Source organism: Nocardioides sp. NPDC051685 (assembly GCF_044453405.1).
In the GTDB taxonomy this organism is placed as follows: Bacteria; Actinomycetota; Actinomycetes; order Propionibacteriales; family Nocardioidaceae; genus Nocardioides.
Window position 1 is genome coordinate 86,089 of the sequence record NZ_JBITCR010000010.1, and the last position, 56,142, is coordinate 142,230.

52 protein-coding genes and 1 tRNA gene (1 of these 53 only partly in view) are annotated in these 56,142 nt (G+C 69.6%); 22 read left to right on the forward strand and 31 right to left on the reverse strand.

Annotation, left to right across the window (positions count from 1 at the left end):
* Nucleotides 1-100 precede the first annotated feature (100 nt).
* Together ACIA03_RS23925 and ACIA03_RS23930 are read right to left on the reverse strand one after the other, a co-directional pair.
* The gene (locus tag ACIA03_RS23925; RefSeq protein WP_045549525.1) at nt 101-403 is read right to left on the reverse strand and encodes a co-chaperone GroES; all 303 of its coding nucleotides are present in this window, start codon (nt 401-403) and stop codon (nt 101-103) included.
* 55 nt (nt 404-458) lie between these two features.
* A complete protein-coding gene (locus tag ACIA03_RS23930; protein ID WP_396987185.1) occupies nt 459-716 on the reverse strand; it encodes a DUF3618 domain-containing protein in 258 nt (85 codons plus the stop codon).
* Nucleotides 717-798: 82 nt separating this feature from the next.
* Here ACIA03_RS23930 and bcp point away from each other — a divergent pair, with 82 nt between their 5' ends.
* A complete protein-coding gene (gene bcp / locus ACIA03_RS23935; protein WP_396987187.1) occupies nt 799-1,269 on the forward strand; it encodes a thioredoxin-dependent thiol peroxidase in 471 nt (156 codons plus the stop codon).
* A gap of 3 nt (nt 1,270-1,272) precedes the next feature.
* Here the strand turns inward: bcp and ACIA03_RS23940 are convergent, their stop codons facing one another.
* The 3 genes from ACIA03_RS23940 to ACIA03_RS23950 form a co-directional block, all read right to left on the reverse strand.
* Entirely contained in the window at nt 1,273-1,680 is a 408-nt protein-coding gene (locus tag ACIA03_RS23940; RefSeq protein ID WP_396987189.1) for a hypothetical protein, read from the reverse strand.
* Nucleotides 1,681-1,789: 109 nt separating this feature from the next.
* Nucleotides 1,790-1,871, reverse strand: a tRNA-Leu gene (locus ACIA03_RS23945).
* A 50-nt stretch (nt 1,872-1,921) separates the two neighbouring features.
* Nucleotides 1,922-2,305 carry a DUF805 domain-containing protein gene (locus ACIA03_RS23950; protein WP_396987190.1) on the reverse strand — a complete coding sequence of 128 codons (384 nt, stop codon included), beginning with the start codon at nt 2,303-2,305 and terminating at the stop codon, nt 1,922-1,924.
* Nucleotides 2,306-2,452: 147 nt separating this feature from the next.
* On the opposite strand from ACIA03_RS23950, the gene ACIA03_RS23955 reads away from it, so the two are divergent.
* Nucleotides 2,453-3,052, forward strand: a complete 600-nt coding sequence (locus tag ACIA03_RS23955; protein ID WP_396987193.1) for a Maf family protein — start codon at nt 2,453-2,455, stop codon at nt 3,050-3,052.
* On the opposite strand, the gene ACIA03_RS23960 is transcribed toward ACIA03_RS23955, so the two are convergent.
* The 6 genes from ACIA03_RS23960 to ACIA03_RS23985 all read right to left on the reverse strand — a co-directional run bounded on the left by ACIA03_RS23960 (nt 3,009) and on the right by ACIA03_RS23985 (nt 9,158).
* Nucleotides 3,009-3,611 (reverse strand): GtrA family protein, encoded by a 603-nt coding sequence (locus ACIA03_RS23960; protein ID WP_396987195.1) that lies wholly within the window; start codon nt 3,609-3,611, stop codon nt 3,009-3,011. The genes ACIA03_RS23955 and ACIA03_RS23960 overlap by 44 nt on opposite strands.
* Before the next feature lie 80 nt (nt 3,612-3,691).
* Nucleotides 3,692-4,870 (reverse strand): acyl-CoA dehydrogenase family protein, encoded by a 1,179-nt coding sequence (locus ACIA03_RS23965; protein WP_396987197.1) that lies wholly within the window; start codon nt 4,868-4,870, stop codon nt 3,692-3,694.
* Between the two features lie 146 nt (nt 4,871-5,016).
* Nucleotides 5,017-5,904 (reverse strand): carbohydrate ABC transporter permease, encoded by an 888-nt coding sequence (locus ACIA03_RS23970; RefSeq protein WP_396987199.1) that lies wholly within the window; start codon nt 5,902-5,904, stop codon nt 5,017-5,019.
* A complete protein-coding gene (locus tag ACIA03_RS23975) occupies nt 5,901-6,926 on the reverse strand; it encodes a carbohydrate ABC transporter permease (protein WP_396987201.1) in 1,026 nt (341 codons plus the stop codon). The genes ACIA03_RS23970 and ACIA03_RS23975 overlap by 4 nt, the downstream gene beginning before the upstream one ends.
* A gap of 4 nt (nt 6,927-6,930) precedes the next feature.
* Nucleotides 6,931-8,340, reverse strand: coding sequence for an N-acetylglucosamine/diacetylchitobiose ABC transporter substrate-binding protein (ngcE, locus tag ACIA03_RS23980; protein ID WP_396987203.1), 1,410 nt, complete (start codon nt 8,338-8,340; stop codon nt 6,931-6,933).
* Between the two features lie 47 nt (nt 8,341-8,387).
* Nucleotides 8,388-9,158, reverse strand: coding sequence for a sugar isomerase domain-containing protein (locus ACIA03_RS23985; protein WP_396987205.1), 771 nt, complete (start codon nt 9,156-9,158; stop codon nt 8,388-8,390).
* A 112-nt stretch (nt 9,159-9,270) separates the two neighbouring features.
* Between ACIA03_RS23985 and ACIA03_RS23990 the strand changes: the two genes are divergently transcribed.
* Complete coding sequence (locus ACIA03_RS23990) at nt 9,271-10,233, forward strand: N-acetylglucosamine kinase (protein ID WP_396987207.1); 963 nt, start codon at nt 9,271-9,273, stop codon at nt 10,231-10,233.
* 93 nt (nt 10,234-10,326) lie between these two features.
* Nucleotides 10,327-12,081, forward strand: a complete 1,755-nt coding sequence (locus ACIA03_RS23995; RefSeq protein ID WP_396987369.1) for an acetyl/propionyl/methylcrotonyl-CoA carboxylase subunit alpha — start codon at nt 10,327-10,329, stop codon at nt 12,079-12,081.
* A gap of 105 nt (nt 12,082-12,186) precedes the next feature.
* Here ACIA03_RS23995 and ACIA03_RS24000 read toward each other — a convergent pair whose 3' ends face one another.
* Entirely contained in the window at nt 12,187-12,897 is a 711-nt protein-coding gene (locus tag ACIA03_RS24000; protein WP_396987209.1) for a TetR/AcrR family transcriptional regulator, read from the reverse strand.
* Nucleotides 12,898-13,023: 126 nt separating this feature from the next.
* Here ACIA03_RS24000 and ACIA03_RS24005 point away from each other — a divergent pair, with 126 nt between their 5' ends.
* Complete coding sequence (locus tag ACIA03_RS24005) at nt 13,024-13,953, forward strand: NAD-dependent epimerase/dehydratase family protein (RefSeq protein WP_396987211.1); 930 nt, start codon at nt 13,024-13,026, stop codon at nt 13,951-13,953.
* A 17-nt stretch (nt 13,954-13,970) separates the two neighbouring features.
* Here ACIA03_RS24005 and ACIA03_RS24010 read toward each other — a convergent pair whose 3' ends face one another.
* The gene (locus ACIA03_RS24010) at nt 13,971-14,759 is read right to left on the reverse strand and encodes a 3-hydroxybutyrate dehydrogenase (protein WP_396987213.1); all 789 of its coding nucleotides are present in this window, start codon (nt 14,757-14,759) and stop codon (nt 13,971-13,973) included.
* On the reverse strand, nt 14,756-16,138 hold the full coding sequence (locus ACIA03_RS24015; protein ID WP_396987215.1) for an MFS transporter: 1,383 nt from the start codon (nt 16,136-16,138) through the stop codon (nt 14,756-14,758). Before ACIA03_RS24015 ends, ACIA03_RS24010 begins: the two co-directional genes overlap by 4 nt.
* A gap of 94 nt (nt 16,139-16,232) precedes the next feature.
* Here ACIA03_RS24015 and ACIA03_RS24020 point away from each other — a divergent pair, with 94 nt between their 5' ends.
* Nucleotides 16,233-17,141 carry a LysR family transcriptional regulator gene (locus ACIA03_RS24020; RefSeq protein ID WP_396987217.1) on the forward strand — a complete coding sequence of 303 codons (909 nt, stop codon included), beginning with the start codon at nt 16,233-16,235 and terminating at the stop codon, nt 17,139-17,141.
* Between the two features lie 133 nt (nt 17,142-17,274).
* Nucleotides 17,275-20,652 carry a pyruvate carboxylase gene (locus ACIA03_RS24025; RefSeq protein ID WP_396987219.1) on the forward strand — a complete coding sequence of 1,126 codons (3,378 nt, stop codon included), beginning with the start codon at nt 17,275-17,277 and terminating at the stop codon, nt 20,650-20,652.
* A gap of 123 nt (nt 20,653-20,775) precedes the next feature.
* Here ACIA03_RS24025 and erm read toward each other — a convergent pair whose 3' ends face one another.
* From erm to ACIA03_RS24040, 3 genes are all read right to left on the reverse strand, one after another.
* On the reverse strand, nt 20,776-21,546 hold the full coding sequence (erm, locus tag ACIA03_RS24030; RefSeq protein WP_396987221.1) for a 23S ribosomal RNA methyltransferase Erm: 771 nt from the start codon (nt 21,544-21,546) through the stop codon (nt 20,776-20,778).
* Nucleotides 21,547-21,867: 321 nt separating this feature from the next.
* Nucleotides 21,868-23,268: an NAD(P)H-quinone dehydrogenase gene (locus ACIA03_RS24035; RefSeq protein WP_396987223.1), complete on the reverse strand. Its 1,401-nt coding sequence runs from the start codon at nt 23,266-23,268 to the stop codon at nt 21,868-21,870.
* 35 nt (nt 23,269-23,303) lie between these two features.
* The gene (locus tag ACIA03_RS24040; protein WP_396987225.1) at nt 23,304-23,837 is read right to left on the reverse strand and encodes a DinB family protein; all 534 of its coding nucleotides are present in this window, start codon (nt 23,835-23,837) and stop codon (nt 23,304-23,306) included.
* A gap of 121 nt (nt 23,838-23,958) precedes the next feature.
* Between ACIA03_RS24040 and ACIA03_RS24045 the strand changes: the two genes are divergently transcribed.
* Nucleotides 23,959-24,489, forward strand: a complete 531-nt coding sequence (locus tag ACIA03_RS24045; RefSeq protein WP_396987227.1) for a TetR family transcriptional regulator — start codon at nt 23,959-23,961, stop codon at nt 24,487-24,489.
* A 79-nt stretch (nt 24,490-24,568) separates the two neighbouring features.
* Here the strand turns inward: ACIA03_RS24045 and lpdA are convergent, their stop codons facing one another.
* Nucleotides 24,569-25,969, reverse strand: a complete 1,401-nt coding sequence (gene lpdA / locus ACIA03_RS24050) for a dihydrolipoyl dehydrogenase (protein WP_396987228.1) — start codon at nt 25,967-25,969, stop codon at nt 24,569-24,571.
* Nucleotides 25,970-26,041: 72 nt separating this feature from the next.
* On the opposite strand from lpdA, the gene ACIA03_RS24055 reads away from it, so the two are divergent.
* Genes ACIA03_RS24055 through ACIA03_RS24065 form a run of 3 tightly spaced genes read left to right on the forward strand, consistent with a single transcriptional unit; the run spans nt 26,042 to nt 29,007 of the window.
* Nucleotides 26,042-26,494: a gamma-glutamylcyclotransferase family protein gene (locus ACIA03_RS24055; protein WP_396987230.1), complete on the forward strand. Its 453-nt coding sequence runs from the start codon at nt 26,042-26,044 to the stop codon at nt 26,492-26,494.
* Between the two features lie 31 nt (nt 26,495-26,525).
* The gene (locus ACIA03_RS24060) at nt 26,526-27,323 is read left to right on the forward strand and encodes a purine-nucleoside phosphorylase (RefSeq protein WP_396987232.1); all 798 of its coding nucleotides are present in this window, start codon (nt 26,526-26,528) and stop codon (nt 27,321-27,323) included.
* Nucleotides 27,324-27,357: 34 nt separating this feature from the next.
* The gene (locus ACIA03_RS24065; protein WP_396987234.1) at nt 27,358-29,007 is read left to right on the forward strand and encodes a phospho-sugar mutase; all 1,650 of its coding nucleotides are present in this window, start codon (nt 27,358-27,360) and stop codon (nt 29,005-29,007) included.
* 29 nt (nt 29,008-29,036) lie between these two features.
* On the opposite strand, the gene ACIA03_RS24070 is transcribed toward ACIA03_RS24065, so the two are convergent.
* Nucleotides 29,037-29,606: a hypothetical protein gene (locus ACIA03_RS24070; protein WP_396987236.1), complete on the reverse strand. Its 570-nt coding sequence runs from the start codon at nt 29,604-29,606 to the stop codon at nt 29,037-29,039.
* 45 nt (nt 29,607-29,651) lie between these two features.
* Here ACIA03_RS24070 and deoC point away from each other — a divergent pair, with 45 nt between their 5' ends.
* Nucleotides 29,652-30,329, forward strand: a complete 678-nt coding sequence (gene deoC, locus ACIA03_RS24075) for a deoxyribose-phosphate aldolase (RefSeq protein ID WP_396987238.1) — start codon at nt 29,652-29,654, stop codon at nt 30,327-30,329.
* 30 nt (nt 30,330-30,359) lie between these two features.
* On the forward strand, nt 30,360-30,971 hold the full coding sequence (locus tag ACIA03_RS24080; RefSeq protein WP_396987240.1) for an ATP-binding protein: 612 nt from the start codon (nt 30,360-30,362) through the stop codon (nt 30,969-30,971).
* Here the strand turns inward: ACIA03_RS24080 and ACIA03_RS24085 are convergent.
* Nucleotides 30,946-32,025 (reverse strand): adenosine deaminase, encoded by a 1,080-nt coding sequence (locus tag ACIA03_RS24085; RefSeq protein WP_396987242.1) that lies wholly within the window; start codon nt 32,023-32,025, stop codon nt 30,946-30,948. The two genes, ACIA03_RS24080 and ACIA03_RS24085, sit on opposite strands and share 26 nt — an antisense overlap.
* 35 nt (nt 32,026-32,060) lie before the next feature.
* Between ACIA03_RS24085 and ACIA03_RS24090 the strand changes: the two genes are divergently transcribed.
* Nucleotides 32,061-32,516 carry a MaoC family dehydratase gene (locus ACIA03_RS24090; protein WP_396987244.1) on the forward strand — a complete coding sequence of 152 codons (456 nt, stop codon included), beginning with the start codon at nt 32,061-32,063 and terminating at the stop codon, nt 32,514-32,516.
* 160 nt (nt 32,517-32,676) lie between these two features.
* Here the strand turns inward: ACIA03_RS24090 and ACIA03_RS24095 are convergent, their stop codons facing one another.
* The 3 genes from ACIA03_RS24095 to ACIA03_RS24105 all read right to left on the reverse strand — a co-directional run bounded on the left by ACIA03_RS24095 (nt 32,677) and on the right by ACIA03_RS24105 (nt 35,619).
* Entirely contained in the window at nt 32,677-33,720 is a 1,044-nt protein-coding gene (locus ACIA03_RS24095; RefSeq protein WP_396987246.1) for a S66 peptidase family protein, read from the reverse strand.
* A 184-nt stretch (nt 33,721-33,904) separates the two neighbouring features.
* The gene (locus ACIA03_RS24100; protein ID WP_396987248.1) at nt 33,905-35,188 is read right to left on the reverse strand and encodes a thymidine phosphorylase; all 1,284 of its coding nucleotides are present in this window, start codon (nt 35,186-35,188) and stop codon (nt 33,905-33,907) included.
* A gap of 17 nt (nt 35,189-35,205) precedes the next feature.
* Nucleotides 35,206-35,619 (reverse strand): cytidine deaminase, encoded by a 414-nt coding sequence (locus ACIA03_RS24105; protein ID WP_396987250.1) that lies wholly within the window; start codon nt 35,617-35,619, stop codon nt 35,206-35,208.
* Nucleotides 35,620-35,799: 180 nt separating this feature from the next.
* Between ACIA03_RS24105 and ACIA03_RS24110 the strand changes: the two genes are divergently transcribed.
* The 4 genes from ACIA03_RS24110 to ACIA03_RS24125 all read left to right on the forward strand — a co-directional run bounded on the left by ACIA03_RS24110 (nt 35,800) and on the right by ACIA03_RS24125 (nt 41,138).
* Entirely contained in the window at nt 35,800-36,888 is a 1,089-nt protein-coding gene (locus ACIA03_RS24110; protein WP_396987252.1) for a BMP family protein, read from the forward strand.
* A gap of 95 nt (nt 36,889-36,983) precedes the next feature.
* The gene (locus tag ACIA03_RS24115) at nt 36,984-38,498 is read left to right on the forward strand and encodes an ABC transporter ATP-binding protein (protein WP_396987254.1); all 1,515 of its coding nucleotides are present in this window, start codon (nt 36,984-36,986) and stop codon (nt 38,496-38,498) included.
* Nucleotides 38,499-38,577: 79 nt separating this feature from the next.
* A complete protein-coding gene (locus ACIA03_RS24120; RefSeq protein ID WP_396987256.1) occupies nt 38,578-39,849 on the forward strand; it encodes an ABC transporter permease in 1,272 nt (423 codons plus the stop codon).
* A gap of 5 nt (nt 39,850-39,854) precedes the next feature.
* Nucleotides 39,855-41,138, forward strand: coding sequence for an ABC transporter permease (locus ACIA03_RS24125; RefSeq protein WP_396987258.1), 1,284 nt, complete (start codon nt 39,855-39,857; stop codon nt 41,136-41,138).
* 7 nt (nt 41,139-41,145) lie between these two features.
* Here ACIA03_RS24125 and ACIA03_RS24130 read toward each other — a convergent pair whose 3' ends face one another.
* Genes ACIA03_RS24130 through ACIA03_RS24150 form a run of 5 tightly spaced genes read right to left on the reverse strand, consistent with a single transcriptional unit; the run spans nt 41,146 to nt 49,030 of the window.
* Nucleotides 41,146-42,318: an amidohydrolase gene (locus ACIA03_RS24130; RefSeq protein ID WP_396987260.1), complete on the reverse strand. Its 1,173-nt coding sequence runs from the start codon at nt 42,316-42,318 to the stop codon at nt 41,146-41,148.
* Between the two features lie 12 nt (nt 42,319-42,330).
* The gene (gene meaB, locus ACIA03_RS24135; protein ID WP_396987262.1) at nt 42,331-43,329 is read right to left on the reverse strand and encodes a methylmalonyl Co-A mutase-associated GTPase MeaB; all 999 of its coding nucleotides are present in this window, start codon (nt 43,327-43,329) and stop codon (nt 42,331-42,333) included.
* A gap of 13 nt (nt 43,330-43,342) precedes the next feature.
* Nucleotides 43,343-45,010, reverse strand: a complete 1,668-nt coding sequence (locus ACIA03_RS24140) for a protein kinase (protein ID WP_396987264.1) — start codon at nt 45,008-45,010, stop codon at nt 43,343-43,345.
* 52 nt (nt 45,011-45,062) lie between these two features.
* The gene (gene scpA, locus ACIA03_RS24145) at nt 45,063-47,258 is read right to left on the reverse strand and encodes a methylmalonyl-CoA mutase (protein WP_396987266.1); all 2,196 of its coding nucleotides are present in this window, start codon (nt 47,256-47,258) and stop codon (nt 45,063-45,065) included.
* Nucleotides 47,255-49,030: a methylmalonyl-CoA mutase family protein gene (locus tag ACIA03_RS24150; protein WP_396987268.1), complete on the reverse strand. Its 1,776-nt coding sequence runs from the start codon at nt 49,028-49,030 to the stop codon at nt 47,255-47,257. The genes scpA and ACIA03_RS24150 overlap by 4 nt, the downstream gene beginning before the upstream one ends.
* A gap of 89 nt (nt 49,031-49,119) precedes the next feature.
* Here ACIA03_RS24150 and ACIA03_RS24155 point away from each other — a divergent pair, with 89 nt between their 5' ends.
* Nucleotides 49,120-49,551, forward strand: a complete 432-nt coding sequence (locus ACIA03_RS24155; RefSeq protein WP_396987270.1) for a hypothetical protein — start codon at nt 49,120-49,122, stop codon at nt 49,549-49,551.
* A gap of 25 nt (nt 49,552-49,576) precedes the next feature.
* On the opposite strand, the gene ACIA03_RS24160 is transcribed toward ACIA03_RS24155, so the two are convergent.
* From ACIA03_RS24160 to ACIA03_RS24170, 3 genes are read right to left on the reverse strand one after another with little or no spacing between them, the layout of a single operon-like run.
* Nucleotides 49,577-49,930 (reverse strand): DUF1707 domain-containing protein, encoded by a 354-nt coding sequence (locus tag ACIA03_RS24160; protein ID WP_396987272.1) that lies wholly within the window; start codon nt 49,928-49,930, stop codon nt 49,577-49,579.
* Nucleotides 49,927-51,471, reverse strand: coding sequence for a sulfatase-like hydrolase/transferase (locus tag ACIA03_RS24165; protein WP_396987274.1), 1,545 nt, complete (start codon nt 51,469-51,471; stop codon nt 49,927-49,929). The genes ACIA03_RS24160 and ACIA03_RS24165 overlap by 4 nt, the downstream gene beginning before the upstream one ends.
* A 48-nt stretch (nt 51,472-51,519) precedes the next feature.
* A complete protein-coding gene (locus ACIA03_RS24170; RefSeq protein WP_396987276.1) occupies nt 51,520-53,097 on the reverse strand; it encodes a sulfatase-like hydrolase/transferase in 1,578 nt (525 codons plus the stop codon).
* Between the two features lie 101 nt (nt 53,098-53,198).
* Here ACIA03_RS24170 and ACIA03_RS24175 point away from each other — a divergent pair, with 101 nt between their 5' ends.
* The 3 genes from ACIA03_RS24175 to ACIA03_RS24185 form a co-directional block, all read left to right on the forward strand.
* Nucleotides 53,199-54,380 carry a glycosyltransferase gene (locus ACIA03_RS24175; RefSeq protein ID WP_396987278.1) on the forward strand — a complete coding sequence of 394 codons (1,182 nt, stop codon included), beginning with the start codon at nt 53,199-53,201 and terminating at the stop codon, nt 54,378-54,380.
* 108 nt (nt 54,381-54,488) lie between these two features.
* A complete protein-coding gene (locus tag ACIA03_RS24180; RefSeq protein WP_396987280.1) occupies nt 54,489-55,208 on the forward strand; it encodes a succinate dehydrogenase cytochrome b subunit in 720 nt (239 codons plus the stop codon).
* A gap of 13 nt (nt 55,209-55,221) precedes the next feature.
* Nucleotides 55,222-56,142: the start of a fumarate reductase/succinate dehydrogenase flavoprotein subunit gene (locus ACIA03_RS24185; protein ID WP_396987282.1), read on the forward strand. The gene runs 1,134 nt beyond the window's last position; the window shows 921 of its 2,055 coding nt (coding positions 1-921); it begins with the start codon at nt 55,222-55,224; the stop codon falls past the right edge of the window.

A 56,142-nucleotide genomic window follows, 5' to 3' on the forward strand; every position in this document is an offset into this window, starting at 1 on the left:
CGCATCCGCCCCCCTGGTGGGCCCGTGGGGGCGCATCTGACCCCGTGTCTGGCGAAGCGAAGCGAGCCAGAGGGGTCGGATGCGCCGACTCGGCAGTAAATCAGAGGTACAACCCAGTGGACTCGTCAGCGATCCGCTCCGCGGCAACAGCGTGCACGTCACGCTCGCGCATCAGGATGTAGACCTCGCCGGCGACCTCGACCTCCGGCTTGTCGTCGGCGTCGAAGAGCACCCGGTCGCCGATCTCGACGGCGCGCGCGTGCGGGCCGACCGCGACCACACGCGACCAGGTGAGCCGTCGGGCCGCGCCCATGGCAGCCGTTGCCGGGATGACGATGCCGCCCGAGGAGCGGCGCTCACCGGCGTCTGAACCCACCTCGACCAGCACCCGGTCGTGGAGCATCTTGATGGGGGTCTTGTCGGTCACGTTCCGTCTTGCCTTGCCGGTGGGGGGATGGTCAGTTGACCTTCGTGATCTTACGCAGTGTCGCCATGAGCAGGACGGTGCCCACGACTCCGCCGACGGTCTTGGCGATGTTGCCCATCTTCGGCTCGCCGGAGACAGGGTCGACGTAGACCGCCTTGAGGGCCGCGACCTGGCGCTGAACGATCGTCTTCGGGCTGCCCCGGTAGATCAGCTCGTCGATGGTGCCTGCGAGCCGCTCGCGGATCTCTTCGATCTCGGACTCGAGCGAGGAAGTCTGGTCCTTGGACATGCGCAGACCTTAGCAACCGGCGTACGTCCACTGCGTGCTCCACCGCTGCGGTTCGCCTGGGAATGTTCGCTAGGTTGGCTCCATGACGCGTCTCGAGCCGGGCGATGTTGCCCCCGACTTCACTCTTCCCGACGACACCGGAGCGGAGGTCTCGCTGAGCAGTTTCCGTGGCCGCAAGGTGATCGTCTACTTCTACCCCGCCGCGATGACCCCCGGCTGCACCAAGCAGGCCTGCGACTTCACCGACTCGATCGACTCGCTGAAGGCCGCCGGCTACGAGGTCATCGGCGTCTCCAAGGACAAGCCCGCCAAGCTCGCGAAGTTCCGCGAGCGCGACGGACTCACCATCACCCTGGCCTCCGACGAGGACCTCTCGGTGCACCAGGCCTACGGCGCCTACGGCGAGAAGAAGCTCTACGGCAAGGTCGTCGAGGGCGTGATCCGCTCGACGTTCGTGGTCGACGAGGAGGGCAAGATCGAGGTCGCGCAGTACAACGTCAAGGCGACCGGTCACGTCGCCAAGCTCCGCCGCGACCTCGGTCTGGCTTCGTAGTCCTTACTGCTGGTCGTCGGGCTTCTTGAAGTCCGGCGGAGGAGGTACGTCCCCCGGGATCTCCTTGGGCGGCTCGACGACCACCGGGCCGGTGCCGGCACTCCACTTGGCACCGGTCTCCTTCAGCCACTCGCCCGCGTGGGCGGCGACCTCGGTGGCGGCGGCGCCGACCTGGAGCAGGCCGGAGAGCGCCTGGTTGCGCGGTGAGGCGGCGTCGGGAGCCGACGCCATCTCGGCCCGCTTGGCCTCGATCTGCGCCTTGAACTCGCCGGCCTTCTCGATGGTCTTCTCGCCGCCGGTGACAAGGTGAGGCGCCGACTTCACCTTGGCGTCCTCGACAGCGGGCTTGGCGCCTTCGACGCCCTTCTGGACGCCATCGCGCCAGTTGGACGCGTTGTCCTTGAACGACATGAGTTCATCCCTTCTGGATGGGGTGTTGTTCTTCCATCCTTGGGGGTCAGGGGCCCGATGTCCATGGGGATCGCCCCTGGTCCGCCCCGGGTCGAACCCGGACTCTGGGTGCCGAAGGCGGGATTTGAACCCGCACGTCCTAAGACACAGGAACCTAAATCCTGCGCGTCTGCCTATTCCGCCACTTCGGCCGAGCGACGATCAGTCTAGGGACTGATCGGCGCTCGTGGTTAGCCGCCGGTCAGGCGACGTTGTACTTGTCGCCCTCGGGCTTCTCCGGCAGCGCCCAGAAGACGATCAGCACGATCCAGCCGATGCACGGGAGGAGCCAGAGCAGCTGCCACCAGCCGGAGCGGCCGGTGTCGTGCAGGCGGCGGGCACCGACGGCGAGGGACGGGACCAGGATGGCGAGCGAGAAGAGCCCGCCGACGATCGAGCCGGCCGTCGAGTCGTTCCCGAGGAGCAGGTTGATGGCCATGTTGACGACCACGGCGGCGCCCCAGGGCCACCAGAACTCGGACCGGCTGGCGCGGCCCTCGAAGGAGGCGTACTTCTTGAAGAAGCGCACGATGGCGTCGCGCGGCGCCGCGCCGCGGAGCGGCTGGCTCAGGGGAACTTCACCCACGGGGCCAGCACCATACGGCTGCTGCGGGGGCGGGGGCGGCGGGTAATCCGTCACGTCGGATCTCTCCTCGTTGAGATGGGTTGGATGTGCGAAACCTAGTCGGGCCGGGCACTGAGGTAAAGGACCGCTACCCCCTAGGGTTGAGCCATGACCACGCTGGTCCTTGCCTCCCAGTCCCCCGCCCGGCTGCAGACGCTGCGCAGCGCAGGTGTCGAGCCTGTGGTGATCGTCTCCGGTGTCGACGAGAGCGTCCTCGACGGCCTCGCGCCGACGGAGCTCGCGCTGGGGCTCGCCGAGCTCAAGCGCGACGCGGTCGCCGGTCGCCCGGACGTCCCCGAGGGGGCGCTCGTGCTCGGCTGTGACAGTGTTCTCGAGCTCGACGGGAAGGCGCTCGGCAAGCCGCACGACCCCGAGGAGGCGATCCAGCGCTGGCGGGAGATGCGGGGGCGCAGCGGCGTACTCGTCTCCGGGCATGCGCTGACCGACACCGCGACGGGTCGGCAGGTGTCGCAGACGGCGGCCACGACGGTGCACTTCGCCGACGTGAGCGACGAGGAGATCGCGGCGTACGTCGCGACCGAGGAGCCGCTGCACGTCGCCGGCGCGTTCACGATCGACGGGCTCGGCGGAGCCTTCATCACCGGGATCGAGGGCGACCACCACAACGTGGTCGGGCTGAGCCTGCCGCTGCTACGCGACCTGCTCAGCCGGCTCGGCCATGCGTGGCCCGATCTGTGGAACCGCTGAGCTGTTCGCGAGGCTCGGGGGCGACCAGGAGCGGCCCGTCGGCGCGGCCGAGAGCTGCCGCCTCCTCCTCCACGCTGCCGTAGACCTGCGTGTAGCGGATCGGGCGGCCGAAGACGAACCTCCGGAACAGGAAGAACCGGGCGATCTGACCCAGCAGCACGCCGATCACGTTGGCCGAGACGTTGTCGGCGATCGCGCTGTCCCAGCCGAACACGCTGCGGGTGAGATACAGGCAGGCGATCGGCAGCAGCATGGTGACCGCGTTGATCACGACATAGGCCGTGAAGCCGCCGTCGGGGTGGTCGGACACGCGGTGACGGAAGGTCCAACGACGGCTCAGGTCGTAGCTGATCAGCATGCCGACCGTGTTGGCGATGACGTAGGCCGGGATCGGCTGGCTGTTCATCGGACCCGCACCCAGGAAGAAGCCGTGGACGAGTCCGTTGAACAGCACGAAGGCGACTGCAGTCGCGATTCCGCCGACCATCATGAAGCGGACCACCTCTCCGAAGAGGCGGGTGCGACGCAGCCGTCCCAGCAGCTGTCCCCCGAACACCATGGGGCCACAGTAAACGGTCAGTGGTGAGATGGCTCCTGATTACTTCCCGCGGTTTGTTCAGTACGCGGTAGGATCCGCGCTCACTCGACGGGCAGACCGAGGCCTCTGGCGATCAGCATGCGCTGCACCTCGGAGGTGCCTTCGCCGATCTCCAGGATCTTCGCGTCGCGGTAGAAACGGGCCACCGGATACTCCTCCATGAAGCCGTAGCCGCCGAAGATCTGGGTGGCGATCCGGGTCGCGGTGACGGCCGACTCGGTGGCGTACAGCTTCGCGGCGGCGGCCGCCTGCTTGAACTCCTTCATCGTGACGGCGCCCGAGTCCAGCCCGGACTTCATCGCGGCGGCCTCGTACGTCAGCAGGCGCGAGGCCCGCAGCATGACCTCGAGGTCGGCGATCTGGAAGGCGACGCCCTGCTTGCGGCCGATGGGGCCGCCGAAGGTCTGCCGCTCCCCGGCGTACTCGAGCGCCATGTCGAGGCAGGCCTGGATGCAGCCGACCGCGAGCGCGGCGATCGCGACGCGGCCGTCGTCGAGGGTGGCGAGGAACTGCGCGTAACCGCGGCCCCGCTCACCGAGGAGGTGGTCGGCCGGCACCCGAGCGCCATCGAAGGAGAGCGGGTGGGTGTCGGAGGCGTGCCAGCCGAGCTTGTCGTACGCCTTCTCCGCGGTGAACCCGGGCGTGCCCGAGGGGATCATGATGGTGCTGATCTCGGGCTTACCGTTCTCCCGGGTCCCGGTGCGCGCGGTGACGGTGACGACCGAGGTGATCGAGGAGCCGGAGTTGGTGATGAACTGCTTCGCGCCGTCGACGACCCACTCGTCACCGTCGAGCACCGCCTTCGTGGCGGTCGCACCGGCGTCCGAGCCGGCACCCGGCTCCGTCAGCCCGAACCCGGCCAGGGCCTTGCCCGCGACGAGGTCGGGGAGCCAGCGCTCCTTCTGCTCGTCGGTGCCGTAGGTGAGGATCGGGTTGATGCCGAGGCCGACCGCGGCCTCGAGCGTGATCCCGATCGACTGGTCGACGCGGCCGAGCTCCTCGATCGCGACACAAAGCGCGACGAGGTCACCCTCACCCCCGCCGTACGCCTCGGGGGCGGTCAGGCCGAACAGGCCCAGTTCACCCATCTTGTGGACCACATCGACCGGGAAGTGGTGGTCGCGGTCCCACTGCGAGGCATGGGGCGCGATCTCCTTCTGGGCGAAGTCACGGACGACAGCACGCAACTCTTCGTGCTCGGGCTGGAGAAATGCGGTCATGCCGCCACCTCCGTAGGGCGATACAAAGAGTACGGAAGTGGCGGCCTGACGCCTGTGGTCACTCGCTGTCGCTCGCTCATGGGTCCCAGGTTAGCGCTTATTAACCTGGGACGCGAGATCCGCGTCACATCTGGTTCAGATCAAGATCAGCGGAACGTTCCGGTCGAGACCGTCCCGGCGATCCGCCGCTGGAAGATCAGGTATACGACCAGCACCGGAAGCACGGTCAGCACCACTCCGGCGAAGAGCGCACCGAAGTCGACGTTGTAGCCCGCCTGGGACGAGAACGACGCCATCCCCTGGGTGAGCACGTAGTTGTCCCGGTCGGTGTTGAGCGCCACCGGGAGCAGGAACTGGTTCCACAGCCCGAGGAAGTTGAAGATCGCGACCCCGGCCATCCCCGGTGCGGCCATCGGCAGCATGATCTGGAAGAACGTGCGCCACTCTCCCGCACCATCCATCATCGCGGCCTCGTAGACGTCGTCGGGCAGCGTCTTGAAGAAGGCGTAGAGGAAGAAGACGGTGAACGGCAGCGCGTAGGCCACGTACGTCAGGATCAGCCCGGGCAGCGTGTTGAGCAGCCCGATGCCCTGGAGCACGAAGAACAGCGGCACGATGACCAGGAAGACGGGGAAGGTCAGACCTCCGAGCATCGTGTAGTAGATGGCGTTGCGCCCGAAGAACTCGAACCGCGCCAGCACGTAGGCGCACATCGCCCCCAGCAGCATCACCAGCACCAGTGCGGTGCCGACGACGATGACGGTGTTGAAGAAGTACGTCCCGATGCCGGCCTTGGTCCAGGCGCTGGTGTAGTTCTCGAAGCTCCACTCCGCGGGCAGGGAGAACGGCGAGGAGAGGATCTCCTTCGACGTCTTGAACGAGGAGAGCACCACCCAGCAGAACGGCACGATGACGATCACCGACCAGATGATCAGCATCGTGTGCGAGGTGCCCGCGACCAGCGCGTCGCCGGGCGTACGCCGCTGGCCGTGGGAACGGGCAGCGACAGGCTTGTCGAGCGTGACAGTACTCATCGGCGTACGTCTCCCTTCTTGTCCCGTCCGCCAGCGAAGTGGAAGACGACGAAGACCAGAGCGGCGAAGAGCAGCGTGACCAGGGCGAGCACGACGCCCATCGAGGTGGCGTAGCCGAACTGGCCCTTCTTGAAGGCGGTGTTCAACAGGTACTGGCTCATCGTCAGGGTCGAGTTGGCGGGTCCACCGCCCGGGTTGAGGGCTGCCATGAAGACAAAGGCATCGAGGGTGAGGATCCCCAGATAGATGTACGCCGTCTGAACGTTGTCACGGATCGAGGGCAGCGTGATCGAGATGGCGGTGCGGAAGCGGCCGGCACCGTCGATGCGGGCCGCCTCGTAGATCTCCGCCGGCACGCCCTTGATGGCGGCCACGAAGAGCACCGTGTAGAAGCCGATGTTGGCCCAGATCATCACGAACATCGAGGCAGGCATCGCCGCACGCACCTCCCCGAGCCAGGCGTAGTCCTTGAAACCGTCGAGGCCGATGCCGGTGAGCATTCCGTTGAGCAGGCCGGCGGCCGGGTCGTACATCTGTGCCCAGAGCAGACCGATGACGACGGCCGGGACGGCGTAGGGGAAGAACGAGACGACCCGGTAGAAGCCGGAGCCGTTCAGACCACGGACCTGCCCGGTGCTGGGACCTGCCGTGGTCACGACCACCGCGATCGCCAGCGCCGCGACGAGAGTCACCAGCGGCACGACGATCGTGAGAAGTACGTTGTTCCGCAGCGCCTTGAGGAAGGTCTCGTCGTCGAGCAGCTTGGCGTAGTTGTCCAGGCCGATCACGTTCAGCTCCGGGGAGAAGCCGGTCCAGTCGGTCAGCGAGTAGAAGAGGGCCTGCCCGATCGGGACCACGACGAAGATGATGAAGATCGCGACCGGAAGGCCGAGGAAGACCGTCATGAACAACGCCCGGTCGAGGGTGAGCTTGCGGCGGCGGCGGCCGGGGGCGGCCCCCCAAGGATTCTCCTCGGAGGGGCCGCCGGCCGTCCAGGCCATCGTGGTGGATGGGTCCGGCATGGTGTCAGGAAACCTTGAGCTTCTCGATCGATGAGTCGTCGGCGACCTTGTCGAAGATGCCCTGGACGGCCTTGGTCAGGCCCTTCACGTCCAGGTCACCGGAGAGGAACGAGTTCCACACGACCAGCTCGTCGGCGTTGGTGCCGTAGTAGTCGTAGAACTGGAAGTTGAAGGTGTTCTCACCGGCAGCATCGAGCATCGCGCTCTGCGACTTCAGCGCCGCGGAGCCGAACCCGTCGGCAGGGATGGTGTCCTTGACGATGGTCGGCGCGAGCTTCGTCTTGGCGAAGTTGGTCGCGGCCTCCTTCGACAGCATGGCGCGGAGGATCTCCTTGCCGCCGGCGGGGTTCTTCGCCTTGCTCGGGACGATGAAGGCCTCACCGGCCGCGGCACGAACGGCCTCGTACGGCAGCGCCGAGCTGTCGCTGAGCACGAACTCCGGGATGCCGGTCATCTCGAAGCCGTCCTTGGTGGCGTCCTTCATCTCGTTCTCGATCCAGCCACCGCTCGGGTAGAGGAGCGCCTGCTGGTCGTTGGACCACTTGGCCTGCGCGGCGGTGAACTGGGTGCCGGCGCCGCCCGGGATGAACATGTCCTTGCTGACCATCTCGCCGAGCTTGCCCAGGATGTCCTGGATGACCTTGTGGGACCAGATGCCCTTCTCGAGGTTCTCGAGCCCGAGGCGCACCTCGTCGCCGCCCTCCTTGGCCGCCGAGTCGATCACCAGGGTGCGGTAGTAGGTCGCCGCCTCCTTGCCCCAGGTCCACAGGTACTTCTTCTTGGCCTTGGCCTTGGCGCCGAGGTCGAGCGCCTCGTCCCAGGTCTTCGGCGGGGTCCAGCCGTTCTCCTCGAAGAGTGAGGCGGAGTACCACACGCCGTAGAGGGTCATGACGTAGTTGATCGCCACGAACCGGTCGCTGTAGGTGCCGGGCACCTTCACGTTCGGGTAGAGGGTGTCCTCGATCTTGACGCCTTCATAGCTGTCGGCCTCGAAGACGTCGTCGAGCTCCTCGAGCTGGGCGGCGATCGAGCTGAAGCCGATCAGGTCCGCACCCGAGTTGTCGATCAGGTCCGGGGGCGTGCCGCCGACGAAGCGCGGCTGCAGCTCCGTGGCGATCTTGGTGGTCGCGCTGACCTTGAGGTCGGCGTCCGCGAACTCCTTGCCGACCACACCCGCGGCGAACTCGACGTAGTCGTAGCCGTAGCCACCGTCGAAGATCACCGCGTCGACGGTGCCGTCCTTGGCCATGCCGAACGGGTTGGACGCGGACTTGGTGCCGCCGCCGGACTCGTCGGAGTCGCTACCGGGCGCGCCGCACGCTGCGAGCGCTCCGGAGAACGACACGAGCGCCGCGCCGGCGAGTGTGCCGCGCAGAAGGGTCCGGCGGTCGAGCCGGTGAAGCTGCTGGGACATCGTGCTGCCTTCTTTCGGGTGGGTTCCTCTTTACTGATTACGGGTGTTCAGGCCATGCTTCCGATGCGCTCGCCGTAGCGAGCCTTCAACGCATCGTTGTGCTCATCGCCACCCGGGATATTGGCGGAGAGATAGAGGGGCGGGGTCTCGCCCGCTTCCTGGATCCGGGCGGCGGTGCCGAGGGTCAGGAGCTGGGCGATGTAGGCCGCCGTGATGGAGGAGACGGCACCGGCGAGGACGCCTTCGCCGGCTCCGTCGCCGACCGGGACGGTCGCGTCGCCGAAGGGAGCCAGGTTGTCGATCACCACGTCGGCGATCTCGGCCAGGCGCTTGCCGCTGGGGTGCTTGGGGGTGACCGCATTGGTGTGCTCGAGGCTGGTCACCGCGATCACCGTGTGGCCCTCCTCCTTCGCGCGCAGCGCGATGCCGACGATCGAGCCGTTGACGCCGGAGTTGGACGCGATCAGGAAGACGTCCTCGGGGTGGAACTCGTGGAGCTCCCAGAGCTCGTTCGCGATGTTGGAGTCGCGCTCGAGGAGACCGCCCTTGAGGTCGCTCGCTGGCCGGTCCCCCTTGAGGACCGTGTCGCGCAGCGCGATGGCGTGGGTGGGGATCAGACCGCCGGCCCGTCCGGCGATCTCCATCGCGAACGCCTGGGAGTGGCCGGTGCCGAACGCCTGCAGCACGCCGCCGTTGCGGATGCTGCTCACCATCGCCTCCACCGCCTCGTCGAGACCCCCGGACTGCGCAATCGACTGCAACTCGGACAGGCGTGTGCGAACCTGCTCGTCGAAGGCTCCGAACACGTCTCTGGTCAATTAGTCCACCCACCTAGCAAACTCCGGCCGCGACCGTATGTCGAGGCCTGCGCTCGAAAACTAAGTGGAGAGAGTACGCCTGGCAATGGTTTTCTGTTACGAAAAGGTGTCAATGAATAACAACTACTTGGGCCTCGACGCTGGAGGCACCAGCACTCGCGCCGTCGTCGTCTCCTCCGACGGACGCTGCGGAGGCATCGGGAAGGCCGGCAGCGGCAACCCGACCTCCGCCGGCGTCGACGCCGCCACGGCGGCGATCAAGGACGCGGTCACCCAGGCCGTGACCTCCGCGAAGGCCGGTCCGGTCGCGGGCGCCGCCCTGGCAGTGGCGGGTGCGGCCGACCCCGGACACCGGGCGGCGATCGTGGCCGCCCTCTCCGGGCTGGTCGCGAGCGAGCCGGTCTTCGACTTCGATGTGCTGGCGGCGTACTTCTCGGGGACGGCGGCTCCGGACGGCTATGTGCTGCTCTCCGGCACAGGGGCGTCGGCGGTGCGGGTCGAGGACGGCCGGCTGGCCGGCATCTCGGACGGGCTGGGCTGGCTGCTCGGCGACGTCGGCTCGGGCTTCTGGCTGGGCCGAGAGGTCGTACGCGCCGGAGTTGCGCCGCTCGACGGGCGAGGCGCGACCACGTCGCTGACCGGCCTGCTGCTGGACCGGCTCGGGATCGCCGTCGACGACCGTCGACAGGGCGGCCGGACCGCGACCCTCGTCGCGGCGACGGCGGCGCTGTATGCGATGCCGCCGCTGCGGCTGGCCGACTTCGCCTCCCTCGTCTTCACCGCGGCGGGTGCCGGCGACCGGGTCGCCGCGGGCATCCTCGACGAGGCCGCGGCCGGGTTGGCGGAGACGCTGGCGGCGGTGCGTACGCCTGATGTGGAGGGGCCGCTGGTCGCTGCGGGGAGCGTCCTGGCCCGGCAGCCGGACTTCGCCGCCCGGGTCGCTCCCGGAGCGGTGCTCGCCACTGACGGACTGGCCGGAGCGGCGGTGCTGGCGCTGCGTCACGGGGGTGTGCTCGTCGACGACGCGGTCTACGCACGGGTAACCTCGTCGCTCGCCCAGCTCACCGGGGTGTGACAATCGTTACTACGGATGCCTGGAGCCAGGCCAAAAGGCCTCACCTAGCATGTCGTTGCATTCACGATGGAGGAGTTCTCGTTGAGCAAGCCACTGACCAAGGTGCTGATCGCCAACCGCGGTGAGATCGCGGTTCGAGTGATCCGTGCGTGCAAGGACGCCGGGATCGGCTCGGTCGCGATCTACGCCGAGCCTGACCGTGACGCGCTGTTCGTGCGCCTGGCCGATGAGTCCTACGCGTTGGGTGGAGCCACCCCGGCCGAGTCCTACCTCTCCATCGAGAAGATCATCGACATCGCGGCCCGCTCGGGTGCGGACTCGGTCCACCCCGGCTACGGCTTCCTGGCCGAGAACGCCGACTTCGCCACCGCCGTGATCGAGGCCGGCCTGACCTGGATCGGTCCCTCCCCCGAGGCCATCGACGCCCTCGGCGACAAGGCCAAGGCCAAGCACATCGCGCTCAGCGCTGGTGCGCCGCTGGCCCCGGGCCTCAAGGACCCGGTCAAGGACGCCGACGAGATCGTCGCCTTCGCGAAGGAGTACGGCCTCCCGGTCGCGATCAAGGCGGTCTTCGGTGGCGGCGGTCGCGGCCTGAAGGTCGCCCGCACCCTGGAGGAGATCCCCGACCTGTACGAGTCCGCGGTCCGTGAGGCCGTCGGCGCCTTCGGTCGGGGTGAGTGTCTGGTGGAGAAGTTCCTCGACAAGCCCCGTCACGTCGAGACCCAGTGCCTGGCCGACAAGCACGGCAACGTGGTGGTGGTCTCCACGCGTGACTGCTCCCTGCAGCGTCGCCACCAGAAGCTGGTCGAGGAGGCGCCCGCCCCGTTCCTGAGCGAGGAGCAGAACAAACGCCTCTATGAGTCCTCCAAGGCCATCTTGCGCGAGGCCGGCTACGTCGGCGCCGGGACGTGTGAGTTCCTCGTCGCCGCCGACGGCACCATCTCCTTCCTCGAGGTCAACACCCGCCTCCAGGTCGAACACTGCGTCTCCGAAGAAGTCACCGGCATCGACCTGGTCCGCGAGATGTTCCGCATCGCCGCCGGTGAAGAGCTCGGCTACGACGACCCCGAGATCCGCGGCCACTCCATCGAATACCGCATCAACGCCGAAGACGGCGGCAACAACTTCATGCCGGCGCCGGGCACCCTGACCGAGTGGGCACCCCCGGCCGGGCCCGGGGTACGCCTGGACGGGGGCTATGAGAAGGGCGAGACCATCCCGGGCTCGTTCGACTCCCTCATCGCCAAGCTGATCGTCTCCGGCCGCGACCGCACCCAGGCGCTCGAGCGTTCGCGTCGCGCCCTGGACGAGTTCAAGGTCGACGGGATGCCCACCGTCATCCCGTTCCACCAGGCCGTCACCAACGACCCGGCCTACACCGCCGAGAACGGCTCCTTCGACGTCTACACCACCTGGATCGAGACCGACTTCGACAACCAGATCACCCCCTACGCCGGCACTCACGGTGAGGCCGAGGAGGCCGGCGAGCGCCAGACCATCGTGGTCGAGGTCGGCGGCAAACGCCTCAACGTCTCCCTCCCCGCCGGACTCGGCGGCCTCGCCGGGGCCGGCGCCGGTGCCGGTTCCGTCAAGAAGCCGAAACGCTCGGCGAAGAAGACCGGCGCGGCCGCCTCCGGCGACTCCGTCACCTCCCCCATGCAGGGCACCATCGTCAAGATCGCCGTCGAAGAAGGCCAAGAAGTCACCGAGGGCGACGTCGTCGTAGTCATCGAAGCCATGAAGATGGAACAACCTCTCAAGGCCCACAAGACCGGCACCATCACCGGCCTCAACGCCACCGTCGGCGAAACCGTCGCCAACGGGGCCGTCATCGCCGAGATCAAGTAGCTGGTCGAGGGCTGTTCCTTCATCAAGGTATGCAGCCGAAGCCGCACATCCCTAGCGGAGTTCCGCTAGGGATGTGCGGCTTTTCCTGCATACCTTGACGGAGGCTCACAACCCGAGCTCGTCGGCCAGCACGGCCAGATGGAGCTCGAAGAGCGCGGCGGGGTCGCCGAAGCCGTCGGGGCCGAACTGGCCGAAGACCTCGAAGCTGACGCGGCCGAAGAGACTCGTCCAGACGAGTACGCCGCGGGTGAGCCCGGCGTCCGGGATGTCGACGCCGAGCTGGTCGCGGATGCCCTGCAGACCCACGGCGAGCGCGGGCGGGATCTCCTCCGGCGCCTCGGGCAGGGCCAGCCGGCCCGCTGCGAGCGCGCTCGCACACACCCGCAGCATCGCGGCCGGGACACGGGTTCCCGGCACGCTGGTGCGCTCGTCCGGCGCGGCGTAGCCGGGGACGGGCGACCCGAAGAGCAGCGCGTACGTCGCCGGCTCGGCGAGAGCCCAGGTCCTGACCGCGCGGCCGAGTGCGAGGACCTGGGCGCGGTGGTCATCCTCAGGGGCGGCCGCGACGGCGACGTCGACGGCGTCGCCGAGCTCGTCGTAGCCGGAGACGAGGAGCAGGGTCAGCAGCTCGTCGCGGTTCTTCACGTAGCGGTAGACCGCCGAGGAGACCACGCCGAGATCGCGGGCGACCGCGCGCAGCGAGAGCGCGGCGGCGCCGTGGACCGCCAGGTGCTCGCGGCCGATCCGGACGATCTCGTCCATGGTCTGCGCCCGCGCCCGCTCGCGCGGGGTCCCGTCTCGTGAGGTGGCTGTCATGGCGCCATCGTGTCCCGAATCAGAGAGCGCTGTCAACAAAAGTGAGCACTGCTCTTGCATTTGCCGGCGACACGCGCCAGACTCATTCCGAGAGCACTGCTCTCGAAACCCACTGAGGAGACAGCCATGAACCGCACCTACCTCGTCATCGGCGCCGGCCCTGTCGGCGCGACCGTCGCCCAGCAGCTCGCCGCCCGCGGGGATCGCGTACGCCTCCTCACCCGCTCCGGCAGCGGCCCGGTGCACACGAGCATCGAGCGGCTCCGCGGCGACGCCGCAGACCTCGACACCCTGACCCACGCGGCCTCCGGGACCCGCGCCGTCTTCCACTGCATGCACGGCAGCGCCTACGCCGCCGACACCTGGCGCGCCGAGCTCCCGCGGGCCGAGAAGGTCGTGCTCGAGGCCGCAGGGAAGGCGGGCGCCGTGGTCGTCTTCCCCGAGAGCCTCTACGCCTACGGCCACGTCACCGGCCCGATGACCGAGCAGACCCCGCGGAACGCCGACTTCGGCAAGCCCGCCGTGCGGGTCGAGCTGCTCCGTGCCCGCGACGCCTCCCCCACGCCCACGGTCAGCGTCGCGGCATCCGACTTCTACGGCCCGCTGGTGCGCAACGCGCACGCCGGCGAGCGGATGGTGCCGACCGTCCTCGCGGGCCGCACCATGCGCGTCCTCGGCGACCCGGACGCGCCGCACTCCTGGACGTACGTCCCCGACCTCGGCGCCGCGATGATCAGGGCTGCCGACGAGGAGAGCCTGTGGGACACCTTCCTGCACGCTCCCACCGCGCCGGCGATCTCCCAGCGGGCCATGGTCGAGCTCTACGCCGACGTAGCCGGGGTCGCCGCCCCGCGGGTCGGCCGCATCCCCACCTGGACGCTGAAGGCGATCGGCGCGGTGCACGCCGGCACCCGGGAGCTGGCCGAGATGACCTACCAGTTCGACAAGCCGTTCGTGCTGGACTCCTCGGCGAGCGAGGCGCTGCTCGGCCTGTCCCCCACCCCGCTCGAGACCGGGGCGAAGGCGACGGTGGGCTGGTGGCGTACCCAGGCCTGAGCCCGGCCGGGCCGGGGCTACCTGGCGCTCCAGCCGCCGTCCATGGCCCACGAGGCGCCGGAGACCATCGAGGCATCGGGGCCGGTGAGCCAGCCGACCAGGGAGCCGACCTCGTCCGGCTCGACCAGCCGCTTGACCGCCACGTCCTGCAGCAGCACCCGCTCGACGACCTCGGAGGCGTCCACACCGTGCACCGCGGCCTGGTCGGCGATCTGCTTCTCCACCAGCGGCGTACGCACGTAGCCGGGGTTGATGCAGACGCTGGTCACGCCGTGCGGGCCGCCCTCGAGGGCGGTGACCTTGGAGAGTCCCTCCAGGCCGTGCTTGGCCGAGACGTAGGCGCTCTTGAAGGGCGAGGCGACCAGGCCGTGCACGGAGGAGATGTTGACGATGCGGCCCCAGCCGTTGGCGTACATGTGCGGCAGAGCCGCCCTGACCAGCAGGAACGGGGCGACGAGCATGATCGAGTGGATCCGGCGGAAGTCGTCGGGGTCGAACTTCTCGATCGGGCTGACCCGCTGGATGCCGGCGTTGTTGACCAGGATGTCGACCTCCAGGGTGAGGTCGTCGAGCTCGTGGGTGGCGGTCAGGTCGACCACCCACGCCTCGCCGCCGATCTCGTCGGCGAGAGCGTGGGCGGCGTCGCCGGCGAGATCGGCGACGACGACTCTGGCGCCGCGGGCGGCGAGCTCGCGGGCCACCGCCGCACCGATCCCCGAGGCTCCGCCGGTGACCAGGGCCCGCCGGCCCTGCAGCGTACGTCCGGGATCGACGGCGGTCCCCGAGACAGGTGGCGCCGAGGTCACGCCGGGCTCACCTCACGCGCGGCCTCACGGTCGGCACGGTCCAGCGCCCGCAGCGACGTGCCCCTGGTCTCCTTGAGGGTGAGCACGACGAGCGCGGTGATGATGCCGGCCACGGCGAGGTAGATCGCGGTGTTGGTCCAGGTGCCGGTGTCCTTGAGCCAGGCGATGGCCAGCAGCGGCGCGAGCGACCCGGCGAAGATCGAGGTCACCTGGTAGGAGATCGAGATGCCGGAGTAGCGCATCCGGGTGGGGAACATCTCGGCCATGATCGCGGGCTGGGTGGAGTACATCAGCGCGTGGATCGCCAGCCCGGCGATCAGTGCCGCCACGATCGCGACGTTGCTCTTCGTGTCGAGCATCGGGAAGGCCCAGAAGCCCCAGGTCGCGCCGAGGACCGCGCCGACGAGATAGACCGGCTTGCGGCCCACGCCGTCGGCGATCCGGCCCACGGCGAGGATGAAGAAGAAGTGGCAGGCGTGCGCGATCGCGATCAGGCCGAGCAGCGCACCCTGGTCCATCTTCTGGTCCTCGACCAGGTAGACGATCGAGAACGAGACCACCAGGTAGTACATGATGTTCTCCGCGAACCGCAGGCCCATCCCCTTGAGGACACCCACCGGGTAGCGGCGCAGCACCTCGAAGACGCCGTAGCCGGACGAGGCGGCGTCGGCCTGCTCCGCCTTCGCCTCCTCGAAGATCGGCGAGTCGGTCACCGAGCGACGGATGAAGTAGCCGACGAGGACGACGACGGCCGAGAGCCAGAACGCGACCCGCCAGCCCCAGGCGAGGAACGCGGCGTCGGAGAGCGTGATGGTCATCAGGGTGAGCACCAGCGTGGCCAGCAGGTTGCCCACCGGCACCGCGGCCTGCGGCCAGGCGGCCCAGGTCGCCCGCTTCGCGTCCGGGGCGTGCTCGGCGACCAGCAGGACGGCGCCGCCCCACTCACCACCCAGCGCGAGGCCCTGCACGAACCGCAGCAGCACCAGCGCGATCGGTGCGGCGAGACCGACCTGGCCGTACGTCGGCAGGCAGCCCATCAGCACCGTGGCGACACCGATCAGCATGATGGTCAGCTGCAGGGTGTACTTGCGGCCGAGGCGGTCGCCGATGTGGCCGAAGACGACGCCGCCCAGCGGGCGGGCGACGAACCCGATGGCATAGGTGACGAAGGCGGCGATGATCGCGTCGTAGGCGTTGCCGGTCGCCGGCATGATCACCTTGGCGAAGACCAGGGCCGAGGCGGTGGCGTAGAGGAAGAAGTCGTACCACTCCACGACCGTGCCGGCCATGGAGGCCGCCACTGTTCTGCGGAGCAGGCTCTGCTCGTCGGCTGGGGGTTCGGTGGGGGCGGCGGTGGCGCCCGGCTGTGTGGAGGACATGGCTCGGAGTGTGACAGTGATCATATTGTGCTTGCAACGCGCATGTTGGCACACACCATGAACGAAAATGCACATCCATCGTTAGGGTGACCGGATGGCTACCTCCGCTCCGACACCGCCCTCCGCCGACCAGCTGCTGGTGCTGCTCGAGGTGGCCCGCAGCGGCCGCTTCACCACGGCCGCGCGCTCCCTGGGCCTGACCCACACGACGGTCAGCCGCAACATCTCCGCCCTCGAGCGCGCCCTCGGTGGCCGGGTCCTCGTGCGTGGCTCCGACGGGTGGGCGCTGACCGCCCTGGGCGAGCGCGCGGCGCGGGCCGCCGAGGGGGTAGCCGAGTCGCTGGCCCGGCTGGCCGCGGACGAGCCGGCCGACCCGGTGGCCGGCGTGGTCAGGATGTCGACGACCGACGGGTTCGCGGCGTACATCGCCTCTCCGGCGGTCGCGGCGCTGCGGCGGGACCATCCCGAGCTCGCGGTCGAGATCGTCACCGTGACCCGGCAGGCGGCCCAGCACCGCTCCGGCGTGGACATCGAGGTGGTGGTCGGCGAGCCGGCGGTCAACCGGGGCCGGGCGATGCACCTGGGCGAGTACGAGCTCGGCCTCTACGCCTCCCCCGGATATCTGGAGCGCCACGGCGCCCCCGCGACGATCGAGGAGGCCGTACGCCACCGCCTGGTCTACTTCGTCGACTCGATGCTCCAGGTCGACGACCTCGACATCCCCCGACGGCTGCTGCCGGGCATCCGCGACGCCGTCACCTCGACGAACGTGTTCGTCCACGTCGAGGCGACCCGGGCCGGCGCCGGCCTCGGCCTGCTGCCCTGCTTCATGGCCGACCGGCACCCCGACCTCGTCCGGATGCTCCACGAGGAGATCCATCAACGGCTGCCCTACTGGGCGGTCGTGCATCCCGAGTCCTGGCGCAGGCCCGCGGTGGCCGCCGTGGTGGGCGGCCTGCGGCAGCAGATGGCCGAGCAGCAGGATGCCCTGCTCGGCCGGTGACACCCGGTATGGTCCGCAACCCGTTCAGCGGCCCCAACGAATCCGCACGGTTCAGAACTTCTTAACGTCCACTAACTGGGCGAAATCGTCCCATAACCTGGACGACACACTTCGGATGGGTAGCGTGGCCGCCATGTTCAAGAAGGTGTTGGTTGCCAACCGCGGCGAGATCGCGATCCGAGCTTTCCGTGCGGGCTTCGAGCTCGGGGCGAAGACAGTCGCCGTATTTCCCTACGAGGATCGTGGTTCGGAACACCGGCTGAAGGCCGACGAGGCCTACCAGATCGGAGAGCTCGGTCATCCGATCCGGGCCTACCTCGATCCCGACGCGATCGTCGCGGTCGCCAAGCAGAGCGGCGCGGACGCGATCTACCCCGGCTACGGGTTCCTCTCCGAGAACCCGGCGCTGGCCGAGGCCTGCGTCAAGGCGGGGATCACGTTCATCGGACCGTCGGCGGAGGTCCTCACGCTCACCGGCAACAAGGCCACCGCGATCGCGGCGGCGAAGGCTGCCGGCGTACCGACCCTGCAGTCGGTCGAGCCCTCCACCGACGTCGACGCGCTCGTCTCAGCCGCCTCCGCCCTTCCCTACCCGCTGTTCGTGAAGGCAGTCGCCGGTGGTGGCGGTCGCGGGATGCGGCGGGTCGACGACCCCGCCAAGCTCCGCGAGGCCGTAGAGACCTGTATGCGCGAGGGTGAGGCCGCGTTCGGCGACCCGACCGTCTTCATCGAGCAGGCCGTGGTCGAGCCACGTCACATCGAGGTGCAGATCCTCGCCGACGGCACCGGTGAGGTCATCCACCTCTTCGAGCGCGACTGCTCGGTGCAGCGCCGCCACCAGAAGGTCGTGGAGATCGCGCCCGCGCCGAATCTCGACCCTGAGCTGCGGGAACGCATCTGCGCGGACGCCGTGCGCTTCGCCAAGGAGATCGGCTACTCCTGCGCCGGCACCGTGGAGTTCCTGCTCGACCCCGCGGGCAACTACGTCTTCATCGAGATGAACCCGCGGATCCAGGTCGAGCACACCGTGACCGAGGAGGTCACCGACGTCGACCTGGTCCGCTCGCAGATGCGGATCGCCGCCGGCGAGACGCTGGCCGACCTCGGTCTGACCCAGGACTCCGTCCAGCTGCGTGGCGCGGCGATGCAGTGCCGGATCACCACCGAGGACCCCGCCAACAACTTCCGCCCCGACACGGGCATGATCACCACCTACCGCTCCCCCGGTGGTGCCGGAATCCGGGTCGACGGCGGCACGACGTACGCCGGGGCCGAGGTCTCGCCGCACTTCGACTCGATGCTCGCCAAGCTCACCTGCCGCGGGCGCACCTTCGAGGACGCCGTCACCCGGGCCCGCCGGGCCGTGGCGGAGTTCCGGATCCGCGGGGTCGCGACGAACATCCCGTTCCTGCAGGCACTGCTCGACGACCCCGACTTCATCGCGGGCTCGATCACCACCTCGTTCATCGAGACCCACCCGCAGCTGCTGACCGCGCGGGCCTCCGGTGACCGCGGCACCAAGCTGCTCACCTACCTGGCCGACGTGACCGTCAACCAGCCGTACGGTCCCGCGCCGGTCTCGCTGCACCCGGTCGAGAAGCTGCCGCCGGTCGACCTGTCGGCGGCGCCGCCCGCGGGGTCACGTGACCTGCTGCGTGAGCTCGGGCCGTCGGGCTTCGCGGCCGCGCTGCGTGCCCAGGAGGCGGTCGCGGTCACCGACACCACCTTCCGCGACGCCCACCAGTCGCTGCTGGCGACCCGGGTCCGCACCACCGACCTGCTCGGCGTCGCCGGCCATGTCGCCCGGCTGACGCCGCAGCTGTGGTCGCTCGAGGCCTGGGGTGGGGCGACGTACGACGTGGCCCTGCGCTTCCTCTCCGAGGACCCGTGGGAGCGGCTCGCCGCGCTGCGCGAGGCCGTGCCCAACATCAACCTGCAGATGCTGCTTCGCGGTCGCAACACGGTGGGCTACACGCCCTACCCGACCGAGGTCACCGACGCGTTCGTCTCCGAGGCCGCGGAGACCGGGATCGACGTCTTCCGCATCTTCGACGCGCTCAACGACGTCTCCCAGATGCGGCCCGCGATCGACGCCGTGCGGGCGACCGGGACCGCGGTCGCCGAGGTGGCGCTGTGCTACACCGGCGACCTCTCCTCGCCGGACGAGAAGCTCTACACGCTCGACTACTACCTGCGGCTGGCCGAGGAGATCGTCTCGGCCGGGGCGCACGTGCTGGCGATCAAGGACATGGCCGGGCTGCTGCGGGCGCCCGCCGCGCGCACCCTGGTGACCGCGCTGCGCGAGCGCTTCGACCTGCCGGTCCACCTGCACACCCACGACACCGCCGGTGGCCAGCTGGCCACCTTGACGGCCGCGATCGAGGCGGGAGTCGACGCCGTCGACGCCGCGACCGCGTCCATGGCCGGGACCACCTCCCAGCCGCCGCTCTCCTCGCTGGTGGCGGCGACCGACTACACGCCGCGCTCCACCGGCCTCTCGCTGGCCGCGGTCAACTCCCTGGAGCCCTACTGGGAGGCCGTACGCCGCGTCTACGCGCCCTTCGAGTCCGGACTGCCCGCGCCGACCGGCCGGGTCTACCGCCACGAGATCCCGGGCGGTCAGCTCTCCAACCTGCGTCAGCAGGCGATCGCGCTCGGGCTGGGCGAGAAGTTCGAGCAGATCGAGGACATGTACGCCGCGGCCAACTCGATCCTCGGCCGCGTCCCCAAGGTCACCCCGTCCTCGAAGGTCATCGGCGACCTGGCCCTCTCGCTCGTCGCGGCGGGTGCCGACCCGGCTGCGTTCGAGGCCGACCCGGCTGCGTACGACATCCCGGCGTCCGTCATCGGCTTCCTCAACAGTGAGCTCGGTGACCCGCCGGGCGGCTGGCCCGAGCCGTTCCGCAGCAAGGCGATCGCCGGGCGCACCTGGAAGGAGGCCTCGCCGACCCTGTCGGCCGAGGACGCCGCCGGGCTCGTCTCCGACCGCCGCGGCACGCTCAACCGGCTGCTCTTCCCGGGCCCGACGAAGGACTTCACCGAGGCCCGTTCGAAGTGGGGCGACGTGTCGGTCATCTCCACCCTCGACTACCTCTACGGTCTGCGCGAGGGCGAGGAGCACGTCGTCGAGATCTCCGAGGGCAAGACGGTGATCTTCGGGCTCACCGCCGTCTCCGAGCCCGACGAGCGAGGCATCCGCACCGTCCTGGCCACGATCAACGGCCACCTGCGTCCGATCGGGGTCCGCGACCGCTCCGTCGCGGCCGAGGTCGCGGCCGCCGAGAAGGCCGATCCGGCCGTTCCGGGCCAGGTCGCGGCGCCGTTCCAGGGTGTCGTCACCATCACGGTCGCGGCAGGTGAGTCGGTCAAGGCCGGCGACACCGTCGCCACCATCGAGGCCATGAAGATGGAGGCCGCCATCACCGCCCCCGTCGACGGCACCGTCTCCCGCCTCGCCTTCTCCGGCACCCAGGCGGTCGACGGCGGCGACCTGGTGCTCGTGCTCGGCTGAGCGGCGCGTTCCTTCGTCAAGGCGGTGTCCTGAGCCTGTCGAAGGGTACGCAGCCGAAGGCGCACATCCCCAGCGGAGTTCCGCTGGGGATGTGCGCCTTTTCCGGCATACCTTGACGAAGGATCAGAGCGCTGCGTACGCCTCGACCCAGTCCTCCGCGCGTAGGTCGCGCGGCAGCGCCGGGGCCTGGGACCGATGGCGGCGCCGAGCGATCCGATCGGCGATCTGATCAGCGAGCGCAGCCGGTACGCCGTTGCGGCGCAGGATCTCAGCGACCCCGCGGCCGCGGCCGGCGAAGACCCTCGCCACCCACGCCTGGAAGTCGCGGCGCTCCGCATCGGGGAGCAACGGCTCCGGTCGGCGGTCGATGAGCAGCAGCCCGCCGTCGACGTTCGGTCGCGGACGGAACGCGGTCGACGGGACCCGCCGGTCGAGGGTGAACGTGAACCATGGCCACCACTGCGCGGTGAGCTGGGTCGTACCGCCGACGCCCGCGCGCTTGCGGGCGACCTCCCACTGGGTGAGGAGTACGGCATGGCGCCACGTCGTCGAGGCGAGCAGGTGCCGCAGGATCGGCGTGGTCAGGTGGAACGGGACGTTGGAGACGACGACCGCGTCCTGCGGTGGCGCGTGCCGCAGGATGTCGCCCTCGGCGATGCACACGTGCGTACCGATCCGTCGGCGCAGGTCAGCGGCGCGGCGAGGGTCGATCTCGACCCCCTCCAGCGGACGGCCCAGCTCGGCCAGCGCGAGCGTGACGGCGCCGTTGCCGGTGCCCCACTCGACCAGCGGACCGTGCCGCTGCGACACGAGATGGACGATGCGGTCGACCGTCGACCTGTCGGTGAGAAAGTTCTGGCCGAGCTCGTGCCGGCCAGGGCGTACGTCGGGCATGGATGCTCCTCGAGACAGAAGGAGCCGGGCGGCATGCGGGTAGCACTCGAGAGCCGCCCGGCAGGGTGCCAGGTGGCGGCGCGAATGCGTCGAGTGTTCGGTGGGATCCGCGCCGTCAGCGGCGGCGGATCCGGACGATCATCGTCATGCAGCAGTTACCCATGGCGCTCACGCTAGCGAAGCAGCAGCTGTGCGCGCACGCGGTTTAGACGCCATGCCGAGACGTCACTTGCGTCGGTCGAAGTGGCATCCGCTTGCCATCTCGGCCGACGTAAGCGACGCCTCGGCCGACGTAGGCGACTACTCGGCCGACGTAAGTGACTACTCGACGTGGTGGAGGCGGCGGGCGGCCTCGGCGGTGGAGCCGGAGATCGACGGGTAGACGGTGAAGGTGTTCGCGATCTGGTCGACGGTCAGTCCGGTGGAGACCGCGAGGGTGATCGGGTGGATCAGCTCGGAGGCGCGGGGGCCGACGACGACGCCGCCGATGACGACACCGGTGCCCGGGCGGGAGATGAGCTTGACGAAGCCGTCGGAGATGCCCTGCATCTTCGCCCGCGCGTTGCCCTTGAGGTCGAGGCGCAGGGTGTCGGCGACGACCTCACCGGAGTCGACCTGGGCCTGCGAGTAGCCCACCGTTGCGATCTCGGGCGAGGTGAAGACGTTGGCCGCGACCTCCTTGAGGTCCATCGGGATGACCGCATCGCCGAGGAAGTGGCGCATCGCGATCCGGCCAGCCATGGCGGCGGTCGAGGCGAGCATGAAGCCGCCGGTGCAGTCGCCGGCGGCGTAGACGCCGTAGGCGGACGTACGCGACACCTTGTCGGTCCGGATGAACCCACCCTCGTCGAGCTCGATGCCGGCCTCCTCCAGGCCGAGGCCCTCGGTGTTGGGGATCGAGCCGAGCGCCAGGATGCAGTGGCTGCCGGTGACCTCGCGGCCGTCGGTCAGCCTGACGGTGACGACGTCGCCGGAGCGGGTCACCGACTCCATCCGCGACTTGCTGAGGATGTTCATTCCCTGACGCTCGAGTACGTCCTGGAGGACCGTCGCCGCATCCGCGTCCTCACCAGGGAGAACACGATCACGCGAGGAGACCAGGGTGACCTGCGAGCCGAGGTTGAGGTAGGCGTTGGCGAACTCGACGCCGGTGACGCCCGAGCCCACGACGATCATGTGCGAGGGCAGGTCGTCGAGGTCGTAGACCTGCTCCCAGGTCAGGATCCGCTCGCCGTCGGGCTGGGCGGTGGGCAGCACCCGGGGCCGGGCGCCGGTGGAGATCAGGACGGCATCGTTCTCGATGGCCTCCTCGCTACCGTCCTGGGCCAGGGTCGCGATCACCTGACGCTTGTCGGCGTCGATGCGTCCGGTGCCCTTGACGATCCGGATCCCGCGGCGGGTCAGCCGGTTCTCGATGTCGCTCGACTGCGCGAGCGCGAGCGACTTGACCCGCTTGTTAACCAGGCCGAGGTCGGCGTAGAGCTCGGTGGCCGGGTCGCCCTGGTGGTCACGGAAGTTGATGCCCAGGTCGCGGGCGAGCGTCATGTCCGACATCAGCTCGGAGGTGGCGATCAGGGTCTTGCTCGGCACGCAGTCGGTGAGCACCGCGCTGCCGCCGAGGCCGTCACGGTCGACGACCGTCACCTCCGCCCCGAGCTGCTGCGCGACCAGTGCCGCCTCGTATCCCCCAGGACCCCCACCAATGATCGTCACCCGCGCCATGGGCCGCATTCTTCCACGCCCCCGGAGCGGCAGATTCAGCCCATCGTCTTCTGACCGTCGATGGTCTCCCGGATGATGTCGGCGTGGCCGGCGTGCTGGGCGGTCTCGGCCAGGATGTGAGCGATGACGCGGCGGTTGGACCAGCGACCTCCGGCCTCGAACCACGGCGCCTCGGGAAGGGCGTGGTCCGCGTCGAGGTCGACGGTCCGGACCAGCTCGTCGGTGGCGGCGGCCACGGCCTCGTACGCCTCGAGGACACCCTCCAGCGTCTCGTTCTCGGCGAGCACGAAGTCGGCGGCGAACTCGGCGTACCTCTCCGGGGTGAGCTCCTGCGCCACCGCTCCGCGGACGATGAAGTCGGCCCAGCCTCGCTCGCCCGCGGCGACGTGCTTGATCAGGCCGCCGAGGCTGAGCACGGAGGCGGTCGGGGTGAGTCGCGCCTGCTCGTCGGTCAGGTTGCGGACGGCGAAGCGCAGGAAGCCACGGTGCTTGGCCAGCGTCTCCAGCAGGTCCGCGCGCTCGCGCGAGGAGGTGGAGGTGGCGGTGGCGTTCACGGCGGTTGCGGTCATGACATGGACTCCTTGGTGGTGTTTCCCTCTGACACGGACAACGCTAGGAGTCCTTCAGGTCAGTTTCTGTCCGCTTTCTCCCAGGGGCCGAAAAAGATCCGCCGACCATTACCCTGCTGGGATGACGAGCCCTGCGAACCCGACCCGCAGCGACGCGGTCCGCAACCGCGACCTCCTGGTCGCCGCCGCCCGCGAGGTGCTCGCCGAGCAGGGTCTCGACGCCCCGATGTCGGCGGTCGCCAAGCGCGCCGGCGTCGGACAGGGCACCCTCTACCGGCACTTCCCCGACCGGTTCACCCTGGCCACGGCGGTGCTGGAGGAGAACGTACGCGACATCGAGCAGGTCGCCGCCCGGCCCGAGGCGACGCTGGCCGACGTGCTCGGCATGGTCACCTGGCAGATGATCCACTCGAACGCCTTCGTCGGCATCATCCGGCTCAGCGAGGAGAGCTCCCGCTTCCTCGCCGATCGTGTACGCACCGCCATCGACAGGCTCGCCGAGAAGACCCACGACACCGACGACCTCATGCTCGCCGTCGCGATGGTCTCCGGCGGGGTGCACGGGCCGACGCCCGAGGCACGCGAGGCCACCGCCCGCCGGGCGTGGGGCCTGCTCGGGATCGAGATCGGCCCGGTCACGCCGGGCGTCTAGCACCGGGAGACCAGCGCGACGAACGACCGCCGGCCGGCACCCCGAGCGAGGGGCACCGGCCGGCGAGTCGTAGGTCGGATCAGAGGTTGATCATGTGTCCCGCGATGCCCTCGATCGCTTCCTTCATCGCCTCCGAGAGCGTCGGGTGGGCGAAGACGTTGCGGGCGACCTCGTCGGCGGTGAGGTCCCAGGTCTTGGCGAGCGTGAGCGCCGGGAGGAGCTCGGTGACCTCGGGGCCGATCATGTGGGCGCCGAGGATCTCGTTGTGCTCGGCGTCGGCGACGATCTTCACGAACCCGACGGTCTCGGCCATGCCGCGGGCCTTGCCGTTGGCGGAGAACGGGAAGGAGGAGGTCTTGACGTCGTAGCCCTTCTCCTTGGCCTGCGCCTCGGAGTAGCCGAAGGAGGCGATCTGCGGCTGGCAGAACGTCGCCCGCGGGATCATGTCGAAGTCGATCTCCATGGTCTCGGCGCCGGCGATGGTCTCGGCCGCGATGACGCCCATGGCCTCGGCGGTGTGGGCGAGCATCAGCTTGCCGGTGCAGTCACCGATGGCGTACACGTTCTCGACGTTGGTGCGACCACGCGCGTCGACCGCGATCGCGCCGCGCTCGGTGAGCGCCACGCCGGTGGCCTCGAGGCCGTAGCCCTCCACGCGCGGGGCGAAGCCGAACGCCGCGAGGAACTTGTCGGCCTGCAGCACCTGCTCCTCACCACCGGCCGCCGGGGCGACCCGGACGGTGACGCCGGAGCCGTTGTCCTCGGCGCCCTTGACCGCCGTGGAGAGCATCACGTTGACGCCGAGCTTCTTGTACTGGCGCAGCAGCTCCTTGGACACGTCCGCGTCCTCGGTCGGCACCATCCGGTCGAGGAACTCGACGATGGTGACGTCGACGCCGAAGTTCTTCAGGACGTAGGCGAACTCGACCCCGATCGCGCCGGAGCCACCGATGATGATCGAGCTCGGCAGCTCCTCGGTGAGGATGTGCTCCTCGTAGGTCACGATGTTCCGCCCGTTGGGCACGACACCGGGCACGGAGCGCACGGTCGCGCCGGTGCCGATGATCAGGTTGTCGAAGGTGTAGGAGGTCTTCGCACCGTCGTTGCCCTCGACGTCGATCGACTTCGGGCCGGTGAGCGTGCCCCAGCCGTCGACCTCGGTGATCTTGTTCTTCTTCATCAGGTAGTGCACGCCCTTGGCGCTCGCGTCGGCCACGCTGCGGCTGCGCTTCCACGTCGTCGAGAAGTCCATCGTGGCGTCGCCGGAGATGCCGAAGGTCTTCTTCTCGTGCGTGATGATGTGAGCGATCTCAGCGTTGCGGAGCAGCGCCTTGGAGGGGATGCAGCCCACGTTGAGGCAGACACCACCCCAGTACTGCTTCTCAACGACGGCGACGGACTTGCCGAGCTGAGCGGCACGGATGGCGGCGACGTAGCCACCGGGGCCAGCGCCGAGGACGAGAACATCGAAGTGGGTCACGCATCCAAGGGTAGACCGCCAATAACAGATAGATCCCAAGCGGGTGAGGACTGGGCGGTAACCTCGTGACCCGTGACTCTCTATGCGGCCTATGGCGTCAATCTCGACCCGGCGCTGATGAGTGAGCGGTGCCCGCACTCGCCGTTGCGCACCACCGGTTGGCTGGACGGCTGGCGGCTCACCTTCGGGGGCGAGGACAACGTGCTCGGCGACGGTCCGACGACCACGATCGTCCAGGACCCGTTCGAGCAGGTCTTCGTCGCGGTCTACGACGTCGTCGACCAGGACATGGAGGCCCTGGAGAAGTGGGAGCTGGCCGACATCGGCCTCTACTTCAAGACCAAGGTGCGGATCGCCGCGCTCACCGGCGAGCTGCTCTGCGAGACCTATGTGCTCGACACGTACGAGGGCGGCATCCCGGACGCCCGCCACCTGGGTGCGCTGGCCGATGCCGCCGAGGCGGCCGGGGCGCCGGACGACTACGTGCATGCGCTGCGTACGCGGCCGTGCCGGTCCAACGACTGAGTCGGTCCTGGGCGGCGTCTAGACTCGGCGAGTGACCACGCCTTACGAACTGGCCAAGGAAGCCGCCGCCGCGCTCGCAGAGAAGACCGGCATCGAGACGCACGACATCGCGCTGGTGCTGGGCTCGGGCTGGCTGCCCGCCGCCGACGCGCTCGGCGAGGACTACACCGAGATCGACACGACCGACCTGCCCGGCTTCAGCGCCGCCGCGGTCGTCGGTCACAGCGGCAAGATCCGTTCGATCCGCTCGGCGAGCGGTCGCAACCTGCTGGTCTTCCTGAGCCGCACCCACTTCTACGAGGGCAAGGGCGTCGACGCGGTCGTGCACCCGGTCCGCACCGCGGCCGCAGCCGGCTGCTCGACGATGGTGCTCACCAACGGCTGCGGCGGGCTCAACCCGTCCTGGTCGCCGGGCACCCCCGTGCTGATCAAGGACCACATCAACCTCACCGCGGCGTCTCCGCTGGTCGGAGCCAACTTCGTCGACCTGACCGACCTCTACTCCGCACGTCTGCGAGGCCTCGCCAAGGAGGTGGACGCCTCGCTCGACGAGGGCGTGTACGTCCAGTTCCCCGGGCCCCACTACGAGACCCCCGCCGAGGTCAGGATGGCCGGGATCATCGGTGGCGACCTGGTCGGCATGTCGACCACCCTCGAGGCGATCGCGGCCCGCGAGGCCGGCATGGAGATCCTCGGGATCTCGCTGGTCACCAACCTGGCCGCCGGCATCTCCGACCAGCCCCTCGACCACGCCGAGGTCCTCGAGGCCGGCCGCAGCGCCGCCACCCGGATGGGCGCGCTTCTCGGCGACCTGTTGCCCAAGATCTGAGCCTCCGGGCACCCGATGACCTAGGGTCTGGTCCATGGTCCCCACCGATCACTCCGCGCTTGTCGTCCAGGCCCGGGAATGGCTCGCCGACGACCCCGACGCACAGACCCGAGCGGAGCTCGAGAACCTACTGACCTCCTCCGACCCGGCTGCCGCCGCCGACCTGGCCGACAGGTTCTCGGGCACCCTGCAGTTCGGCACAGCCGGGCTGCGGGGCGCGCTCGGGGCCGGGCCGAACCGGATGAACCGGGTGGTCGTGATCAAGGCCGCGGCAGGGCTCGCCCGCTACCTGCTCGCCACCGGCGCACAGGGGCCCGTGGTGATCGGCTACGACGCCCGGCACAACTCCGACGTCTTCGCCCACGACACCGCCCGGGTGATGACCGGAGCCGGACTGCGGGCGCTGGTGATGCCGCGCTCGCTGCCGACCCCGGTGCTGGCGTACGCCGTCAAGGCGCTGGGTGCCAGCGCCGGTGTGATGGTGACCGCGAGCCACAACCCGCCGCAGGACAACGGCTACAAGGTCTACCTCGGTGACGGGTCGCAGATCGTTCCCCCGGCCGACATCGAGATCGCGAAGCGGATCGCGGCGATCGACAAGGTGAGCTCGGTGCCGCAGGGCCCGGCCGGCCACACGATCAGCGAGGACCTGGTCGACAGCTACCTCGACACCGTCGTCGGCCTCCTCGCCGAAGGCGGTCCCCGCGACCTCCGGACGGTCTACACACCGCTGCACGGTGTCGGCGGCGACCTGGTGCAGCTGGCGATGAAGTTCGCCGGCTTCCCCGAGCCGCTCGTGGTCAAGGAGCAGGAGCGGCCCGACCCCGACTTCCCGACCGTCGCCTTCCCCAACCCCGAGGAGCCCGGGGCGATGGACCGGGCGATGGCCCTCGCCGGCAAGAAGGGCGCCGACCTGGTCATCGCCAACGACCCCGACGCCGACCGCTGCGCCGCGGCCGTCCCGGCCGGCCGGAAGTGGCGGATGCTGACCGGCGACGAGGTCGGCGCGCTGCTGGCGACCCACCTGATCCGCAAGGGCGTGACCGGGACGTACGCCGCCTCGATCGTCTCCTCCTCGCTGCTCGGCAAGATCGCCGCGGCCGCCGGGCAGGCCTACGCCGAGACGCTCACCGGCTTCAAATGGATCTCGCGCGCTCCCGGGCTCGCCTTCGGCTACGAGGAGGCGCTGGGCTACTGCGTCGACCCCGAGCACGTACGCGACAAGGACGGCATCTCGGCGCTGCTGCTCCTGTGCGAGCTGGCGGCGTCGCTGAAGGCGGAGGGCCGTGACCTGGCCGACCTGCTCGACGAGCTCGCCGTCGAGCACGGCCTGCACGCCACCAGCCAGCTCTCGATCCGGCTCGAGGACCCCGCCCAGATCGCGGCCGCGATGCAGCGGCTCCGCGACCGGCCGGTGACCGCACTGGCCGGGGCCACCGTGCAGCAGCTCGACGACCTCACCACCGGCATCGGCGGGCTGCCGCCCACCGACGGGATCCGCTACCAGCTGGCCGGCGGGTCACGGGTGATCGTGCGGCCCAGCGGCACCGAGCCCAAGATCAAGTGCTACCTCGAGGTCGTCCAGCCGGTCGCCGACGCGTCCGCGCTGGCCGAGGCGCGTGCCGACGCCGAGATCGCCGTCGGGGCCCTCAAGGTCGACATCCGCGCCGCCCTCGGCCTGTAGAGGCCCCACCTGCCGAGTCAGCTCGCGGGCTACAGCACGAGCAGGGCGGCGAAGACGACGGCCACGACGCCCGTGAGCGCGATCAGCGGCCAGTCCCAGCTGCGGCGTATGTCCTCTGCGAGGGCGAACTGCTCGTCGGAGTCCCGCTTGATCCGGCGCCGGTCGCGGGCGTCCTGGGCCAGCGCGTTGAGCCGGTCCTCGATGAAGTCGGCCTGGTTGCTCAGCGGCTGGTGCTCGCGCTTGGAGCCCTTGAGCGCCTCACGCATCGGACGCCCGACGGCACCGCTGACGTAGGTGCGGCCGCCTGCGTAGGCGCCGAGCGTGCGCCCGACCGAGACGCTCTCCAGGGCAGCCATCGGGAAGCGCACGGTCGAGTAGAGGTGGTGGAGCACGAAGTCGCCGCCGCTGACTCCGACCTTGGTGCGGATGAATGCGGCGTACGCCACCAGCACGAAGAGCGCCCCGCCGGCCGTCGTCTCGGGGTGCCAGCCGGTGGCCGCGTCGATCACGATGACCGCGACCGCGGCTCCTGCCGCGAGGATCCCCCACACGGTGCTGCTGGAGTTGCGGAACCACTCCTCGGGCTGCTCGTCGTTCACGGCGCAAACATTAGCCCGAGCCCGGGAGATGCCTATGCTGAGGCCGTGCCTACCTCCACAGAGATCGCCAAGCTGATCGACCACACTCTTCTCAAGCCCGAGGCGACCCGCGCCGACGTCGAGGCGTTGATCGTGGAGGCCGCCGAGCTCGGCACCTACTCGGTATGTGTCTCCCCGTCGATGTTGCCGGTCACCGCGCCGGCCGACCTGAAGCTCGCCGTCGTGTGCGGCTTCCCCAGCGGCAAGCACCTCTCCTCGGTCAAGGCCGCCGAGGCCGCGGCCGCCGTCGAGGCCGGCGCCGACGAGATCGACATGGTGATCGACATCGGCGCCGCGAAGGAGAAGCGCTACGCCGACGTGGAGGCCGACATCGCGGCCGTCCGTGCCGCGGCTCCGTCCCCGACGGTGCTGAAGGTGATCATCGAGTCCGCCGTGCTGGACGACGACGAGATCATCGGCGTCTGCGAGGCCGCCGTCCGCGCCGGCGCGGACTTCGTGAAGACCTCCACCGGCTTCCACCCCGCCGGCGGTGCCACCGTCCACGCGGTGGAGCTGATGCGCAAGACCGTCGGTCCCGACATCGGGGTCAAGGCCTCGGGCGGGGTGCGGACCATGGAGCAGGCCCAGCAGATGATCGCCGCGGGGGCGAACAGGCTCGGCGTCTCCGGCTCGCGCGCGCTGCTGGCCGGGGCGCCGGGGTCGGGTTCGGGCGCCGGCTACTGACTTTCACGCACTCTCGGGGAGAATGCTCCGGTGCGTGCTCAGGTCATCGTCCTCGCCGGCCCCTCCGGTGCCGGCAAGTCCCGTCTGGCCGAGCGGCTGGGTCTGCCGGTCCTCCGGCTGGACGACTTCTACAAGGACGGCTCCGACCCCTCGCTCCCCCGGATCACCGAGGGGCCCAACGCGGGCCTGGTCGACTGGGACCACCCCGACTCGTGGCTCCCCGCTGACGCGGTGAAGGCGATCGCGGCGCTCTGCGAGACGGGCGTCGCCGACGTACCCGTCTACGACATCGCCCACGACGGCCGCACCGGCTGGCAGGAGCTGATCCTCGGGGACGAACCGTTCTTCGTCGCCGAGGGGATCTTCGCCCAGGACATCGTGGCCGAGTGCCGCGACGCGGGGCTGCTGGCCGCCGCCTTCTGCGTCACCCAGTCGCCGACGATGACCTTCTGGCGCCGGCTCACCCGCGACCTCCGCGAGCGTCGCAAGCCACCGTTCGTGCTGGTCAAGCGGGGCCTGGCGCTGATGCGCGCGCAGCCTCGGGTAGTCGCGGACGCAGCCGCCAAGGGCTGCACCGCGGTCTACCCGAAGCACGGCTACGTCGCCATCGGGCGCATCACAGCGCGGCGTACGCTTCCTTGATCTCGTGGATCAGGTCGACCCGCTCGTCGTAGGGGATGAACGCCGACTTCATCGCGTTGGTCGTCAGTCGCTGGAGCTCGGGGAGCCCCCAGCCGAAGGCCTCGACGATCCCGGCCATCTCCGCCGACATCGAGGTGCGTGACATCAGCCGGTTGTCGGTGTTGATCGTGACCCGGAAGCCGAGGTCGTAGAGCAGGCCGATCGGGTGCTCGGCGATCGACTTCGCCGCCCCGGTCTGCACGTTCGACCGCGGGCAGATCTCGAGCGGGATCCGCCGGTCCCGGACGTACGCAGCGAGCCGGCCGAGCCGCGGCGCCTCGCCCTCCTCGAGGGTGATGTCCTCGACGATCCGTACGCCGTGGCCCAGCCGGTCGCAGCCGCACGGGTGCACCGCCTCCCAGATCGAGGGCAGCCCGAAGCCCTCGCCGGCGTGGATGGTGAAGCGCATGTTCTCGGCGGCCAGGTGCTCGAACGCTGCCAGGAACCGGCTCGGCGGGAAGCCCTTCTCCGGCCCGGCGATGTCGAACCCGGCGACACCGCGGTCGCGCCAGGTCACCGCGAGCTCGGCGATCTCGGCGGCTCGAGCGGCCTGTCTCATGGCGGTGAGCAGCTGGCGTACGACGATCTTCTTGCCGGTCGCCGCGACGGCTGCGGTGCCCTCGTCGAACCCGGTCTGAACGGCCGCGACGACCTCGTCCAGCTCGTGGCCGTTGGCCAGGTGGAGCTCGGGCGCCCAGCGGACCTCGGCGTAGACGACGCCGTCCTCAGCGAGGTCCTCGACACACTCACGGGCCACCCGGGTCAGCGCCGGGAGCGTCTGCATCACGGCGAGCGTGTGCGCGAAGGTGTCGAGGTAGCGCTCCAGCGACCCCGAGTCCGCACTGGTGACGAACCAATCCTCCAGCGCGACCGGGTCGTCCTGGGTGCCCTCGGGGAGCTGGTGGCCGACCTCGGCGGCGAGCTCGATGAGGGTCGAAGGACGTACGCCACCGTCGAGGTGGTCGTGGAGCAGCACCTTCGGGGCTGCCTTGATCTGCATGTCGGACGGTTCCATGGGCTCATTATTCCGCATGCCGCTAGATTCCGTGGGTGCGCAAATTCACCACTCTCGAAGAAGTCTCCGACGCCGCAGCCACCGAGATCGGCACCGGCGAATGGCTCCAGGTCGACCAGGACCGCGTCAACGCGTTCGCCGACGCCACCGGCGACCACCAGTGGATCCACGTAGACGAGGAACGGGCCAAGGAGGGGCCGTTCGGCGGCACCATCGCCCACGGCTACCTGACGCTGTCCCTGATCCCCTACCTGGGCCTGAGCGTCTACTCGCTGGAGACCCCGGGCGCGAAGCTCAACTACGGCCTCAACAAGGTCCGCTTCCCCACCCCGGTCCTGGTCGGCTCCCGGATCCGTCCGGTCGTCTCGTTCGGCGAGGTGACTGCGCTGCCGACCGGGCTGCAGCTCGTCGTGAAGACCACGATCGAGATCGAGGGCTCGGCCAAGCCGGCATGTGTCGCGGAGTCGGTCGTACTGCTCCTCGAGGACTGACGAGCGTGACGACTGAGCGAGGTCACGCGGCGAGCTTGCTCGTCCGTGTGCGCCGAGCGAGGAAGTGAGGCGCCCGAAGGGCGCCAGGCCGCGTGGCGAGCTTGCTCGTCCACGTGTGCCGAGCGAGGAAGTCCCGCCGCCGAAGGCGGCCGGACTGACCTCAGGAGTAGTCGGCCCACAGGCGCTGGGCACTGCCGTCGACGGTCATCTCGCCGCCGTACGGCAGGATCCACTGCGGTCGGGTGTGCCCGAACGGCGGACCGACGACGACCACCGCGTCGCGGTTGTAGCGGGCGACGGTCTCGATCGCCGCGTCACGCTGCTCGGCGCGCTTGGCGGCTCGCTCCTCGGCGCTGGGCTGTCGTTCGAAGTCGGAGGTCGGCGGGCGCGCGACCACCACCGCGTCGATCGCCTCGAGCAGCCCGCGCTCACCGAGGGCGCGCGTGATCCAGGCGAACTCCCGCGCCGGGATGAGCTCCTCGGAGGTCTCCAGCAGGAGTACGCCGCCCGCCAGCACCCCCGGGTCGGCCGGGAACCGTCCGGCGGTGAGCGCCCACTGGATGACCTCGATGCAGCCTCCCCAGGTGCGCCCGGTCACCCTGCGGGCCGGGCCCGCCCAGGTCCACGGCTCGGTCGCCTCGCGCTCGCCGTACTCGGTCAGCGCACGCGGGTCGTTCCAGTCGTGGCCGATGTCCTCGGACTCCCCCGGCTCGGTGATCTCGAGGCTCTCCCCGGTGAGGAGCGCGGCCCTGAGCGAGGCCTCGTGGACCTTGTCGAGCCCCGGGCCGGGTCCGAGGTGGACCTGGGTCGAGCCGCCGTAGAAGCCCGCGACCCCGTTGGTCCACAGCCAGTTGAGCAGGTTGGTGTTGTCGCTGTAGCCGAGGAACGGCTTCGGGTCCTTGCGGACCAGGTCCGCGTCGAGGTGCGGGATCACGGTGATCTGGTCCTCGCCGCCGATCGTCGCCAGCACCGCCCGGATCTCCGGATCGGCGAACGCCGCGTTCACGTCGGCCGCGCGCTCCTGCGCCGTCGCACCGACCTTCCGGGTCGTCGGGTACTCCACCGGCACCAGCCCGGTCACCTCGGTCAGCCGCGCCAGCGCCTGCTCGTGGATCGCCGGCGCCACTCCCGGGGCGGCGAACGAGGGTGACAGCACGGCGACCTTGTCGCCCGCGACGGCCTTGGCTGGCTTGACGATCTCCATACCCGAAGTCTGGCCGTACGCGGGCCTGCGGAGCCAACTGTTATCGGTCCGGCCCATCGGGCGAGGTGTAACACGCTGTTACACGGACTATCCGGTCGTTCAGATAGGGCGAGTAGTCCTACGAACGACGTGTTACAGCTCGCGGAGGCGGACGTGCGCGACCGCCCGCCCGGGCTCCCAGCAGCTAGCTGATCCGGTCGAGGATCAGCGGCGTCGCCTCGTACGCAGCCCCGTCCCCGATCTCGTAGCCACCCTCCAGCGCGGCCAGGGCCCGGTCGAAGCGCTCGGGCGTGTCGGTGTGGAGCGTGAAGAGCGGCGCACCGGCGGTCACCGAGTCGCCCGGGCGGGCGTGCCAGGTGACCCCGGCTCCGGCCTGGACGGCGTCCTCCTTGCGCTCGCGGCCGGCGCCGAGACGCCAGGCGGCGAGGCCGACGGCCATCGCGTCGAGACGGGTCAGCACACCGGAGGCGGGCGCGGTGACCACGTGGGTCTCGCGCGCGACCGGCAGCGGCGCCGACGGGTCGCCACCCTGGGCCGAGATCATCGCCCGCCAGGTGTCCATCGCCTTCCCGGAGGCGAGCACCTCGGCCGGGTCAGGGCCGGACACGCCGGCAGCGGACAGCATCTCCCGGGCGAGCGCGACGGTGAGCTCGACGACGTCGGCAGGACCGCCGCCGGCGAGGACCTCGACGGACTCGGTGACCTCGATCGCGTTGCCCGCGGTCAGGCCCAGCGGCGTGGCCATGTCGGTCACGAGCGCCACCGTGTTGACGCCGGCGTCGGTGCCGAGGTCGACCATGGTGCGCGCAAGCTCCTGCGCGGAGGCGAGCGTCTTCATGAACGCTCCGGCGCCGACCTTGACGTCGAGCACCAGCGCCCCGGTGCCCTCGGCGATCTTCTTGGACATGATCGAGGAGGCGATCAGCGGGATCGACTCGACGGTGCCGGTGACGTCGCGCAGCGCGTAGAGCTTGCGGTCGGCGGGGGCCAGCCCCTCACCGGCCGCGCAGATCACCGCGCCGACCGACCCGAGCTGGGCCAGCATCTCGTCGTTGGTGAGCGAGGCGCGCCACCCGGGGATCGACTCGAGCTTGTCGAGCGTGCCGCCGGTGTGGCCGAGCCCGCGCCCGGACAGCTGCGGCACCGCCACGCCGCACGCAGCCACCAGCGGCGCCAGCGGCAGCGTGATCTTGTCGCCCACGCCTCCGGTGGAGTGCTTGTCGGCGGTCGGCCGGTCCAGGGAGTCGAACGACATCCGCTCCCCCGAGGCGATCATCGCCGCCGTCCAGCGCGCGATCTCGCGCCGCGACATCCCGTTGAGCAGGATCGCCATGTTGAGCGCCGACATCTGCTCCTCGGCCACCACCCCCTGGGTATAGGCCGCGATCGTCCAGTCGATCTGCGAGTCGCTCAGCTCGCCACCGTCGCGCTTGGCGAGGATCACCTCGACCGCATCATGCTCTGACATGGGTACCACCCTAGGCATCAGGCCAGAGCCTCCGGACCGAAGGCGTCCGGAAGGACCTCGGACATGGGCTTCACACCCGAGACCGTCCACAGGAGCAGCGACGGACCGCCGTTCTCCCAGAGCAGCTGGCGGCAGCGGCCGCACGGCATGATGACCTCGCCGGAGCCGTTGACGCAGACGACGTGGGTGAGCCGGCCACCGCCGGTCATGTGCAGGGAGGAGACCAGCCCGCACTCGGCGCACAGCGTCACTCCGTACGCCGCGTTCTCCACGTTGCACCCCTGGAGCAGGCGCCCGTCGTCGGCGTATCCGGCGACTCCGACGCGGAAGTTGGAGTAGGGCGCGTACGCATGTTTTGCGGCCTCGACCGCCTGCGCACGAAGGCCTTCCCAGTCAAAGCCCTCTGCGGCGTACGTCTGTTTCTCGGTCATGGTTCGACCTTAAAGCCTGTCCGGACAACCGGAAGACAAGGTACGAGGCTTAGGCTTCGCCCAGATCAAAAGTTGGTAACCGTTCGCGGAATCCCTGGCGTGGCTCGGTCTTTGGGGAGAGCGTTCGGACATGAATGTCCTTTGCGCCGTCATTCGCGGGGCAACGACCTGGAGGCACCAGTGAAGAACAACATCAAGAAGGCCGCCGCCGGCGGCGTCGCCGCGGTCCTGTCCGCCGCCGCCCTCGCCGCGTGCGGCGAGGCGCCGTCCGAGCGCGCGGGGGAGAAGAACAGCGACTACCTTCCCTGCATCGTCTCCGACTCGGGCGGGTTCGACGACAAGTCGTTCAACCAGCTCAGCTTCGAGGGGCTGAAGGACGCCGCCGACGAGCTGGGCTCGAAGTACAAGGACGTCGAGTCCAACAGCGAGAACGACTACGCCGCCAACCTCGAGGGCCTGACCGGCCAGGGCTGCGACACCATCGTCACCGTCGGCTTCGCCCTCTCCGCCGCGACCATCGAGTCCGCCAAGGCCAACCCGGAGACCGAGTACGTCCTGATCGACGACGCGGCCGACGCGAACTTCGACGGCAAGACCGACGCCGAGAACATCAAGCCGATCCTCTACGACACCGCCCAGGCCGCGTTCCTGGCCGGCTACGTCGCCGCCGACTACACCAAGACCGGTGTCGTCGGCACCTACGGCGGCCAGCCCTTCCCGACCGTGACGATCTTCATGGACGGCTTCAAGCAGGGCGTGGAGTACTACTCGAAGACCAAGAAGAAGGAGGTCAAGGTCGTCGGCTACGAGGGCGGCGAGAAGGGCTCCTTCACCGGTGAGTTCGTGGCCAACGAGAAGGCCACCAACACCGCCCGCCAGATCATCGACCAGAACGCCGACGTGATCCTGCCGGTCGGCGGCCCGATCTACCAGGGTGCGCTCACCGCGATCGCCGACTCCGGCAAGGACGTCGCCCTGATCGGTGTCGACGCCGACTTCTACGAGACCGACCCGAAGACCCAGGACGTCGTGCTCACCTCCATCCTGAAGAACATGAAGACGTCCACCAAGGACGTCATCGTCGCCGCCGGCGACGACAAGTTCGACGCGACGCCGTACGTCGGAACCCTCGAGAACGGTGGGGTCGGCCTGGCGCCGTTCCACAACTTCGAGTCGAAGGTGTCCGAGACCCTCCCCGACGAGATCGAGGAAGTCACCGCCGGCATCAAGGACGGCTCGATCAAGGTCAACTCCTACCTGGCCAAGTGATCCAGCTCTGACGAGCAACGCGAGGGGGCCGGGGACCCGGCCCCCTCGCGACGTACTTCGGAATTTCTCCACCCCTGCAAGGAATGATCCGTGCCATGAGACTCGCGCTTCGCGACATCACCAAGCGCTTCGGCTCCCTGGTCGCCAACGACCACATCTCCCTGACCGTCGAGCCAGGTGAGATCCACTGCCTCCTCGGTGAGAACGGCGCGGGCAAGTCCACGCTGATGAACGTGCTCTACGGCCTCTACCAGGCCGACGAGGGCGACATCCTCATCGACGACGAGCCGCAGCACTTCAAGGGCCCCGGCGACGCGATGGCCGCCGGTATCGGCATGGTGCACCAGCACTTCATGCTCATCCCCGTCTTCACCGTCGCCGAGAACGTCATGCTCGGCCACGAGGCAACCGGTTTCGCCGGCAGCCTCGACCTCGACGCCGCCCGCAAGCGGGTCCGGGAGATCTCCGAGCGCTTCGGCTTCCAGGTGGACCCCGACGCGCTCGTCGAGGACCTCCCGGTCGGCGTGCAGCAGCGCGTCGAGATCATCAAGGCGCTCTCGCGCGATGCCGAGGTGCTCGTCTTCGACGAGCCGACCGCCGTGCTGACGCCGCAGGAGACCGACGAGCTGATGGCGATCATGCGCCAGCTCAAGGAGTCCGGCACCGGCATCGTCTTCATCACCCACAAGCTGCGCGAGGTCCGCGAGGTGGCCGACCGGATCACCGTCATCCGCCGTGGCACCGTGGTCGGCGAGGCGTCCCCGGGGGCTTCCAACGCCGAGCTCGCGACCCTGATGGTCGGTCGCCCCGTCGAGCTCAAGGTGCACAAGGACCCGGCCGAGCCGGGCGAGCGCGCGCTGGTCGTCTCCGACCTCACCGTGGCCGACGAGACCGGCCACGTCCACGTCGACGGCATCAGCTTCCACATCGACGCCGGCGAGATCCTCGCCGTCGCCGGAGTCCAGGGCAACGGCCAGACCGAGCTCACCGAGGCGATGGTCGGACTGGCCCCTCACGTCGAGGGCTCCATCAAGCTCGACGGCCGCGAGATCGTGGGCCGCTCGGTGCGCAGGGCGCTCGAGGCAGGCATCGGGTTCATCCCCGAGGACCGCCAGATCGAGGGCCTGGTCAGCAACTTCACCATCGCCGAGAACCTCATGCTCAACCGCAGCTTCGACGAGCCCTTCGTCTCCCGCGGCTCGCTGAACCTCAAGAAGCTCGACACCTTCGCCAAGGAGAAGCTGGCCGAGTACGACGTACGCGCCCCCGGGGTCTCGACCCTGGCCGGGCAGCTCTCGGGCGGCAACCAGCAGAAGGTCGTGGTCGCCCGCGAGCTCTCTCGTGACCTGCGGCTCCTCGTCGCGGCGCAGCCGACGCGCGGCGTCGACGTCGGATCCATCGAGTTCATCCACAAGCAGATCGTGGCGGCGCGGGACTCGGGTGTCCCCGTGCTCGTCGTGTCCTCCGAGCTCGACGAGATCTCCGCTCTCGCCGACCGGATCATGGTCCTCTACCGCGGGCGGGTCGTGGGCATCGTCCCCGCCGACACCTCCCGCGACACCCTCGGCCTGATGATGGCCGGCGAGTCTCCTGAAGGGAGCGATTCGTGAGCGAGCGTCAGCGAGCGAACCAAACGATCATCACGCCGTCGCGTCCGTATTCTGGCGCCTGCGCTACGGAGGTGGCGGCGTGAGCGAGAAGGGGCCGGAGAACGAGCCGGCCGAGACGACGGAGACGGCAGAGCCCACCGAGCAGGCGGAGGCGGTGAGGGCGTCCTCCGACGCCGACCTGGTGCCCGAGGCGAGCCGCTGGCACCTGGCGCTGCGGGAGATCACCACGGGCAACGCGCTCGTCGCGGTGCTCTCGGTGCTGCTCGCGATGTTCTTCGGGTCGCTGATGATCCTCTTCACCGACGAGGACGTCCGCTACGGGCTCTCCTACTTCTTCGCCCGCCCCTCCGACACGTTCTACTACGCGTGGGAGGCGATCTCGGGGGCGTACGTCTCGCTGTGGCGGGGTGCCGTCTTCAACGACCTGGGCGGCACGTTCGTCCAGCAGATCAAGCCGATCACCGAGACGCTGAAGTTCGCCGCACCGCTGACGCTGGCCGGACTCGGCATCGGCCTGACCTTCCGCGCCGGGCTCTTCAACATCGGTGGCCGTGGTCAGATGCTGCTCGGCGGCTCGGCGGCCGCGTTCGTCGCGGTCAAGCTCGACCTGCCGATGATCGTGCACCTGCCGCTGGCGATCCTCGTCGGCGCCCTGGTCGCCGCCCTGTGGGGCGGGATCCCCGGCATCCTCAAGGCGCTCACCGGGGCCCACGAGGTGATCGTCACGATCATGCTCAACTACGTCGGCTACTACCTGGTCTTCTACGCGCTGACCCGCAAGTCGCTGCTCCAGGCGCCCGGCTCGGGCAACCCGAAGTCCGCGCCGATGCCGGAGTCGGCGATCCTGCCGGACATCCTCGGCCCGCAGTTCAACCTCCACGCCGGGTTCCTGCTCGCGGTGCTGGCGACCTTCCTGGTCTGGTGGATCCTCAACCGCTCCTCGCTCGGCTACCGGTTCCGTGCCGTGGGCGAGAACCCCTCGGCGGCGAGGGCGGCCGGCATCAACGTCGGTGTCGCCTACACCAGCGCCTTCCTGATCTCCGGTGCCCTGGTCGGGCTGGCCGGCGTCAACCAGGTCCTCGGCTCGGTGACCGACGGCGCGACCAGCGGGCTCGACGCCGGGATCGGCTTCGACGCGATCACCGTCGCGCTGCTGGGACGCTCACGCCCGTTCGGCATCCTGGCCGCGGGGATCCTGTTCGGTGCGTTCAAGTCCGGTGGCTTCTTCATGCAGGCCTCCGAGGGCATTCCGGTCGACATCGTCCTGGTCATCCAGTCCCTGATCGTGCTCTTCCTCGCCGCACCACCCTTGGTGAAGGCGATCTTCCGACTCCCCACGAAGGAGGCCTGAGGACCGTGTCTACCGTCGATCTTCCGGTCAACTCCGACGCACCAACCGTCGCCGAGCGCGTCCCCGGGCTGTGGAAGACGCCCGGCGTCATGGCCGCGTTCACCGTGCTGGTGGCGCTGCTCGTCCTGATCCGCCCCCGTTCCGGGGACTCCACCTTCCGGTGGAGCCGGGACGGTGACTGGTTCACCATCCCGGACATCTCGCTGCCCGCCAACGGCATCGTGTGGACGGCCGTGGCGCTGTGCCTGCTCTGCACGGCGTACGCAGCCTGGAACGCCCGCTCCGGCCGCAAGACTCCCCTGGTGCTGGTCTCGGCCTTCGCGGTCTTCGCGGTGTCCGGCTTCATGGCCTGGGCGGTCGCGGGCAAGACCCTTCCCGTGGTCGGCCTGCTCGCCGGCGCGCTCGCGCTGGCGGTGCCGCTCGTGTTCGGTGCGCTGGGTGGCGTACTCGGCGAGCGGGCGGGTGTCGTCAACATCGCCATCGACGGACAGCTGCTCTTCGGCGCCTTCGGCGCCGCGATCGCCGCCTCCCTCACCGGTTCGCCGTGGGTCGGCCTCATCGCCGCGATGATCGCGGGGATGCTGGTCGCGCTGCTCCTGGGCCTCTTCGCGATCACCTACTGGGTCGAGCAGGTCATCGTCGGCGTCGTCCTCAACGTGCTCGTGATCGGCTTCACCAGCTTCATGTTCTCCCAGGTGCTCTCGGAGAACTCGGCGGCGCTCAACAACCCGCCCCACTTCCCGCGGCTGGAGATCCCGCTGCTGTCGGGCGTCCCGGTGCTCGGCCCGATCTTCTTCCGGCAGACGGTGCTGGTCTACATGATGTACGCCGCGGTCTTCCTGGTCGCTTGGGCGCTCTACCGCTCCAAGTGGGGCCTGCGCGTGCGCGCGGTCGGTGAGCACCCGAAGGCGGCCGACACCGTGGGCATCAACGTGATCGCCACCCGCTACCGCACCGTGCTGCTGGCCGGCGCGATCGCGGGCATCGGCGGGGCGACCTACACCCTCGTCTCGGTGCCGTCCTTCGGGCGCGAGATGACCGGCGGTGCGGGCTACATCGCGCTGGCCGCGGTGATCTTCGGCAAGTGGGACCCGATCAAGGCGACGCTGGCGGCGCTGCTCTTCGGCTTCGCGTCCAACGTCGAGTCCGTGCTCTCGGTCATCGGCTCGCCGGTGCCGTCGCAGTTCATGCTGATGCTGCCCTACGTCGTGACGATCTTCGCGGTCGCCGGGCTGGTCGGGAACTCGCGTGCCCCCGCCGCCGACGGGGTGCCCTACCGGAAGGGCTAGAGGAGAGCTACACCAGCGCGCGGTGGGCGGCGGCGGCCAGGACCTTGGCGCCGACGCCCACCGCTCGTTCGTCGATGCGCAGGTCGCCCTGGTGGAGGTCGTAGGTGGGGCCGCCGGGGGTGCGTACACCGAGCCGGAACATCGACCCCGCGACCTGCTCCTGATACCACCCGAAGTCCTCGCCGCCGAGGCTCTGCGCGGAGACGACCGCGCCCCGCTCTCCCAGCACCTCGCGGACCGTGTCGACGAGGATCTGGTGGGACTCCTCGTCATTGCTCACCGGCGGGACACCCCGGGTGTAGTCGACCGCGGCCGTCACCCCGTAGGGCGCGATGATCTCGGCGACGACCTCGCGCACCACGTGCTCGACCTCGCTCCAGGCGTCGCTGTCGAGGATGCGCACCGTGCCCCCCACCGAGCCGTGGGCGGGGATCACGTTGTGGATCTGGCCGGCTGTGACCTTGCCCCAGACCACGCTCACGCCGGCCCGCGGATCCATCCGACGGCTCAGGATCACCGGCAGCTCGGTGGTCACCTTGGCGAGCGCGAAGACCAGGTCGCCGGTCAGGTGCGGGCGTGAGGTGTGACCACCGGTACCGCTGAGGTTCACCTCGATCAGGTCGGCCGCGCTGGTCAGCGCGCCGGAGCGGAGCCCGACGCGGCCGACGTCCACGGTCGGGTCGCAGTGCAGCGCGAAGATCCGCTCTACGTCGTCGAGCGCGCCCAGGCTCATCAGGTGCAGCGCCCCGCCGGGCATGACCTCCTCGGCGGGCTGGAACAGCAGGCGTACGCCACCCGGCAGCGGTGACTCGCGGTGCAGGTCGGCCAGGGCGAGACCGGCGCCGAGCAGCGCCGTGGTGTGTACGTCGTGGCCGCAGGCATGAGCGACCCCCGGGACGGTGCTGGTCCAGATGTCGGTGGTGACGTCGTCGACGGGCAGGGCGTCCATGTCGCCGCGCAGCGCGACGACGTTGTCCCCTCCGCCGAGGTCTGCGATCAGACCGGTCGCGGACGGCCGGTCGATCTGCCAGCCCGCCTTCTCCAAGCGCTCGGCGATCAGCTCGGTGGTGCGATGCTCCTGCCAGGACAGCTCCGGGTGCGCGTGGATGTCCCGGCGCAGGTCGGTCAGCTCGGCGTCGTAGGCATCGACTCGCTCGGCGAGGAAGGCAGCAGGCTCCATGGTCTGGCCAGACTAATCCTTGTCGTAGGCGGCCAGGATCCTGTCCGCGGCCACGGTCGCCGGAAGCTCGCCGGAGAGCACCTTGGCACGCACCTCGTCGCGGATCGCCTTGACGCCCGGGGAGTGCTTGAGCCGCTGGTCGAGCTCGTCGCGGACGAGCGCCCAGGTGAAGTCGAGCTGCTGCTCGGCGCGCTTGGTGCGCAGCCCGTCCTCGCCGAGGTGCTTGCGATGGGCCATCACCTGCTCCCAGACCGAGTCGACCCCGTCGTCGTGGAGCGCCGAGGCGGTGATCACCGGCGGTGCCCACTCCTCACGGGAACGCACCAGCCGGAGCGCGCCGGCGAGCTCGCGCGCGGCCGCCCGCGCCTCCTGGGCGCGGTGGGGGTCGTTGGGGTCGGCCTTGTTGACCGCGATCACGTCGGAAATCTCCAGGATGCCCTTCTTGATCCCCTGCAGCTGGTCGCCGGTGCGTGCGATGGTGAGGAACAGGAAGGTGTCAACCATCCCCGCCACGGTCACCTCGGACTGCCCGACGCCGACCGTCTCGACCAGGATCACGTCGTAGCCAGCGGCCTCCAGCACCGCCATCGCCTGCACGGTCGCCCTGGCGACCCCGCCGAGCGTCCCGGCGGACGGAGAGGGCCGGATGAAGGCGTTGGGGTCCACCGAGAGCCGCTGCATGCGGGTCTTGTCGCCCAGGACGGAGCCGCCGGTGCGTACCGACGACGGGTCGACCGCCAGCACCCCGACCTTGAGGCCGTTGGCGGTCAGCCGGCTGCCGAGCGCCTCGATGAAGGTCGACTTGCCGACACCCGGCACCCCGGAGATCCCGACCCGCACCGTGTCGCCGGCCGGAAGCTTGGTGAGCAGCTCGCGCGCGATGTCGCGGTGCTGGGGCTTGGTCGACTCGACCAAGGTGATCGCCCGTGACACCGCCGCCCGCTTGCCGTCGCTGATGCCGTCGAGAAGGTCTTGTACGTCGGGCCCTGGCATGGCCAGCACCTTAGCCAATCGCGCGACGATGTCAGCGAGCGCGCCACAGAGCGTCGCGGACGGCGTCGGGCAGCCGCCCCGCGCGTCCGTCGTCCAGCGGGACCCAGGAGACGCCCATCTGCAGTGCGTACCAGGCGATGGCCGCGGCGAGGATCGTCAGACCGACGACGGCGACCACCCATCTCGCCGAGGGCGAGGAGGCCGCGCGGGCGACCGGTCCGACGGTGTCGCGGACCCGTTGCGAGGCGAGCCAGGCGGCGGACATGAAGGTCAGCGCGGCGGCGTAGAGCACCACGGTCGGCGGCAGCCCGAGAGCCAGGCAGCCGACCGCGACGGCGGCCGCGATCACGCCGGTCAACGCGGTCAGCGCCGCCGTTCCGGGGACGGCGCGGACCAGGTCCCACGGGGACCGGATGAGCGCCCACGGCCCGTCGTACCACTTCCGTCCGCGCGCCTCGCGGCGCTTCGACAGCTGGTCGGCGGCCAGCGACCCTGCCCGCAGCAGCCAGACCCCGAGGCCGAGCAGGGCTGCGCCCAGGAACGGGTACGCAGCGACCACCCCGGCCAGGATCGCGGCGAGCGCGACCAGGATCAGGAAGTGCATCGGCCCCGGCCAGCGCTTGAGGTTCGCGTGCTTGCTCGGTGGGCTCCAGCCTGGCTCGGCCGGCGGCGCAGGTGGGGGCGGCGACTGCGGATCGAACCTTCGCACCACCAGAGGTTCGACCGGCGCTTCCTCGACCTCGGTCGCGGCGTCGTCCGGATCGACCAGGGTCGGCTTCAGCTCCACATCCACCGGCGCGGCAAGCGGCGCGGCAGCCAGCGGCAGCGTCACGGGCAGCACCTCGGTCGCCGCCGTGGCCTCTCCCCGGAACCAGGGTGTCTCCGGCTCCATCAGCCACTCGCGCAGCTCCTCGAGGCCTGGCCGGTCGGCCGGATCCGTCGCCAGCGCGGCCGTCAGGACCTCCCGCATCGAGCCCTCGATCCCGTCGAGATCGTGCTGGCCGCGGCGTACGCGATCCAGGACGGCCATCGACGGCCCGGTCCCGAACGGCGGCCTGCCCAGCAGCGCATAGGCGGTCGTGGCAGCCCACGAGTGCACGTCGCTCGCCGGCGTCGCGGGCGTCCCCTCCAGGATCTCCGGCGCCAGATAGCCCGGCGTACCGACCAGCCACCCGGTGAGGGTGATCTTAGGGTCGTCGGCGACCCGGGCCAGCCCGAAGTCGATGAGCACCGGCGTACGCCCCTCCATCACCACGTTGGAGGGCTTGACGTCGCGGTGCAGCACGCCGGCGTCATGGCAGGCCGCGACACCGCCGGCCAGGCAGCGCGCCAGCCAGAACCGGTCCTCGCCGAGCACGGGCCCGTCGTCCTTGATCCGGTCGTACAAGGTCGGGCCCGGCACGTAGCGGGTCGCGACGTAGGGAAGGTCCGCGTAGGGATCGGCGTCGACGATCTCGGCGATCCAGGGGCTGCGCACCTGCCGCAGCGACCGCACCTCGCGCTCCAGCCGGGCGCGGGTCTCCTCGTCCCCCACGACATGCGTACGCAGCACCTTCAGCGCCACCCGCTCACCGGTCTCCTCGTGGCGCGCCAGGTGGACGACGCCCATGCCGCCCTCGCCGAGCCTGGTGAGGATCTCGTAGGCACCTACCCTCACCAGCCCGTCCCCGGATGCCCGCCCGGGGCGTAGGTCCGTCACAGCTCTGAGGCTAGACGAGCCCTACGCCTCCGGCGAGGACATTCGTGAGGGATCAGTGGTCGAGCTGTTCCCGCAGGCGAGCGAGGAGATCGAGGGCGGAGTCGGCGATGACGGTGCCCGGGAGGAAGACCGCGGCAGCGCCCATCTGTTCGAGCGTGGCCACGTCGTCGGGCGGGATGACGCCGCCGATGACGATCATGATGTCCGGGCGCCCCTGCTCCTCCAGCGCCGCCTTGAGCGCGGGGAGCAGTGTGAGGTGACCGGCAGCCAGCGAGGAGACCCCGACGATGTGTACGTCGGCGTCGACCGCCTGCTGCGCGACCTCCTCGGGGGTGGAGAACAGCGGGCCTACGTCGACGTCGAAGCCGAGGTCGGCGAAGGCCGAGACGACGACCTTCTGGCCACGGTCGTGGCCGTCCTGGCCCATCTTCGCGACCAGGATGCGCGGGCGGCGACCCTCGGCCTCCTCGAACTCCTTGGTCGCCTTCAGCACCTCGGTCACCTTGGAGTCCCCCGACGTCGTCGCCTCGTCCCGGTACACACCGGAGATGGTACGGATGACGGCCTGGTGCCGCCCCCATGCCTTCTCCATCGCGTCGGAGATCTCCCCGACGGTCGCCTTGGCGCGGGCCGCGTCGACGGCCAGCGCGAGCAGGTTGCCCTCGAGGTTCGCCCCCGACTTCTCGGCGCCGGCCGCGTTGGTGATGGCCTCCAGGGCCCGGCGTACGTCCTCGTCGTCGCGCTCCGCGCGGAGCCGCTCCAGCTTGGCGACCTGCTGCTTGTAGACCTGGTCGTTGTCGACCTTGAGCACGTCGAGCGGGTCCTCGGAGGGCAGCCGGAAGGTGTTGACGCCGATCAGCTTCTGGGCGCCGGAGTCGAGCCGCGCCTGGGTGCGGGCCGCGGCCTCCTCGATGCGCATCTTCGGGATGCCCTGCTCGATGGCCTTGGCCATGCCACCGGCCGCCTCGGCCTCCTGGATGTGGGCCCAGGCGCGCTCGGCGAGGTCGTGGGTGAGCTTCTCGACGTAGTAGGAGCCGCCCCACGGGTCGATGATCTCGGTGGTGCCGCTCTCCTGCTGCAGGAGCAGCTGGGTGTTGCGGGCGATGCGGGCGGAGAAGTCGGTCGGCAGCGCGATCGCCTCGTCGAGGGCGTTGGTGTGCAGCGACTGGGTGTGACCCTGGGTCGCGGCCATCGCCTCGATCGCGGTGCGGCCGACGTTGTTGAAGACGTCCTGGGCGGTCAGCGACCAGCCGGAGGTCTGGGAGTGCGTCCGCAGGGACAGCGACTTGGGGTTCTTCGGGTCGAACTGGCTCACGAGCCGGGACCAGAGCGCGCGGGCGGCGCGCATCTTGGCGACCTCCATGAAGAAGTTCATCCCGATCGCCCAGAAGAAGCTCAGGCGAGGGGCGAAGGCGTCGACGTCGAGGCCCGCGGCGAGACCGGTCCGCAGGTATTCGACACCGTCGGCCAGCGTGTAGGCGAGCTCGAGGTCGGCCGTCGCCCCGGCCTCCTGCATGTGGTAGCCGGAGATCGAGATCGAGTTGAACCGGGGCATCTTCGCGGCGGTGTAGGAGAAGATGTCGCCGATGATCCGCATCGACGCCGCCGGCGGGTAGATGTAGGTGTTGCGGACCATGAACTCCTTCAGAATGTCGTTCTGGATGGTCCCGGCCAGCTTCTCGGGCGGGACACCCTGCTCCTCAGCGGCGACGATGTAGAGCGCGAGCACCGGCAGCACCGCGCCGTTCATGGTCATCGAGACCGACATCTGGTCCAGCGGGATGCCGTCGAACAGCGTCCTGGTGTCGTAGATGGAGTCGATCGCGACCCCCGCCATGCCGACGTCACCGCGCACCCGCGGGTGGTCGGAGTCGTAGCCGCGGTGGGTGGCCAGGTCGAAGGCGACGCTCAGGCCCTTCTGGCCGGCGGCCAGGTTGCGGCGGTAGAACGCGTTTGACTCCTCCGCGGTCGAGAACCCGGCGTACTGCCGGATCGTCCACGGCTGGGTCGTGTACATCGTCGGGTAGGGCCCACGGAGGAACGGGCTCAGCCCCGGGAAGGTGTCGAGCGCGTCGAGACCCTCGAGATCGGCAGGCCCGTACGCCGGCTGGATCTCGATGCCCTCGGGGGAGAGCCAGGGCTCCCGCGCCCCTGACATCTTGTCCCCCGACACGCCGGTTTCGGCGTTCGAGATGTCAGGGGCGCCGGGGTTGAGCGGCAACCCCTTGAAGGAGCTGGGGATGGTCATGAGAGCTTCTCCCTCGTAGCGGTCAGGAAAGCGAGGGCGTCGACACCCATCGAGGCGGCGTCGTCCACCTCGGCGTCGACGGCATCGGGCTTCCCGGCGATGATCACGTGTGTGGCGCCGGCCTCGCGGAGGGCTGCGATCGCGGCCGCACCCCACTCGGCGTACGTCTTGTCCGAGCCGGCCAGGCAGGCGACAGGGGGCGCGCCGGCCGCACGGTACTTCCCGGTCAGTTCCTCAGCGTCCGCGGTCGCACCCGCGACCTCGACGCCGATGCCGCCGGCGGCGAGGAGGTTGGTCGCGAAGGTCGCCCGGGCGGTGTGCTGGGCAACCGTGCCGAGGGTGGCCAGGAAGACCTTGGTGGCGGCGGGGGTGTCGCGCAGGGCCTCGAAGGAGGCGCCGTAGCGCACCACCCGCTCGTTGAGCGGGTCGACCGGACGCTCGGGGAGCGTCTCGGCGAGGTTGGGGAACTCGGTGAGCCCGGTGATCGGGCGCTTGCGGCGCGCGATCGCCTTCTCCCGCTCCGCGGAGACCGCGGCGATCCGGTCGCGGAAGGGCGAGAAGTCGCGACCCTGCTCCCATTCCTCCTCGATCTGGATGAACGCCTCCCAGCCGGCGGCGGCCATGTCGGCGGTCAGCTGCTCGACGGCGAAGGAGCCACCGGCGGGGTCGGCGACGGCCGCGACGTGGGACTCGTCGATCAGCAGGTGGGACACGTTGCGGGCGATCCGGCGCCCGAAGCCGTCCGGCACACCGTTGGCGGAGTCGAAGGGCAGCACGGTCACCGCGTCCGCCCCGCCGACACCGGCCGCGAAGGCGGCGACGGTGCCGCGCAGCATGTTCACGTAGGGGTCGTACTTCGACAGCATCGGCCGCGAGCTCACCGCATGGATGCGCATCTCGACGCCCTCGGCGCCGGAGAGCTCGAGGACGCGCGCCCACAGCTGGCGGGCGGCGCGCAGCTTGGCGATCGTCGGGAACTGCTCGTCGGTGGCCGCGAACCGGAACTCGATGAGGCTCGCCGCCACGGCCGGGGAGAAGCCGGCCTCGGTCAGTGCGCGCAGGTAGGCGACGCCGACCGCGATCGACCAGCCGAGCTCCTGCACGTCGGACGCGCCCAGATCATGCGCAGCCGTGGCGTCGACGACGATCGCGCGCACACCGATCCCCTGGGCCAGGCGGGCGAGGTCGACCAGCTCGGCGAACGCCTCGTCGGGTGCCAGCGGCAGGTCGCGCAGCAGCGCGCCCATCGGGTCGGCACCCAGGTTGGTCGCGGCATGCAGCCCGGCGCCACGCTCGGCGATCAGGGCGAGCAGGTTCTGGGCGACCTTGACCGCACCGATCGGTGCGTCGAGCACGATCGGGGCCAGGTCGAGGAGCACCTTGTCGAGGAGCACCGCGAGGTCGGTGGTCTCGTCGGCGGCCACCCACAGCGAGGAGACGCCACCGTCGAGGTCGACCAGAGCGGCCTCGTTGGCCGCCTTGGCGTCCACCCCGGACAGACCGGAGACGAGCGAGCGGATGTCCCAGGCGCCGGAGCGCGTGGGGCGTGCCGCGTCGGCGATGGACGTGTCCGGAAGGCCGAGCGGGGCGATCCGGAGTCCGTCGAGTGAGGTGCGGGTCAGCTTGTCCCAGACAAGAGAGTCGGCGTCGTCGGCCGTCAGCCGACCGCTCTTGCGGAGGACAGCAGCGGTCGCCGCCTCCCACTCTGCCTGGGAATGGGCATCCGCCGGCTGGGCAAGGCGCAACGAGTCGGCGCGAGCGGCGTCGTTCATGGATCGAACCTTAGGCGGATGAAGTGGCGGTGACCACAAAGTGTGAGGTTTACAACCGCTAACTGAGATGCGCCGCTACGTTCACCGTCGTGAAGGTACGCACCCCAGCCGGACAGACCTACCGGATCACCCGCCGCTGGGTCCCCTGGCAGCGCAAGTCCCGCCGCCTGAGTCTTGACGCATTGGAGATCCCTCTCGGCGCGCCTTCCGGCGACGACCCGATCAGCATGATCCTCATGGTGCTCTGGCTGGTCATCGCGCTGCCGATCCTCGTCGTGGTCGTCGTGGTCGTGCTCCTGACGGGCATCGAGCTCGTCCTCCTGCTCGCGATCCTCCCCTTCGCCATCGGCGCCCGGGTCGTCTTCGGCCGCCACTGGACCGTCGAGGTGCGCCGCGCCTTCACCCCGATCCACGAGGAGCGCGCCGGCAGCTGGGCCGCCAGCGGCGTACGCATCACCGAGCTGGCGAGGGAGATCGAGGCGGGCCATGTCCCGCCCGATGCCCGAGTCGGCTCGTCATGACGAGCCGACTCGGCACCGATCTCGGTCAGGACGAGCCGACTCGGCACAGGAACCGCAGCAGCGGCAGGCCCGCGTAGACCAGCACCCAGACCGGCCAGAAGAAGCCGCGGCCGGTGAGGTGCCAGACCGCGACGGCGATCGCGCTGCAGATCAGGAACACCAGGAGATCACGTACGAAGCGTGGGACCGCCCCGGACGGTGCGCGCCCGGGCTCCTCGCCGAGGTCGTCGACCACGACGGCGAGCTCGTCGGCCCCGACCGCGCCCCACACCCGCTCCGCGCGCGACTCCAGCTCGGGCGCGTCGATCCTCCCCGCGGCGTACGCCTCGACGAGCCGCGCCCGCGCGGCCTCGCGCTCCAGGTCGCCGACCCTGGTCACAGCGCCTCCAGGTCGAGGGCCCGCCCGGCGGCGTACAGGTCCTTCGGGCAGGTCGAGGCGGCGCAGTCCTGATAGCGGTCGGCGAGCCTGGCGAGGGCCTTGACGGTCTCCGCGGCCGACGGGTCGGCGGCGAGGTTGTGCTGTTCATAGGGGTCCGAGGAGCGGTCGTAGACCTCGACCTGGCCGGTGTGCAGGCGGGCGTAGGTCAAGGAGCCGACCCGGACGCCGGACCACAGCTGCCTGCTCCCGTCGGTGACGCGCCAACCGGCGACGGGGATCGCGCGGACCTGCTCGGGCGCGCGCAGCCACGGCATGATGTCGATCCCGTCGGGCGCCCGCGGCGGCCGAGCACCGGCCGCCGCCAGCAGGGTCGCGGCGAGATCCGGGTTGGTGACCGGGGTCCGCACCGTCCGGCCGCGTGGCACCCCGGGACCGCTCATCAGCACCGGGATCCGCAGCGACTCGTCGTAGTGCCACAGCTTGCCGTTGAGGTTGTGGTAGCCGTTCGAGAAGCCGTTGTCGGAGGTGAAGACGACCAGCGTCCGCTTCAGCTCACCGCTCTTCGTCAGCCCACCCAGGAGCGAGGCGATGTTGCGGTCCAGGCTGCGGATGGCCTCGAGGCGGCGCTGGTAGGCGATCCGGAGCGCGTCCTTCTTCCGCGGGTTGAACCTGCCGCGCCCGGGCGAGCCCTTGGCATAGCCGGAGGTGTCGCCGGGAAAGAGGTTGGGCCGAGCCGGGATCGTCACGCCGTCGTAGAACCCGCGGTCCTGGCTGTCCGGGACCGTCACCGACAGCGCGGCGTCGGTGCCGGGGTAGACCTTCTTCGGGTCGTCGGGACCACTCGGTCCGCCGTGGTGCGGCGCCACGTAGTTGACCCAGGTGAACCACGGCTTCCCCGACCCGCGCTCGGCCGCGATCCCCGCCTTCGCATGCTGGGTGATGACGGTCGAGGAGTAGCCCTTGGACTTGATGATCTCGCCGTTGACGTTGAACTTCGGCGAGCGGAAGTTGTAGGTGGACGGGTCGACGGTCGCGCGCCACTGGTCCCACCCCGGCGGCACGTCCCCACGCGTCTCCCCGACCCCATAGCCGTTGAGGTACTTTCCGGCCAGGATCGTCGAGTAGCCCGCGTCCTGCAGCGAGGTCGCGACCGTCGAGGAGTCGTCGAAGGCCGCATATCCGCCGTAGGGCCCCTCGATCGTGCGGGCCCCATGGTTGTGGGCGTACTGCCCGGTCAGCAGCGAGGCCCGCGCCGGCACGCAGATCGGCGTCGGCGCGATCCCCTCGGAGAAGGAGACCCCGGTCCGCTCGACGAGCTTCCGCACCTGCGGCAGATAGTCCATGTCGAGATAGGAGAGGTCGTCGACGGTGACCATCAGCAGGTTCGGCTTCTCCACCGGCCGCTCCAGAGCAGGCGTACGCGACGGGGCCGCCGCCACGGCGGCCGGCTCGTGCACCAGACCGGTCACCGCGAGGGCGCTCATCGCAGCCGTCGCCACGGCAGCACGCTTGCGACGCGTGAACAGGTTGCCGACCGGCATGACCAAACACTCCCAAGTAATACGAGTTATTTAGTCTACTTTAACGCGTCAGAGCCCGGCCAGATCAAGCGGTCCATCCGCGGCGTACATCTTCTTGGGGCAGCTGTCGCCGGCGCAGTCGCGATACTTCTCGGTCAGGTCGGACAGCTGCGAGACCGTGTCGGCATACGCAGGGTCCTCGGCGAGGTTGTTCATCTCGTAGGGGTCGGCGGTGCGGTCGTAGAGCTCGACACCACCGGTCCTCAGCTCGACGTAGGTCCACCGCCCCACGCGTACGCCGGACCAGAGCCGTGACGTGCCGTCGGACGTCGGCCACGCCTCGATCGGGACCACGCGGGTCTGCTGGGGCGCGCGCAGCCACGGCAGGATGTCGATGCCGTCGGGCTCGTGCGGGTCGTCGGCGCCGGCCGCCGCGAGCAGCGTCGTGGCGATGTCGGGGTTGGTGAGCGTGGTCGCGACCTTGCGCCCCTTCGGCACGCCGGGACCGCTCATCAGCACCGGGATCTGCAGCGACTCCTCGTAGTACCAGAGCTTGCCGTTGAAGTTGTGGTAGCCGGTCGAGAACCCGTTGTCGGAGGTGAAGACGACCAGGGTGCGCGCCAGCTCGCCACGCTTCTTCAGCCCACCGAGCAGGGAGGCGATGTTACGGTCCAGGCTGCGCGCCGACTCGATCCGCCGCTGGTAGGAGAGCCGGAAGGCGTCCTTCTCGACCTGCGACGGGTTCTTCCGGGACGGTGACCCCTTGGGGAACTCCTTGCGCTGCTCCGGGAACAGGTTGGGCTGCTGCGGGATCGGCTTGTCGGCGTACGCGTCCCGGTCCTGCTTGTCGGGCACCGGTACGCCGATCGCGCCCTTGGTGCCGGGGAAGCGCTGCTTCGGGTCGCCCTTCTCCGTGGGCCCGCCGAGGTGTGGCGCCACGTAGTTGACCCACTGGAACCACGGCTTCGCCTCGGCCCCGGACTTCTTCCTCGCGTCCCGCAGCGCCGCCTCCGCCTGCTGGGTGATGACGGTGGTCGAGTAGCCCTTCGGCTTCACCAGGTGGCCGTTCACGTTGAACTTCGCACCCAGATAGTTGTAGGTCGACGGGTCGACGGTCGCACGCCACTCGTCCCACCCCGGAGGCAGGTCGCGCTCGCTCCCCTGCTCGCCGTACTCGTTGAGGTACTTCCCGGTGAAGACGGTCGTGTAGCCAGCCTCCTGCAGCGAGGTGGCCACGGTGGCGGAGTCGTCGAAGGACGAATAGCCACCCTCGGGACCATGGATGGTGTGAGCGCCGTGGTTGTGGGCGTACTGCCCCGAGAGCAGCGAGGCGCGGGCCGGCACGCAGATCGGCGTCGGCGCGACCGCGTCGGTGAAGGTGACACCGCTCTCCCCGACGAGCCTCTTCACGCTCGGCAGGTAGTCCATGTCGATGGAGGCCAGGTCATCGACCGTGATCATCAGCAGGTTGGGCTTCTCGACCGGCATCTCGAAGGCAGGCGGAGCGGTCGACGGCTGCTCGGAGTGCCCCGCGGACGGCCACTGGGACGGCGTACGGCCACAGCTCGCCAGCCCGATGGCTCCGCCCACGACACCGGCCACCGCGAGTGCCGCCGAAAGCGTCCGGACCCGTTGGGATACCGCCACTGATTGTCCTCATCACGCTGGTCGTCTGCTGGTGCCGATGGTTCATCCCAGATCAACGCACGTGTCGCGCTCTCGCCATCCCCGGACAGGACGCTGGTCCCATGAAGATGGCGCTGGTCACCGAGAGCTTCTTTCCTACCATCGATGGTGTCACAACCACGGTGAAGGCCATCGCCGACCGCATGATCGAGTCGGGACACGAGGTGCGATTCATCGCCCCCGGCCCCGGCCTCTCTGTCTACCGCAACAGCCGGGTCGTCCGGGTCTCGCCGATCGCCAAGACCGGCCGCCAGGTACGCAGCGCCCTGGAGTCCTTCGAGCCGGACGTCGTGATCACCTTCGACCCGGGCCGCCTGGGTCGCAAGGCGCTCTCGTCCCCGACCGCGGCCGCGGCGACCACGCTGGTCGTCCAGCAGTCCCCGATCTCCGCGCTTCGCGCGGTCACTCCCTCGCTCGGCACGACCGGACGAGCAAGCTCGCCGGTCGACCTCGCTCCGGTCGTCTCCCCCAAGGCGGCGCTCACCTGGAGCACGTCGGTCGCGGCGTACGCCGATGAGATCTTCGTCACAAGTGAGTGGCTGCGTCGCGTGCTCGCGGCGATCGACGTCGCCGCCGAGGTGTGGGAGCCGGGGGTCGACGCGGCCGCCTTCTCCCCCAGCCTGCGCGACGACTGGCTCCACCGCCGCTGGTCCCGGGCCAAGTCCCGCCCCACACCGCTGGTCGTGGTCGGCTACGCCGGCAACCTGGCCAAGAGCCATGGCGTACGCCGCCTCGCCGAGCTCACCGCGGTGCCCGGCATCCGCCTCGTCATCATCGGCGACGGACCCCAGCGCGGCTGGCTCGAGCAGCGGGTCCCGCAGGCGAAGCTGACCGGGCCGCTGGGCACCGGTGACCTGGCCATCGCGCTGGCCTCGCTCGACGTGCTCGTCCACCCCGGCGAAGAGGAGGGATGCGGCCACATCCTGCGTGAGGCCGCGGCCAGCGCCGTTCCGGTGGCGGCCCCGCGCGCCGGCGCGGCCGCCGAGATCGTCCAGCACATGGAGACCGGGATCCTCTACAACCCGGCGCGCAGCCGCGAGCTCGCCGACGCGGTCGCCTCGGTGGTCTCCGACCCCCGTCGGCACCTGCTCGGCGACCGCGGCCGGGAGCTGGCCGTGACCCGCCCCTGGACCGATGCCGTCGACGAGCTCTTGACCCGTCTGGTCACACTGAACGACACCCGATCCTCACGATCTCACGGCTCCGCATCCGAGAACCCGGGTCCTGCTGTTAGGCTTGCCTAACTCACAATTGCGATACTCGCCGGTAACCCCGCCCGCCCACGTACGGCCGACAATGTCACATACTCCCTGCGTACAAGTTCGGGTATCTGGGGTAGTAGCGTGCGTGCCGTGGCAACCACGACTCTGATCAAAGGCGCGCGGTCGACGCGCTCGACGATCGCCCTGAAGCTCCTTATGGCGGCCAGCGGCATCGTCTTCATCCTGTTTGTGCTCCTGCACATGTACGGCAACCTCAAAGCGTTCAGCGGCGAGCTGGCCTACAACGAGTATGCCGAGCACCTGCGTACGTTCGGGGAGCCGATGCTGCCGTACGGCGGCCTCCTCTGGATCCTGCGAGTGGTGCTCCTGGGCTCACTGGTGGCACACGTCGGCTCGGCGGTGGCGCTCTCGATGCGTGCCCACGCGCAGCGCCCGGTGAAGTACGCGGTGAAGAAGAACAAGGCCTCGTCGCTCTCCTCGCGCACCATGCGCTGGGGCGGCGTGGCCCTGCTCCTCTTCGTCGTCTGGCACCTGCTCCAGTTCACCATCGTGAAGATCAACGTGGGTGAGGGCGGCCAGGCTCCTGACGTCACCGAGAACCCGTTCCGGCTGCTGACCTCGGCGTTCCAGCCGGAGCAGTGGTGGATGGTCATCATCTACCTGCTCGCGATGCTCGCGCTCGCGTTCCACCTGCACCACGGCACCTTCAGCGCCATCCAGACGCTCGGGTTCACCAACACCGCTGAGTCGCGTGCCAGGGCCCGCGTCGCCGGCTGGGTCGTCGCGATCGTGGTCGCCGGCGGCTTCTCGCTGGTCCCCCTGTTCACCGTCTTCGGCGTCATCTCGTAAGGACATCTGACACATGGCTGCTGGAACCCACTACCTGCCCGGCCTCACCCCGACCAACGAGGCACCGGTCCAGAAATCCGACGACGCCGCGGGCTACTACGTGCTCGGCGACAAGCTGGTCGACCCCAAGGCCCCGACCGGCCCGATCGCGGAGCGCTGGACGACCCGCAAGTTCGAGAACCGCCTGGTCAACCCGGCCAACCGCCGCAAGCTGTCGATCATCATCGTCGGCACCGGCCTGGCCGGTGGCGCCGCGGCCGCCACGCTCGGCGAGGCCGGCTACAACGTGAAGTCGTTCTGCTACCAGGACTCCCCGCGTCGCGCCCACTCGATCGCCGCCCAGGGCGGCATCAACGCCGCCAAGAACTACAAGGGCGACGGTGACTCGGCCTACCGGCTCTTCTACGACACGGTCAAGGGCGGCGACTACCGCGCCCGCGAGTCCAACGTCTACCGCCTCGCCGAGGAGTCGGTGAACATCATCGACCAGTGCGTGGCCCAGGGCGTGCCCTTCGCCCGTGAGTACGGCGGCCTCCTCGACAACCGCTCCTTCGGTGGCGTGCAGGTGTCGCGTACGTTCTACGCCCGCGGCCAGACGGGTCAGCAGCTCCTCATCGGCGCCTACCAGGCCATGGAGCGCCAGGTCGCCGCCGGCACCGTGGAGCAGTTCACGCGTCACGAGATGCTCGAGCTGATCGTCGCCGACGGCAAGGCCCGCGGCATCATCGCCCGCGACATGGTCACCGGCGAGATCGAGACCCACCTGGCCGACGTGGTCGTCCTCGCGACCGGCGGCTACGGCAACGTCTTCTACCTCTCCACCAACGCGATGGGGTCCAACGTCACCGCCACGTGGCGTGCGCACCGCAAGGGCGCCTACATGGCCAACCCCTGCTACACGCAGATCCACCCGACCTGCATCCCGGTGACCGGC

What these genes read in the sequence shown, in the direction of transcription:
- ACIA03_RS23925 (WP_045549525.1), bottom strand. Translation starts at nt 403, where the DNA reads ATGCTCCACGACCGGGTGCTGGTCGAGGTGGGTTCAGACGCCGGTGAG.
- ACIA03_RS23930 (WP_396987185.1), bottom strand. Translation starts at nt 716, where the DNA reads ATGTCCAAGGACCAGACTTCCTCGCTCGAGTCCGAGATCGAAGAGATC.
- bcp (WP_396987187.1), top strand. Translation starts at nt 799, where the DNA reads ATGACGCGTCTCGAGCCGGGCGATGTTGCCCCCGACTTCACTCTTCCC.
- ACIA03_RS23940 (WP_396987189.1), bottom strand. Translation starts at nt 1,680, where the DNA reads ATGTCGTTCAAGGACAACGCGTCCAACTGGCGCGATGGCGTCCAGAAG.
- ACIA03_RS23955 (WP_396987193.1), top strand. Translation starts at nt 2,453, where the DNA reads ATGACCACGCTGGTCCTTGCCTCCCAGTCCCCCGCCCGGCTGCAGACG.
- ACIA03_RS23960 (WP_396987195.1), bottom strand. Translation starts at nt 3,611, where the DNA reads ATGGTGTTCGGGGGACAGCTGCTGGGACGGCTGCGTCGCACCCGCCTC.
- ACIA03_RS23965 (WP_396987197.1), bottom strand. Translation starts at nt 4,870, where the DNA reads ATGACCGCATTTCTCCAGCCCGAGCACGAAGAGTTGCGTGCTGTCGTC.
- ACIA03_RS23970 (WP_396987199.1), bottom strand. Translation starts at nt 5,904, where the DNA reads ATGAGTACTGTCACGCTCGACAAGCCTGTCGCTGCCCGTTCCCACGGC.
- ACIA03_RS23975 (WP_396987201.1), bottom strand. Translation starts at nt 6,926, where the DNA reads ATGCCGGACCCATCCACCACGATGGCCTGGACGGCCGGCGGCCCCTCC.
- ngcE (WP_396987203.1), bottom strand. Translation starts at nt 8,340, where the DNA reads ATGTCCCAGCAGCTTCACCGGCTCGACCGCCGGACCCTTCTGCGCGGC.
- ACIA03_RS23990 (WP_396987207.1), top strand. Translation starts at nt 9,271, where the DNA reads ATGAATAACAACTACTTGGGCCTCGACGCTGGAGGCACCAGCACTCGC.
- ACIA03_RS24000 (WP_396987209.1), bottom strand. Translation starts at nt 12,897, where the DNA reads ATGACAGCCACCTCACGAGACGGGACCCCGCGCGAGCGGGCGCGGGCG.
- ACIA03_RS24005 (WP_396987211.1), top strand. Translation starts at nt 13,024, where the DNA reads ATGAACCGCACCTACCTCGTCATCGGCGCCGGCCCTGTCGGCGCGACC.
- ACIA03_RS24015 (WP_396987215.1), bottom strand. Translation starts at nt 16,138, where the DNA reads ATGTCCTCCACACAGCCGGGCGCCACCGCCGCCCCCACCGAACCCCCA.
- ACIA03_RS24020 (WP_396987217.1), top strand. Translation starts at nt 16,233, where the DNA reads ATGGCTACCTCCGCTCCGACACCGCCCTCCGCCGACCAGCTGCTGGTG.
- ACIA03_RS24025 (WP_396987219.1), top strand. Translation starts at nt 17,275, where the DNA reads ATGTTCAAGAAGGTGTTGGTTGCCAACCGCGGCGAGATCGCGATCCGA.
- erm (WP_396987221.1), bottom strand. Translation starts at nt 21,546, where the DNA reads ATGCCCGACGTACGCCCTGGCCGGCACGAGCTCGGCCAGAACTTTCTC.
- ACIA03_RS24035 (WP_396987223.1), bottom strand. Translation starts at nt 23,268, where the DNA reads ATGGCGCGGGTGACGATCATTGGTGGGGGTCCTGGGGGATACGAGGCG.
- ACIA03_RS24040 (WP_396987225.1), bottom strand. Translation starts at nt 23,837, where the DNA reads ATGACCGCAACCGCCGTGAACGCCACCGCCACCTCCACCTCCTCGCGC.
- ACIA03_RS24045 (WP_396987227.1), top strand. Translation starts at nt 23,959, where the DNA reads ATGACGAGCCCTGCGAACCCGACCCGCAGCGACGCGGTCCGCAACCGC.
- ACIA03_RS24065 (WP_396987234.1), top strand. Translation starts at nt 27,358, where the DNA reads ATGGTCCCCACCGATCACTCCGCGCTTGTCGTCCAGGCCCGGGAATGG.
- ACIA03_RS24085 (WP_396987242.1), bottom strand. Translation starts at nt 32,025, where the DNA reads ATGGAACCGTCCGACATGCAGATCAAGGCAGCCCCGAAGGTGCTGCTC.
- ACIA03_RS24095 (WP_396987246.1), bottom strand. Translation starts at nt 33,720, where the DNA reads ATGGAGATCGTCAAGCCAGCCAAGGCCGTCGCGGGCGACAAGGTCGCC.
- ACIA03_RS24100 (WP_396987248.1), bottom strand. Translation starts at nt 35,188, where the DNA reads ATGTCAGAGCATGATGCGGTCGAGGTGATCCTCGCCAAGCGCGACGGT.
- ACIA03_RS24105 (WP_396987250.1), bottom strand. Translation starts at nt 35,619, where the DNA reads ATGACCGAGAAACAGACGTACGCCGCAGAGGGCTTTGACTGGGAAGGC.
- ACIA03_RS24115 (WP_396987254.1), top strand. Translation starts at nt 36,984, where the DNA reads ATGAGACTCGCGCTTCGCGACATCACCAAGCGCTTCGGCTCCCTGGTC.
- ACIA03_RS24130 (WP_396987260.1), bottom strand. Translation starts at nt 42,318, where the DNA reads ATGGAGCCTGCTGCCTTCCTCGCCGAGCGAGTCGATGCCTACGACGCC.
- scpA (WP_396987266.1), bottom strand. Translation starts at nt 47,258, where the DNA reads ATGACCATCCCCAGCTCCTTCAAGGGGTTGCCGCTCAACCCCGGCGCC.
- ACIA03_RS24150 (WP_396987268.1), bottom strand. Translation starts at nt 49,030, where the DNA reads ATGAACGACGCCGCTCGCGCCGACTCGTTGCGCCTTGCCCAGCCGGCG.
- ACIA03_RS24165 (WP_396987274.1), bottom strand. Translation starts at nt 51,471, where the DNA reads ATGCCGGTCGGCAACCTGTTCACGCGTCGCAAGCGTGCTGCCGTGGCG.
- ACIA03_RS24175 (WP_396987278.1), top strand. Translation starts at nt 53,199, where the DNA reads ATGAAGATGGCGCTGGTCACCGAGAGCTTCTTTCCTACCATCGATGGT.